Source organism: Sphingobacterium prati (genome assembly GCF_013167215.1).
GTDB lineage: Bacteria > Bacteroidota > Bacteroidia > Sphingobacteriales > Sphingobacteriaceae > Sphingobacterium > Sphingobacterium prati.
This window is the reverse complement of the sequence record NZ_JABJWY010000009.1, coordinates 230,687-288,357: the sequence shown is the minus strand read 5'-3', so window position 1 is coordinate 288,357 and position 57,671 is coordinate 230,687. Positions and strand designations below refer to the sequence as shown.

The 57,671-nt window shown below is 40.9% G+C and carries 40 protein-coding genes (1 of these 40 cut by a window edge); 31 read left to right on the top strand and 9 right to left on the bottom strand.

Features of this window, described 5'->3' with window-relative positions; genetic code table 11:
- From HPC41_RS02595 to HPC41_RS02460, 28 genes are all read left to right on the top strand, one after another.
- On the top strand, positions 1-1,100 hold the 3' end of the coding sequence (locus HPC41_RS02595) for a GH92 family glycosyl hydrolase (protein WP_172392420.1). 1,252 nt of this gene lie to the left of the window's left edge; the window shows 1,100 of its 2,352 coding nt (coding positions 1,253-2,352); its start codon lies off the left edge, out of view; the stop codon is at positions 1,098-1,100.
- Between the two features lie 17 nt (positions 1,101-1,117).
- The gene (locus HPC41_RS02590) at positions 1,118-1,837 is read left to right on the top strand and encodes a basic secretory protein-like protein (protein WP_172392419.1); all 720 of its coding nucleotides are present in this window, start codon (positions 1,118-1,120) and stop codon (positions 1,835-1,837) included.
- A gap of 10 nt (positions 1,838-1,847) precedes the next feature.
- Positions 1,848-4,151 carry a GH92 family glycosyl hydrolase gene (locus HPC41_RS02585; RefSeq protein WP_172392418.1) on the top strand — a complete coding sequence of 768 codons (2,304 nt, stop codon included), beginning with the start codon at positions 1,848-1,850 and terminating at the stop codon, positions 4,149-4,151.
- Between the two features lie 716 nt (positions 4,152-4,867).
- Complete coding sequence (locus HPC41_RS02580; RefSeq protein WP_172392417.1) at positions 4,868-7,786, top strand: SusC/RagA family TonB-linked outer membrane protein; 2,919 nt, start codon at positions 4,868-4,870, stop codon at positions 7,784-7,786.
- Between the two features lie 10 nt (positions 7,787-7,796).
- On the top strand, positions 7,797-9,311 hold the full coding sequence (locus HPC41_RS02575) for a RagB/SusD family nutrient uptake outer membrane protein (RefSeq protein ID WP_172392416.1): 1,515 nt from the start codon (positions 7,797-7,799) through the stop codon (positions 9,309-9,311).
- A 12-nt stretch (positions 9,312-9,323) separates the two neighbouring features.
- Positions 9,324-10,430 (top strand): fasciclin domain-containing protein, encoded by a 1,107-nt coding sequence (locus tag HPC41_RS02570; RefSeq protein ID WP_172392415.1) that lies wholly within the window; start codon positions 9,324-9,326, stop codon positions 10,428-10,430.
- Between the two features lie 22 nt (positions 10,431-10,452).
- On the top strand, positions 10,453-11,565 hold the full coding sequence (locus HPC41_RS02565; protein WP_172392414.1) for a DUF5007 domain-containing protein: 1,113 nt from the start codon (positions 10,453-10,455) through the stop codon (positions 11,563-11,565).
- A gap of 12 nt (positions 11,566-11,577) precedes the next feature.
- Positions 11,578-14,736 (top strand): SusC/RagA family TonB-linked outer membrane protein, encoded by a 3,159-nt coding sequence (locus HPC41_RS02560; RefSeq protein WP_246250296.1) that lies wholly within the window; start codon positions 11,578-11,580, stop codon positions 14,734-14,736.
- A gap of 24 nt (positions 14,737-14,760) precedes the next feature.
- Positions 14,761-16,296, top strand: a complete 1,536-nt coding sequence (locus tag HPC41_RS02555; protein WP_246250294.1) for a RagB/SusD family nutrient uptake outer membrane protein — start codon at positions 14,761-14,763, stop codon at positions 16,294-16,296.
- A gap of 11 nt (positions 16,297-16,307) precedes the next feature.
- On the top strand, positions 16,308-17,072 hold the full coding sequence (locus tag HPC41_RS02550) for a fasciclin domain-containing protein (RefSeq protein ID WP_172392412.1): 765 nt from the start codon (positions 16,308-16,310) through the stop codon (positions 17,070-17,072).
- A gap of 30 nt (positions 17,073-17,102) precedes the next feature.
- A complete protein-coding gene (locus HPC41_RS02545; protein WP_172392411.1) occupies positions 17,103-18,719 on the top strand; it encodes a DUF5008 domain-containing protein in 1,617 nt (538 codons plus the stop codon).
- Between the two features lie 22 nt (positions 18,720-18,741).
- The gene (locus tag HPC41_RS02540; RefSeq protein ID WP_172392410.1) at positions 18,742-20,472 is read left to right on the top strand and encodes an alkaline phosphatase family protein; all 1,731 of its coding nucleotides are present in this window, start codon (positions 18,742-18,744) and stop codon (positions 20,470-20,472) included.
- Positions 20,473-20,488: 16 nt separating this feature from the next.
- Positions 20,489-21,859: a discoidin/SUN/FTP domain-containing protein gene (locus tag HPC41_RS02535; protein WP_172392409.1), complete on the top strand. Its 1,371-nt coding sequence runs from the start codon at positions 20,489-20,491 to the stop codon at positions 21,857-21,859.
- Positions 21,860-21,906: 47 nt separating this feature from the next.
- The gene (locus HPC41_RS02530; RefSeq protein WP_172392408.1) at positions 21,907-22,950 is read left to right on the top strand and encodes a PKD domain-containing protein; all 1,044 of its coding nucleotides are present in this window, start codon (positions 21,907-21,909) and stop codon (positions 22,948-22,950) included.
- 294 nt (positions 22,951-23,244) lie between these two features.
- Positions 23,245-25,533, top strand: coding sequence for a GH92 family glycosyl hydrolase (locus tag HPC41_RS02525; RefSeq protein WP_172392407.1), 2,289 nt, complete (start codon positions 23,245-23,247; stop codon positions 25,531-25,533).
- Between the two features lie 152 nt (positions 25,534-25,685).
- Positions 25,686-26,066: a hypothetical protein gene (locus HPC41_RS02520; protein ID WP_172392406.1), complete on the top strand. Its 381-nt coding sequence runs from the start codon at positions 25,686-25,688 to the stop codon at positions 26,064-26,066.
- 144 nt (positions 26,067-26,210) lie between these two features.
- Complete coding sequence (locus HPC41_RS02515) at positions 26,211-27,317, top strand: efflux RND transporter periplasmic adaptor subunit (protein ID WP_172392405.1); 1,107 nt, start codon at positions 26,211-26,213, stop codon at positions 27,315-27,317.
- A 13-nt stretch (positions 27,318-27,330) separates the two neighbouring features.
- A complete protein-coding gene (locus HPC41_RS02510; RefSeq protein ID WP_172392404.1) occupies positions 27,331-31,881 on the top strand; it encodes an efflux RND transporter permease subunit in 4,551 nt (1,516 codons plus the stop codon).
- A 273-nt stretch (positions 31,882-32,154) separates the two neighbouring features.
- The gene (locus HPC41_RS02505; protein ID WP_172392403.1) at positions 32,155-33,675 is read left to right on the top strand and encodes a DUF6377 domain-containing protein; all 1,521 of its coding nucleotides are present in this window, start codon (positions 32,155-32,157) and stop codon (positions 33,673-33,675) included.
- 255 nt (positions 33,676-33,930) lie between these two features.
- Positions 33,931-36,903 (top strand): SusC/RagA family TonB-linked outer membrane protein, encoded by a 2,973-nt coding sequence (locus tag HPC41_RS02500; RefSeq protein ID WP_172392402.1) that lies wholly within the window; start codon positions 33,931-33,933, stop codon positions 36,901-36,903.
- A gap of 10 nt (positions 36,904-36,913) precedes the next feature.
- Entirely contained in the window at positions 36,914-38,434 is a 1,521-nt protein-coding gene (locus HPC41_RS02495) for a RagB/SusD family nutrient uptake outer membrane protein (protein ID WP_172392401.1), read from the top strand.
- 36 nt (positions 38,435-38,470) lie between these two features.
- Positions 38,471-39,943: an endo-1,6-beta-glucanase gene (locus HPC41_RS02490; RefSeq protein WP_172392400.1), complete on the top strand. Its 1,473-nt coding sequence runs from the start codon at positions 38,471-38,473 to the stop codon at positions 39,941-39,943.
- Positions 39,944-39,954: 11 nt separating this feature from the next.
- A complete protein-coding gene (locus HPC41_RS02485) occupies positions 39,955-41,286 on the top strand; it encodes a DUF5125 domain-containing protein (protein ID WP_172392399.1) in 1,332 nt (443 codons plus the stop codon).
- Between the two features lie 110 nt (positions 41,287-41,396).
- Positions 41,397-41,777: a hypothetical protein gene (locus tag HPC41_RS02480; RefSeq protein ID WP_104385347.1), complete on the top strand. Its 381-nt coding sequence runs from the start codon at positions 41,397-41,399 to the stop codon at positions 41,775-41,777.
- 383 nt (positions 41,778-42,160) lie between these two features.
- Complete coding sequence (locus HPC41_RS02475) at positions 42,161-43,105, top strand: hypothetical protein (RefSeq protein WP_172392398.1); 945 nt, start codon at positions 42,161-42,163, stop codon at positions 43,103-43,105.
- A gap of 5 nt (positions 43,106-43,110) precedes the next feature.
- A complete protein-coding gene (locus HPC41_RS02470; RefSeq protein WP_172392397.1) occupies positions 43,111-45,099 on the top strand; it encodes a TonB-dependent receptor plug domain-containing protein in 1,989 nt (662 codons plus the stop codon).
- A 22-nt stretch (positions 45,100-45,121) separates the two neighbouring features.
- Entirely contained in the window at positions 45,122-45,973 is an 852-nt protein-coding gene (locus tag HPC41_RS02465) for an MbnP family protein (protein WP_172392396.1), read from the top strand.
- Positions 45,974-46,065: 92 nt separating this feature from the next.
- Positions 46,066-47,088: a cytochrome-c peroxidase gene (locus HPC41_RS02460; protein ID WP_216660632.1), complete on the top strand. Its 1,023-nt coding sequence runs from the start codon at positions 46,066-46,068 to the stop codon at positions 47,086-47,088.
- Between the two features lie 53 nt (positions 47,089-47,141).
- Here the strand turns inward: HPC41_RS02460 and folP are convergent, their stop codons facing one another.
- The 4 genes from folP to HPC41_RS02440 are packed head-to-tail and all read right to left on the bottom strand — an operon-like array spanning position 47,142 to position 49,936.
- On the bottom strand, positions 47,142-47,981 hold the full coding sequence (gene folP, locus HPC41_RS02455) for a dihydropteroate synthase (protein ID WP_172392394.1): 840 nt from the start codon (positions 47,979-47,981) through the stop codon (positions 47,142-47,144).
- Positions 47,982-48,029: 48 nt separating this feature from the next.
- Positions 48,030-48,509, bottom strand: coding sequence for a DUF4920 domain-containing protein (locus HPC41_RS02450; RefSeq protein ID WP_172392393.1), 480 nt, complete (start codon positions 48,507-48,509; stop codon positions 48,030-48,032).
- Position 48,510: 1 nt separating this feature from the next.
- Positions 48,511-49,089 (bottom strand): L-threonylcarbamoyladenylate synthase, encoded by a 579-nt coding sequence (locus HPC41_RS02445; protein ID WP_172392392.1) that lies wholly within the window; start codon positions 49,087-49,089, stop codon positions 48,511-48,513.
- A gap of 28 nt (positions 49,090-49,117) precedes the next feature.
- Complete coding sequence (locus tag HPC41_RS02440; RefSeq protein WP_108636324.1) at positions 49,118-49,936, bottom strand: 2,3,4,5-tetrahydropyridine-2,6-dicarboxylate N-succinyltransferase; 819 nt, start codon at positions 49,934-49,936, stop codon at positions 49,118-49,120.
- A 172-nt stretch (positions 49,937-50,108) separates the two neighbouring features.
- Between HPC41_RS02440 and HPC41_RS02435 the strand changes: the two genes are divergently transcribed.
- The gene (locus HPC41_RS02435) at positions 50,109-50,519 is read left to right on the top strand and encodes an RNA-binding S4 domain-containing protein (protein WP_172392391.1); all 411 of its coding nucleotides are present in this window, start codon (positions 50,109-50,111) and stop codon (positions 50,517-50,519) included.
- Positions 50,512-51,561, top strand: coding sequence for an isoaspartyl peptidase/L-asparaginase family protein (locus HPC41_RS02430; RefSeq protein WP_172392390.1), 1,050 nt, complete (start codon positions 50,512-50,514; stop codon positions 51,559-51,561). The genes HPC41_RS02435 and HPC41_RS02430 overlap by 8 nt, the downstream gene beginning before the upstream one ends.
- A gap of 147 nt (positions 51,562-51,708) precedes the next feature.
- Here HPC41_RS02430 and ytxJ read toward each other — a convergent pair whose 3' ends face one another.
- The 5 genes from ytxJ to HPC41_RS02405 form a co-directional block, all read right to left on the bottom strand.
- Entirely contained in the window at positions 51,709-52,038 is a 330-nt protein-coding gene (gene ytxJ, locus HPC41_RS02425; RefSeq protein WP_216660631.1) for a bacillithiol system redox-active protein YtxJ, read from the bottom strand.
- Between the two features lie 2 nt (positions 52,039-52,040).
- A complete protein-coding gene (locus HPC41_RS02420) occupies positions 52,041-52,784 on the bottom strand; it encodes a hypothetical protein (protein ID WP_172392389.1) in 744 nt (247 codons plus the stop codon).
- A gap of 146 nt (positions 52,785-52,930) precedes the next feature.
- The gene (gene ribH / locus HPC41_RS02415; protein ID WP_172392388.1) at positions 52,931-53,419 is read right to left on the bottom strand and encodes a 6,7-dimethyl-8-ribityllumazine synthase; all 489 of its coding nucleotides are present in this window, start codon (positions 53,417-53,419) and stop codon (positions 52,931-52,933) included.
- 80 nt (positions 53,420-53,499) lie between these two features.
- On the bottom strand, positions 53,500-54,171 hold the full coding sequence (locus HPC41_RS02410; protein WP_172392387.1) for a tetratricopeptide repeat protein: 672 nt from the start codon (positions 54,169-54,171) through the stop codon (positions 53,500-53,502).
- Between the two features lie 77 nt (positions 54,172-54,248).
- Positions 54,249-56,174 (bottom strand): nucleoside-diphosphate sugar epimerase/dehydratase, encoded by a 1,926-nt coding sequence (locus HPC41_RS02405; RefSeq protein WP_172392386.1) that lies wholly within the window; start codon positions 56,172-56,174, stop codon positions 54,249-54,251.
- A 219-nt stretch (positions 56,175-56,393) separates the two neighbouring features.
- On the opposite strand from HPC41_RS02405, the gene HPC41_RS02400 reads away from it, so the two are divergent.
- Positions 56,394-57,605, top strand: a complete 1,212-nt coding sequence (locus HPC41_RS02400) for an alanine dehydrogenase (protein WP_172392385.1) — start codon at positions 56,394-56,396, stop codon at positions 57,603-57,605.
- Positions 57,606-57,671 lie beyond the last annotated feature (66 nt).

Sequence of the window (57,671 nt, the reverse complement as noted above, 5' to 3'; positions counted from 1 at the left end):
TTTCTGATGCTTATATGAAAGGATTGCGTGGTTATGATATCAATAAGTTATACGAAGCTTTGCAGCATGGTGCCCATAATGAAGGACCTATGAGCGCTGTTGGAAGAAAAGGTGTTGAATACTACAACAGTTTAGGATATGTCCCTTATGATGTTAAAATCAATGAGAATGCTGCCCGTACCTTAGAGTACGCTTACGATGATTTTACAATATATCAATTGGCAAAAGCATTAAATCGTCCTAAGGCTGAGATTGACCTATATGCGAAGCGTGCCCAAAATTATAGGAACTTATTTGATCCTTCCACGAATCTGATGCGTGGTAAAAATAAGGATGGTAAATTCCAAGCACCTTTCAATCCATTGAAATGGGGGGATGCGTTCACTGAAGGTAATAGTTGGCATTACTCCTGGAGTGTTTTCCACGATGTACAAGGGCTGATTGACTTAATGGGTGGTGAAAAAACTTTTGTCAATATGTTGGATTCTGTATTCGTTCAGGCTCCAGATTTTGATGATAGCTATTATGGCGGTATTATTCACGAAATTCGAGAGATGCAGGTGGCCAATATGGGGCAATATGCACATGGGAATCAGCCAATCCAACATATGCCATACTTGTATAACTACGCCGGCCAACCTTGGAAAACACAATATTGGGTTCGCCAGGTCATGGACAGGATGTACAAACCGACGCCTGACGGTTATTGTGGTGACGAGGATAATGGTCAAACATCAGCATGGTATGTGTTTTCAGCTTTAGGTTTTTATCCCGTTTGTCCGGCGACAGATGAATATGTGCTTGGGGCTCCATTGTTTAAGAAAGCTACCTTAACTTTCGAAAATGGAAAGACATTGACCATAGATGCGCCTAAGAATTCGAATGAAAATGTTTATGTCAATGCTTTGCAGTTGAACGGAACAAATTATGGTAAAAACTGGTTGAGTCATAAGGCTCTCCATGAAGGTGGAAATCTTAATTTTGATATGAGCGCCAAACCGAACTATAATAGAGGTGCGACCTTAAGCGCTGCTCCATATTCAATGACAAGTGAATTGAAGATGGGCGGAAATTCCAAAACATCAAAAAACAAAAAATAAGTATTATAAACCTGATTATGAACTTTAATTATTTGAAAAAAACATTGGCTGTCGTAGGCCTATTGTATTCTTGTTCGGTATTCGCACAGGACAATTGGCAACATACAGAAAATGACCGTAAAGTTGCGGTAGATGTTGATAGTATTACCAAAGGTGGATATACATTGGTCTGGATTAATAAGGACAAGGATTTTAATCCGGCATTGAAGGAAAAACTAATAGCAGCATACTTTACCAATTATCCCAAATTGGCTAAGAAATACAATAAAAATACGAGAAAAAAAGTGTCTTTCGTTATTGATCCAGATTACAAAGGAGTAGCTGCAACAGCAGGGGGAATTGTACGGTATAGCCCAGACTGGTTTGCTAAAAATCCGGGTGATATAGATGTTGTTACACATGAAGTCATGCATATTGTTCAGGCCTATCCGGATGGAGCTGGTCCCTGGTGGATTACCGAAGGAATTGCGGATTTTGTTCGATTTGACGATGGAATAAACAACGCTGGCGCAAATTGGAAATTGCCGGAGTATACGGAGAAACAGAAATATACAGATTCATATCGAACAACGGCGCGCTTCCTTTATTGGATTAACAAAAATGTAAAAAAGAACTTTGTTAAAAAATTGGACGGAGCAATGCGCAGTAGAACGTATACTGATGATTTTTGGAAAGAGCAGACAGGCAAGACGATTGACGAATTATGGAGTGTTTACAGTCAAAATCCCAAGATCTAATCCTTAACAGATGAACATAAGAAGTTTAGTTTGTGTCGGTTTACTATGTGTCCCTTATTTCTTAAGGGCGCAGGAAACCAAATTGATCCAATACGTCAAACCGCTTATAGGAACCGCACGAATGGGGCATACTTTCCCTGGTGCGACAGTTCCTTTTGGTGCGGTGCAGTTAAGTCCAGATACAGATACCTTATCATATGCTGTAAATGGACAATATAATGGCGATGTCTATAAATACTGTGCCGGCTACCAATATGGGGATCCTACAATTGTAGGCTTTAGCCATACCCATTTTAGTGGTACCGGGCACTCTGACCTCGGCGATATTCTGGTGATGCCAACGCAGGGTAAGGTTCAGCTCAATCCTGGGACGGCAGATAGACCTCAGGACGGCTACAGATCACCTTATTCCCATGACAATGAACGTGCTGAGCCTAATTATTACAGTGTTTTGCTGGATAAACATCAGATTAAGGCTGAGTTAACGACAACGACACGGGTAGGGGTTCATCGGTATACATTTCCACAATCTGATGCCTCGCATCTTGTCTTGGATTTGACCGCCGGAATCTATAATTATGATGGTAAAAATGTTTGGACCGTTGTTAAAGTGCTGAACGACTCTACATTGGTAGGGTATCGCCAAACGAATGGATGGTCCCGGACACGCACTGTGTATTTTGCGATAAAAACATCCAAACCATTCAAAAATTATGGTGCTAAATATGAAGATGGGAAATCGGTATACAATGGTTTCTGGCGCAAGTTTGACCAACAGCATAATTTTCCGGATCTAGCGGCGCATAATATTAAGTTGCATCTCGATTTTGATACCAAAGCGCAGGAATCCATTTTGATGAAAGTAGCGTTGAGCCCGGTGAGCATGAAGAATGCGCTCAGTAATATGGACGTCGAGACTCCAGATTGGAATTTTGACGGTTATGTAAAAGCCGGACAAGGTGCCTGGGAGAAAGAACTTCGCAAGATTGAAGTGGATATGCTAAATAATGAGGATCTCGTCAACTTCTACACCGCGATGTACCATGCCAGTCTTATGCCTACCATTTATATGGATCAAAACGGTGAATACAAAGGGTTGGATCAGGAGATCCATCAGGCTAAGGGTTTTACGAATTACACATCGTTTTCCCTCTGGGATACATTTAGGGCGTTCCACCCACTTTTGAACCTGATTAACCCCTCACGCAACGCAGATATTGTTTCATCCATGATCGCCCATTACGATCAGAGTGTATTGAAAATGTTGCCCATTTGGTCGCACTATGCCAATGACAACTGGTGTATGAGCGGTTATCATTCGGTATCTGTTGTTGTGGATGCCGTATTGAAGGGCGTGTATAAGGGCGATCCTGAGGTTGCATTACACGCATGTGTACAAACTGCAAATACGCGTAATTATGAAGGAATTGGTGCCTATATAGATAAAGGGTATGTTCCGGATGATGTGTCGGGCACCTCTGTCTCCAATACCCTGGAGTATGCTTATGATGATTGGTGTATTGCTCAATTGGCAAAAAAGCTAGGGAAAGAAGATATTTATAAAATCTTTTCAAAGCGAGCGGAGAGTTGGCGGGCGCTTTATGACCCGGCAATTGGTTTTATGCGTCCAAAAAGCTCCCAAGGAAAGTTTAAAGAAAAATTTGATGTCTTAGATACACATGGACAGGGATTTATAGAAGGAAATTCTTGGAACTATAGCCTGTATGTACCGCATCAACCAAAAGAAATGATGCAAGTTATGGGCGGACAAAAGAAACTGGAGACTTATCTGGATTCTTTATTCACAATGGAACTGCCGGATAAATATTTTGAGCATACGGAGGATATAACACGTGATGGTATTATTGGCAATTATGTACATGGAAATGAACCTTCTCATCATGTGGCTTATCTGTATAATATTACCCAAAGCCCCTGGAAGGCGCAGGCAAGATTGCGTCAGATTATCCGGAATCAATATCATAATGGGCACACTGGTTTAGGTGGAAACGATGACTGTGGACAAATGTCTGCCTGGTATCTTTTTACTGCGCTGGGATTTTATCCTGTTGCGCCCGGAGACGATGCATATTGGATTGGCAGCCCGTTGGTGAAATCTGCGAAGATCAACCTGGAGAATGGAAAAAGTATTTCTATTACTGCACGTAATCAGTCTGAAAAAAATGTATATGTCAAATCCGTAAGATTGAATGGCAAGCTTCTGGATAATTTGAAAGTTTCGTATAACAGCTTAATGAATGGGGGGGAACTGATTTTTGAGATGGCAAATAAACCGCAAAAAGAGAAACGCTAATTCAGGTAATGTAATAGGAGGAAAGACCGATCAGAAAATGATCGGTTTTTTTTTGTGTTCTTTAGCTGTCTACTTTTTATGGTTATGCAGTTCATATGAATTCAAGCCAGCGTGCATAATGAAAGCCGTCTTTGAAGACATCTCCTGGCTAGCCTTACGATGGTATTCGGGATCAGCACTGTCAATAAAGATGGTAAGAGAGCCTCGACTCGGCGTGTTAGGATCTAAAAGTCCGTGTTGATTGGAATGTTACAATTTGTAAAAAATTTAATCGAACGATTTTTTTAGCAAAATCAGCTGTTTTCAATTCATAAACTGGCTTTTTGAAATGAAAATAGCTTAATGCCACGAGCTAAACCAGTTTAGCATGTTTGAAAAAATTGAATAAAAATTTTTTTTTCTCAATTTTCTATATATCTTCAATATAACCAAGAACGCGAAGTGCCGACCAATTAAGTAATAAACCCAGTTTTGACAGAACAGTAATGTGTGTTGTGCTAAAACGTTTTTTATATAAACTTTAAACCTTAAATTATGAAAGTAATCCTATTTGATTCTGCATAAATGATTTTTGAGAAAGAATTTGACCAATTTTCTTATCTCGAAAAAAAGAACCACAAAGTGGCCTCTGATTCAGGGGCACTTTAACCAACTAAACTAGAAAAGTAAAATAACCTAATTATATCATTCATATGTACATGATTAAAAAGAGGTGTTTGAGTGGACTTGTTGTCTTGGGATGGTCCTGTACTTGCTGTTCTCTTGTTTCTGGTCAGGATAATAAGCAATTATCGCCCTCCGATAGTCTTAAACTTCAGATTGGAACGGTGAAATTAGATTCCGTATTTCAGATCAAAACGAGTCAGGTCAATCCGATTGAAATCAAGAAGCGAAGTTTGTTGCCCTATACGTCCCTGCAGCAATATTTGAAAGGGAATAATACAGGACTGCATGTCACAGAGCCGTCTGGAGAGCCCGGGACGAAACAACCCATGTATTTCCGTGGGGTTTCTCGACCATTGCTTTCTGATATTGATGTGTTTCAAAACCAGCCTTTGGTGGTCGTGGATGGTATCCCATTGGTCGGGGAGCATCCGTTCGCTTATGCCGTGCAGACTTACGACCTCGAACGCATCGGTCCAGCGACCAATCTTTTCGCTAATATCAATATTGATATGGTCAAGTCGATCGAAGTATTGAAAGATGTCGCTGCAATGGCTATGTACGGCCCCAATGCTGCCAATGGAGCAATTGTCGTGCAGACGAAGGAACCTAAAGCGGACAAAACAAATCGTATTGCTGTCAATATGTATACTGGATTAGCGCAACGGCCGCAGGTGACCACAATCAACGGTGAATACGAAAATAGATTCAGAAAACAGTTTTATGACCTGTATACATCCAATGGCCGATACGATGATGGCGATTCCTATCCTATATACTTGAGCGATTCGCTTAACATGAACTATTTTGGTCAGTCAGATTGGACCGATTCTTATTACAACAATGGCTTGGTATATAATTTAAATGCCAATCTTTCTGGAGGTGGGCCACGGGCAAATTTTCAATTTGCAGCAGGATCGACCCAAGACAAAGGTGTTGCGGATAAGGTAAAACTAAATAAGTATTATGCGTTGTTTGGTTTAAACATGCGACCTCTTACCTGGCTGACCTTCTCCATGCAGGCCAATATCTCCAGGTTGGACCGGAATCGGAATCTCAATATGAGGGATAGATTTGCACAATTGGCTTATTTTCCGGATCTGTCCGCCCCTCTTTCACCAAATAAAGAGGTATACAATGAGTATTTAAGTTACTATAAAAAAGGTTTCGATAACAATAAAACCAACGTTGTACAAGGGTATGGAAAGCTGCAATTGGATTTTGGAAATTTCCACTTTCTAACAACGGGTATGGTCGATTACAACGAGGGCTATAGAGATCAGTTTTACCATAGTAAATTGATGGAATCCAATAATTTCGCGTCCAATTATTATGGTTATAACCAACGTGCAATTTTCGACAATAAGGCTTACTATGATTGGAAAATTGATGATAAAAACAGCCTGAATCTTTTGATCGGAAATAGCCTGCAATGGGACACTTATCGTTATAATTATGCATATGCTTACAAAGGAGTAAACGATTTTATCAAGGTGAATCTTTTGGAGGATGATCCGCTCAAGTCAAATTATCTGGAGGCTACGGCTTACCCTAAGGCACTTATATTTAAGTTTTTGGATCGCATACGCCATAATTTGGTCTCCTTCTATGGGCGGGCAAATTATAATTATGATAAAAAGGTTGATGTTTCACTCCTGTTGAGAACAGATGGTTCTTCCAATGCACAGCCGGATGCACGCTGGATTTTTACGCCTTCGCTTTCAGCGAATTGGAATATTAAAAACAGTTATTTCGTTTCCGATAATAGCTTGAAAGATCTGACCGCCAGATTTAGCGTCGGACGCATCGGCGTGAGTAACGTGTTTGATGATTTTGCGCAGGGACCCAATTATGTTGCTCAAATGGGATTTACAGGTAACCAGCTGATCGCAGGATATAATGCAATCGCTGGGCTGGTACGTCCCTATGAATCGGGATGGGTAGGCTACAATATCCCCTGGGCTTACACAGATCAGGCTAACCTGGGTATAGACTATGCCATTCAAAAAAGAAATATTCATGTTTCTTTGGACGTTTACCTAAAACAGACTAAAAACCAGCTAATTAATATTCCGTCTTATAGCGAATATGGCTATAAATCCAGTTACATGGCAGGAATGGATGTTCAAAATACAGGTGTTGAACTTACTGTTGGACTCGATCCGATCCAGTCCGACCGGTTTAAATGGTCCACGGCACTCAATGTTTCACACAATCAGAATAAGCTCAAGGCACTACCTAATGATTTGGAACAGCTCGTCATGGGCAATAGCCTGTTGGAGGTTGGAAAATCCCTTGACCAATACTGGTTGCTTTCTAATACAGGAATTTATAAAACGGATGCCGAGGTGCCGCAGGGGATGACTTATAATTCTATTCAATTGCGCGCCGGAGATCCAATATGGAAAGACCAGAATGGGGATAACCGGATCGATGATAGTGACCGGACCTTGCAGGGGCACCGCTTACCCTTATTATTTGGTAATTGGTCTAACAATTTTGTGTTTGGGAAATGGGATTTAGGGATCAATATGTACTACAATATTGGACGCGAACTAATTAATCAAGAAATGGTGACCCGATTTGACTTTATCAATAATGAAGGTGCTAAAAAATTAGATGCGATCAAGGAGGTCACATATTGGGAAAAAAGAGGCGATTACAGTAAGTATCCATTATACAATCCTTGGAGTTCCGTCATTCCTTATCAGGCGGATCAGGATCTGTTTTTGGAAAATGCTTCTTTTCTGAAGATACGCGCAATTACACTTGGTTATGACCTGACTTCGCTTTTGGGCGGGCGGCAGCAGCGTATTCAGCGTGCCTACGCTTATGTTTCTGCGAATAATGTGGCGACAATAACATCCTATAGTGGCGTTGATCCGGAGATTGTGGATTATACCGGCTATGATATTGGATCCAAAATGCGGATACCACGCATCTATACCCTCGGTATTAAAGTTGACTTTTAAACGAAAAGAAATGAAAAGATACCATCTTATAATTCGTTTTTTACCGCTTTTCCTACTCTCTCTGGGAGGGTGTAAGAAAATGTTGGATATTGATTCTTCCCGTACAGTCAAAGAGGAGAATATGTGGAATGCTCTTGAAGATACCCGAGCCGGACTGATGGGGATTTATGGACTTACCAAAGCAGCGTTGGACGACAATAATGCATATTGGCTCTATGGGGAAGTCCGGTCAGGCGATTTCGAAAGCCCAAACCGGCAGGATTTAAAGGCTATTATTAAAAATGACCTCAAGGCAAATTACGAATCCTTGGGAGCACTATCCAATTGGAGACGTTGGTTTGCGGTAGTCAACGCTGCCAATATATTTATGGAACGCGCTCCGGAAGTCCGGGCAAAAGATCTGCGCTATACCGAAAATAACCTAGTGGTCGATGTCGCCCAGGCAAGATTTTTACGTGCTTATGCCTATTTTAACATGGTACGTATCTGGGGTGATGTCCCTTTGATTTTAAATTCCCACGATGGAAATTTTGAAAACAAAGCGCGGGAGGATCGCCTAAAAATCTATGCCTGGATCGAAAAGGAAATGTTTGAAGCCGCACAGCTCTTACCTTACTCATATAGCACGGGAGACGAACAGCAAATAGGCAATTATTACAATGAAGCCTCCTCACGCTGGAGTGGTGCACTCGTTCGCAAACTTTCTGCCTATGCCATTTTAGCACATTTAGCCGCATGGCAAGCAAATTATGCGGACGCAGCCGCATATACGCAATTTATCATGGATAATTATTCAAAAGGGGGAGCCTATTATTTATCAACTTCATTTTTAACAGATGGTAATGGATTCTTCTTTGAAAAAAGATCAGAACAGATGTTTTCTTTCCCCTATATCTGGGCACACGTTGAAGCTTCGTTCACAGGGCATATTGAAGAACTTACACTTGCCTCTCCTGTGGTGAGTAAATCCGTCCCGGATATTTATATGCCGAAAGAGACGATCCTAAAAACCTTTAACGAGAAAAAAGATCAACGCTTTAGCATCGATACCCTCGGAAATCCGAATACGGAAGTTTATTTCCGAAATTTTAATAGCAAATATCCCATTTTTAGCAAAATCAAATGTATCATGGGCGGTTCATCCGATCCGACATTCCGAATTTTTACCAGTGCGACAATTTTGACCCGATTGGAAGATATCACATTGTTGCGCGCCGAAGCACTTGCTGTACTGGGAGAGAAATCTACTGCGATTGAACTGTTGAATGAAATTCGGGAAAGGAGGGGCCTCAAAGTTTATAGCGAAACGGTCAATGGCGATTTAATTGATGCAATTTTTTTGGAGCGGAAAAGAGAATTGATGGGGGAGGGGCATCGTTGGTATGATATGATCCGCCGTGAAAAGATCAAACATGATAATCCCCAGTTGGCCGGACTAATCGCCAACGATGGAATTTATTGGCCGATTGCCAAGGAAATTCTGGCCCAAAATAAGTTAATCGCACAAAATTCTTACTGGAAGTAAAGGAACAACAAAATGAGAAAGAACCTATTTGTACGCTGCATATACGCATTTTTAGTTTTGGTCTTGCTCTATGCTTGTGCCAAAGATAAAGGCTATTATTCGCCGATATCGAAAGAGCCAGTTTATAAGGGCAATTTATACAGTTATCTGAAAAGTAAACCCGGGGTTTACGATTCGCTGATTAAGGTGATTGATCGGATCGGCTTACAAAAAAAACTGGAGGACAGCACAGTGACTTTGTTTGCATTGACCAACGCAAATTTTCAATTGGCTATTCAGAATCTCAATAATACGCTGAGTGTTTCGGATAAGCCGGCGCAGTATCTGACCTCGGTAAAATATGAGATACTTGACTCATTGATGTGCCAGTATATTGTCCAGGGACGCACCTCGAGTGATTCACTTTTAAATCAAGACGGTAAAGATGTTCGCGGTATCCGCTATGGCTACCCGATGCATATCGGATTGAATCGACAAGCTTCGTCCGGATTCTTGGATGGTGGACCAACTATCATTGACTTTTCTGATACCAGAAGATCTGTTTTCAATCGTAACTGGGTGACCACAGAGACAAGCTCACTAAATATACAGACCGACAATGCAGTGGTGCATGTGTTGAATCCAGACCATGTTTTTGGTTTCAACAAGTTTGTCAGTCAAATCATATACATCCCGCCACCAGAGAATCTATTTGTTACAGTCGGTGGAGTAGGGTCAGCATCAAAAGAAGCTTCTGGCGGGCCAAATGCAGTAGAGGCATCCAAGTACGTGTTTGATGGTAATCCGGAGACCAAATTTTTCCTTTCAAATCCTGGACAATTCTATCTGCAATGGGATTTTCCTGTCGCAGTGGCAGCCAATAGTTATACGCTCCGGTCTGCCAATGATATACAGCCGCGGGATCCAACAGACTGGACTTTGCAGGGACTGAACGAGCAAACAGGCAAATGGGAACTTTTGGATACCAAAAAAGACGAAGTATTCGACGAGCGGTTTCAGTTACGTGTATTCTTCTTCAATAATACCACAGCGTATAAAACTTATCGTTTGAATATTGCCCGGATGTATAGCGGGGGGGATTTCCAATTGGCAGATTGGACGATGAACCGCAATCAATAAACCAATTTAACAAGATATAGACATGAAAATTTCGAAAAGAAATAGTACGATATATAGACATGCATGCTCCTGGGGTTTATTGATCTCATTGTGTGCGGGCTTAAACGGGTGTAAAAAATTATACAATCTACCGGACGAAAAGGAATTTTTAAGTGTGAATCTGACCTATGATGGAAAATCCTTTTATCCCATTTTGGGGCGTACATCTCTTATGGGGACAGTTAATACAGATCACTCAACCACACCATTGCATTTTGAGATTATTAATCCACGCTTTGGTGATGGCAGACCTTACACTGATCTTTTTCAGGTAAAGCCTGTATACCAATGGATCACACGTTATGATGGTACAGAAAAGAATCTGGAAGAAATTGAGGCTAAGCGCAAGCTGGTCAATCGTCCACTTTTTGAAGTGGATTCTACGGGTACCTTTATCCTTTGGAATTCTTCTACGAATGAGTTGATTCCACCCCGTTCCAAAGACAGTATTGACCTCGTTCAGAATGTGCGTTATTTTGATCTCAAAGTTTCTAATTCCGGTGGCTCTACGGTCGTTAAGGATTTTATGATTCTCCCTTGGCGGGTGCAGGATTATGAACCTTATTCGGATAAGAATCCTTATAATGGGGAGGTCGCTCCCGATCCACAAGATCCCAAAAACCCCAAGAAGCAAAGTTACATTTGGCCCGCTTATATGACCAACATCTATGGTGAGTCTTCCAACCAGCTTTTGCGGACAAATGACGAATTCAAGGATTTAGTTGTTTATATCCGCCGTTTCGATGGAGGCAATGGCCATAATCTGCGATTTGTTTTTTGGGATAAAGACAAGAAACCGATCAATCCCGAAAATTTTAATGAAACAAACTGGGCTGAACTTGTGCATGGTTTTAACATAAAGAAAACGCCTACTTATGTGCAATATGATGTGGCATATCCGATTCCGTTGACCAATTATCCGACCAAATACACCAATGGAAGTAGTGCAAAAATTGATTTTGGCTATTCGAGGATTGGATTTGGCGGGACATTGGTCACGGCAGGATTTGGCCTAAACTTCAAAATATTTACCAAAGGTGATTGGGAGATTGTCTTCCATTTTCAACGGGAAAATCCACGATTTGATAATGAATAATAGCGGAAAGTTATGCAATTAAAAATATTTTATAGCAGATTTATTTTACTGGCGTTGTGTATGCTTTTGTCTGTTGGGGCTTTTGCACAAGCGATTATTATGTCCGGCAAAGTAACGGATGATAAGGGGCGGGCGCTTGCTGGGGTAACGGTACGTTTTGGGAAGACCTCACGTGAAGTTACCTCAACGAATTCCTCGGGAGCATTTAGCGTGACTGTTAGCGCCGGCACGTCAATCGCATTTCGATTGATCGGTTACGAAGGGGTCTCGATGACTGCCCGGGCAGACCGCACAGTAACTGTTCGTATGAAGGAACTCGACAATCAGATGGATGAGGTTGTGGTACGGGGTTATGTCAAGCGGCCAAGGGAAACAACTACCGGGGCTTCGACCAAGATCAGCGGAAAAGAAATTCAGGATATCCCTGCAGCCAATGTAGAAAACCTGCTGCAAGGTAAAGTGGCTGGGTTAAATATACAGGTCAATACCGGGGCTCCGGGATTCAGGGGCTCAACGCAGATCCGGGGACTTTCGACCATCAGCGTTAGTGGAAGTGGAGATCAATCGTTTTTAACGCCAACCTCACCCTTATATGTCATTGACGGAGTACCCATGGATGCCGACCGGGCAAATGAATTGGGGCTCAGTCAACAGGGGCCTGGTATTAGTCCGTTGTCATTGATTCCACCCGAGGATATTGAAAGTATTGAAGTTCTGAAAGATGCACAAGCAACATCGTTGTATGGATCATTGGCTGCTTACGGTGTTATAATTATCAATACCAAGCGCGGCAATTCTGAAGTGCCAAGGGTACGGTATACGGGTAATTTCTTTTTGAAAACACCACCAAAACTACGGGAGACTTTGGGCGGAAATCTTGAACGTCGCCTTAAACTGATGCAAATTTACGGCAATGCTTTATCTCAATTGGATCTGGATCAAATTTCGCAGACACCCATGTTGTCTGACAGTTTGAATGCTTATTATAATAACTCGACCAATTGGCAGGACTTGTTTTATGCAACAACTTATAACCAAACGCATAACGTCGCCATTGATGGTGGTAACCAGAAGTTGAACTATAAAGCAAATCTGAATTATTACAATGAAAACGGGATCATCAAAAATACCGGTTTTGATCGTTACATGGCCAATATGCGCTTTGAGTACTATCCAAATGAAAAATTTAGGTTTACAGCTCAGGTAAATGCATCCCTTGGGTCTAAAAGTAAAGGAAATGGCTTAGGTATATTGCAGTCTGGCGTTGCAACCAATGGAACATTCTCTACGTTACTCCCAGGGCCCTCCTTTTATCTGGCTTCATCGGGATATAACTCGGCTTTGCAAACAAAGAATGATAATTCCTCCAAGTCGATCAAACCATTTATCGAAGCGTCCTATGAATTTCTTTCCGGTCTACGCGCAACAACGACTGTAAGCTATGAGTCTACTTCTGACAATGAGAATACCTTTACGCCTGCTGCTGCGAACGGCCAATTTGCCCAGGTGTATGCCTACTACGGGCGCTACAATTCTCTCTATAATCGGAATTCGATCAACTATAGTCACACTTTCAATGAAAAACATACCGTGTTCTTCAATTTGTTCAATGAAATCCGCACCTTAGAAAAGCAAGCAAATGCGGCATTACAGGCACGTACGCCAAATGATCAATTTGAAGGACCTTTGGGTTTTGACGGGTATTTCTCCAAAGGTGGGGGGCTATTGCGACGCGGATTTGGAAAAGAACGTGGGTTATCTTTTGCGATTGCGGGTACCTACGATTACATGAAGCGCTATGTGGTAGATCTTTCCTACCGTAGGGATGGGTCTTCTCAAAACGGATTTGGAAATTTATACACCAAAAACCCAGCGGTGGGTTTCCGCTGGAATGCCTACCATGAAGAGTTTTTAAAAGAGGTCGATTGGATAAACCTACTTTCACTACGAACCAGTTGGGGGGTAAATGTGATGCCAAATAGTACGCTGGAACGGGTGTATGGCAAATACGACATTACTGGGAGTTACAATGATAAGATCGGTATTGGTATCAATTATGAGCAGATTCCAAACCCTAATCTAAAACCTACGACAACCACACAGTACAATCTTGGATTAGACCTCGCTCTCTTCAACAATAGGTTTGAAATGACTTATGACACCTATTATAAAAAGGTGGATAATATTCTTTTTGAAGAGCGCCTATCTTCTTCTTTGGGTTTTGAAAAGGTCAATAGTAATTCTGCTGCAATCGCCAATTATGGGCATGAGCTTTCCCTGATGTTCAGGCCTTGGACCGAGGGGCGCTTTACCATGTCAATTGGTGCAAATGGGGCCTATAATAAGGATGTATTGCTCAAGTTGCCGGAACATTACGGCGGACAGTTTGTTCGATGGGAAAATATTGACAAGTATAAGCAGCATATTGTTTTTCGGGTTGGTACATCAACGATGTCCAACTACATGTTGCTAAACCGGGGGGTGTATAGCACAGATGCCGATGTGCCTGTGGACCCCGCGACTGGCCGGCGCTACAGGATGGCAAATGGTACCGAGTTTCAGGCCGGAGATCCCATTATTGCTGATCTTGATGGCAACTATATTCTGGACGAAAATGATTATGCGCGTACAGGAAATTCTCAACCATTGATCACAGGAGGGATGCAATTGAATTTTAATTATAATCATGAGACGTTGGGCTCATTTGGATTAAATATATATGCATCCTATACAGCAAAGCGGACGATCTTAAATAATGCTCTGGCGGAACGACTTCAATTGATGAGTGATCCTTACGGAGATAAGGCAGTAGTCCCATTGGATGATATCAACATGTGGATGAAACCTGGCGATGTAGCAAAGTATCCCTATGCGTATGATTTTAAACGGTATGCAAATATTAACCCTTTCCGGATGGACCAGGATCTATGGGCTGAAGACGGATCCTACTTTAAATTAAACAGTGTAACGCTTTCCTATATGTTTACAAAAAATGCTGCGAGACGGTATGGTATGGAGCGTCTGCGGGTGTTTGTATCGGCAGAAAATTTAAACACATTTTCGAAATACAGTGGTCCCAATCCCGAGAATGTTACGAGCATGGGAAGGGATGGTTCTGGTGGATACCCTGTTCCGAGGCAATATAATGTAGGTGTTAATATCGATTTCTAATAGGTTGATGTCATGAAAATTAAAATGAATTTAGGAAAAATCGCAGTTGTCTTATGCCTATGTGTATTTGTTACTGTGGGCTGTAAGAAGTTTTTGACCGTTGAGCCTATTGATCGGCTTACAGGAAATAATTTTTATCAATCCAAAGAGGATGTTGAGGCGAATATTGCCCGTATCTATAGCCAGTTTTTTGAAAAATTGAATGAATCTTGGGTGATGGGCGCTATAGGGGAGGCTCGGTCTGGTGAAATATTTCCATCTCCGACCTCTTCTGGTGACCGGATGATCCTGCGTGATCTGGGGACAAACAATATGAACATGGTTTATATTAATAGTTCTCCTGGAGGTCGCTCAAGTGGCTATGAGATGTATAAAGTTGGTATTTGGGATACTTATTATAAAGTGATTCAAAGTTGTAATATCCTTATTTCCAAATTAGAGGAAGGTATCCCCGGGCTTTCAGCCTCCGATAAAGACCGCTATAAGGCAGAAGCGACATTTATGCGCTGCCTCAGCTATTTTTGGATGGTTCGGCTTTACGGTGATGTGGTTTATTATACCGATCCCTATTTTGCACAGCAGTTGGGTAGAGAGGATATGGTGTCTGTCATCGATAAGTGCATAGATGATCTAGAACCGGCCAAGGATATTATGCCCTGGACGTTTGGCGACGCATCACAACGGGGCGCCAGGGCGAGCCGGGGTAGTATTATCGCCTTGCTGATGCATATGAAAATGTGGAATGCGAACTTTAATCCATCGATTGCAACCAAATATTATGAGAGCGTTGCGGCATTAGGCAAGGAGCTGCGGAGTAGTGGCGCCCATTATTTGTATGCGCTTACACCGGAAAATTGGGCTAAAGTCTCTAAAGGCCGTACCGAAGAATCTCTATTTGAATTTTATCGCACGATCAATTATGGCGACCAAAATAATGCCTATGCTCCCTTATGGGACCACTTTTTGAGGTGGCCATATAAATTCCCACGTTACAATCAACAATTTAGCATCGCGTATTATTCGTCGGTGTTTATGTCTAGGATCTACCCCTTGAATGGACCTGCGGATAAACGAAAAGAGATCTGGTACGAGGATATGTATGCGAATGATGGTCTATTTGTGCTGAAAAAATTTGCTGCAAATGTATTTGCCTCAGGAAATGAGGATTCTAATCCGGATAATACCTTTATGATTTTTCGCTATGCCGATGCACTTCTTTTGGAGGCCGAAGCTTTGGCAAATCTTGGATCAGCACGTGAGGCTGAAGCAATCAACGTATTAAATATAGTTCGGGACAGAGCCGAAGCCCCCAGATATACTGGCGGTGGTACTGATCTCAAGAACTTCATTTTTGAAGAACGCTGCCGAGAATTGATCGGGGAGGGTGTACGCTATTTTGATCTGATCCGAACACGACGGATATTGAATCCGCAGTGGACAATGGCGCCGATGACAATCGATCAGTACAATCGACGTGCCTGGACATGGCCTTTAGACGCTTCGGCCAAGAATTTTAATGCTAAAATCGTATTGAACGAATATTGGACTAGTGGAAACTAACGATGTGTATTATGAGAAGTTTAAAAAATATAAGCTACGTATTGTTGATAAGCCTGTTGTTTTGTGGCATAGGGTCATGTAAGAAAGATGATTATTACAAAGATGGTGGATTGGCTCAGGCAAAATTTGAGGGATCAATTATGGCCTATCTGGATTCAAAACCGAGAGAATTTGACTCCATTGCGCAGATCGTCCGTTTGGCTGGATTGGAAGAAGATTTCAAAACCAAAGAATTTACCTTCTTTGCGCCAAGGGACGAGAATATCAAACGGTTAATTGGCCTGGCAAGAGGAAATTCACAGAATGGAGCTTCGGGTGCCAATATGTTGCTGTACCAATTGGGCAGGGATACAATTAAAACACTGGCGGATGTAGATAGTACGATTTGGCGCAAATATCTCTTGCGGTATATGTTTAATGGAAAACGTAAACTGATGGATTATCCGCAGATCGATTTCGACTTATTGAATGTTTATAAGGGACAGAATTATACGTCGTTTGGCAATACTGTTTCCAATATCGGTGTGGTGTACAATGACGCGATCAATGACTCGGACAAAAATAACATTACCAGACTGAAATATATGGGGTATAGACAGCTTCATATTTCTTATATCCCAGATATCAGTAGGCCTAGGGAATGGATTTCTTGCCCCGTTGCATCTTCTGATATACAGCCTGATAATGGTGTTGTACACGTTATCGATTATACAAAAGCTGAGTTTGGATATGGAAGAGGAGAGGTTATTGTTGATATTTTGGAAAGTAAACGTTAAGAACCAGTTGTGAATTAAATTATGGACGTTATGTATAGAATCATGTGGAAATATATTGTGCTATTGTTTGTCGTCTTTCTCTGTTTCGGATGTAAGAAGGATAACAAAACATTTTCTGCACCCTATGAGGAAGGGCTTCCTCCTTTGGATATCGAGATTAATCCAACAGATAAGATGCAACCAGAGTCTGGGAAAACCGGTACGGAAACAACTATGCGAATCAAAGGATTGGATAAATATAAAGATAAAGCTGTTATTCGATTCAATGGGGAAAAAGCCGATGTGATTGAACTGACCGCTGATCACGTCAAATTGAAGGTGCCTCCGTATGCAAGTACAGGTGTACTTTCGGTAACAATTGATGATATCGTATTCTTTGGCCCTCAATTTACTGTTTTAGGAAATGTGGCCATAGATGCGACCTTTCAGGTGGGTGTGGGGACAAATAATTTTGTTTCGGATGTACTCTATTTGGAGGATGGTAAAATGATCTTTACCGGTGCCTTTACAAATTATAATAATAAGGGGTCAATACGTCCGATAAACCGCCTGGTGCGGACATTTGCCGATGGTACCTACGATGCAAGTTTTCGCATAGGAACCGGCGCAAATAATTCACTGAATAGCATTTTAAAGTTTGGTAATTTCTATTATTTGGCAGGTTCTTTTTCTGGATATGGGCAGCGCAATGCTGATATCAGCAACTTGACCCGGATCAATATGACAGGTGCAATAGACACCATGGGCATCAAGCCGTTCCGTAGGCCCGGTCAAACGGATACGTTGAAATATTATCCTGCATTTAATGGTGGATTTGACGGTAATGTAGGTAATATTTATGAATCTGATGGGAAGATTTTAGCGACAGGGAATTTTAGGTATTATATTCATCGCACCTATGGCAAGCCCAATAAACTGGAAACGAGAGATACCGTTATTTTGGATAGTACGGAAATTAGACATGTTGCACGACTCAATACCGATGGTTCATTGGATAAATCGTTCAGATTTGCGCCTGATGGAAAATCGTTTGTCGGTGGGAATGGCAATGTTGCTACAGTTTATCATGCTGTTGGTCCACTAAAAGGAAAAATTTTGGTGTATGGCGGATTTAACCGTTTTGATGGCGAGTCCAAAGGGTATATCGCCCGCTTAAATGAAAATGGTACATTGGATGCAACATTTAATCCTGGTGCGCAAGGCGCCGATTACAACATCTCATCGGTCACGTACAATAGTGTGACGAATAAGTATCTGGTAGTCGGTTCTTTTACAAAATACAATGGTTCTACCGCTGTCAAAGTCGCCTTGCTCAATGCAAATGGCACGTTGGATCCTTCTTTTCAGGCGAAAATATTCGAGGGCGGAAGCCCATCGTATGGTTTGCAGCTAAACGATGGACTGATTGTACTAGCCGGAGATTTTGTGCGCTATAATAATATCGCCCGTAACGGATTTATGATTTTAAATGCAAATGGCGAATTGAATGCTGCGTATAATACTTCGGGATACTTTTCGGGATATATCAACAAAGCTGTCGAAACGAAAACGGAGGATGGAAAACGCGCATTGCTGCTGATGGGATCTTTTAATCGATTTAATAATGAAGAAGTGCGCAATTTGATTCGCATTAAATTGGAACAATAACCTAAAATTAAACGGGATGAAAATGCAAGATAATTTTCGAAATATACATTTGTGGCTAACCTATTTATTGCTGATTTCGACGATGGTTGCCTGTAAGGATGAGTTTGGACGCGTTATACCGGACAATCAGGGCGGGCAGGATACAGTCGATCTAGTGTACGGAAAGCCGAAGGTACTACTGATAATAGCTGATGGGGCCAGAGGTGAGTCTGTCCGTAATGCAAATATCCCTGTCATGAACGGTTTACTGGATCATGCCATTTATTCATGGGTATCGTTGAGTGAAGAGCACGAAGATAAGCAGGCGACAGGAGCCGATTTGGCAAGTATTATTACCGGAGTCACCCAAAATAAGCATTTGGTAATGGGAGACAATTTTAGCAATAATAACCTACAGACTTTTCCTACTGTCTATACACGGATTGCTACGAATGTTAAAGCACCAGAGTTTAAAGTGTATAGTAGTTCCAAATTGTTTGTTGATAATTTGGCCCCAACGGCCGTTGCCAAGCTTGAAGGATCTGATCAAGCGGTTGCTGATGCCGTAAAAGAAGGATTGAAGCAGCCTGATTTAACGATGTTAACAGCCCATTTTACCGAAATTGACAAGGCGGGAAAAGCAACAGCCTATGATAACAGCAGTGCGCGGTATAAAATGGCCATTGAAAACTTTGATAAACAAGTGGGCGAAATCACAAAGGCGTTGGAACAGCGGTCGACCTTTAAAAAGGAAAATTGGCTGGTGATTATCACCTCAAGTAAGGGCGGACCTTTTGAAATTCCTCCTGCGCAAAACGACAATACCATTTTTAGTAATGCCAATGTCAATACATTTACCATATTCTATTCACCTAAATATAATTCAAGATTTATCAATAAACCGTATTTGGGGAGCAGATTTTCCGGAGATTTTCTACGCTTTAAAGGGGGCATATTTGCCGAGATGGCCGAGGCAGATACGCTCTTTGACCTAGGGGATAAGGATAGGGAATTTACCATTGAATTAAAAGTGAAAAAGAGTAAGGGGCCAAATAATACGTATAGGTTTCCAAATTATCCGTCTTTTATTGGAAAACGTGAAAAATGGGAATCCGGCGCGCCTACAAATGGATGGATTATGGCCTTTAAAGATGATTATTGGATGTTTAATGCGCGTGGTCCAAATGGAAGCGGAGAGGTTAACGGCCCGAAATTGAACAATGCAACCTGGAACAATGTCACCGTTGTGGGATCTATAACCAGTGACGGGAAAAGGCTTATTAAAACCTATACAAATGGGTTGCCTGGAAATGAAATGGATGTCAGCGCTTGGGGAGTGATTAACAGTCCTGCGAAGCTGCGGCTTGGGTTGGTCAATGGCGGTAGCAATTGGAATGAGGGCGACTATTACATTGCAGACGTGCGTTTTTGGAAAACGGCTCTGCCACAATCCGTTATTTCTCAATATAATTGCGAAGTGGGAATAAGTGAGGATCACCCTTATTTTCATACGTTAGCGGCAAACTGGCCAGTCGTTGGCACAGTTACAGATGGTTTACTTTACGACGAAGGTCCATTTGGAAACACCTTGAAAGTTGGTAATACAAGCTATGAAATATCAAAGCTTAATGATTTTCTATGTGCTCCTTCTGTGGAAACCATCAGCACCTTGGTACCCAAAAGTACGGATATTACTGCGCAGATTTTTAGTTGGCTACAGATTGCAAGACAGGAAAGCTGGCAGTTGGATGGCCGGGTTTGGATCGATAAATAATCTTAAAGAAGATAATATGAAGAGATTTTTTTATTTTTTGGCGACGGTTTTGAGCTATTGCCAATTTGTAGGCTGTTCGAAAGATAATCTTGAAGCATTTAACCTGCAGGATAATACGCCTGTGCAGGTTATTGCTGAAGGCGGAGGGAAAGACTTGGTCAAGACCAATGATTATGTTCAGGTACCCATGAAAGTTAAGCTGAGCAGCCCCGCATCAAAAACCTTTGATGTCGAGCTGCAGTTAAATACCGATACGGTAACGAAGCTTATTGAATCGGGAACGTTAAAAGATGTAATAACACTGCCTAATTCGGCCTTTTCTTTCCCGAATGTGGTTAAATTTCAATACGGTTCAGATACAGCATCCTTTGTGCTTACCATATCCAGAACAGAAATAGAACGGGTGTATGGCAAAAAATTTGCACTTTCTTATAAACTAACCAACCCAGGTAAAGGCAATCAATTGGGGAATCCAAATAGTGTCATCGTAACCCTGGATTCCAAAAGTCTGCTAACGGCAGCAGATATTCATTATCTTTCCATAACGAATTCGCCAGCGAGCATAATTATGGCAAGCAGGCACAATAATTATAATACCACACCTTCCGGAATTGAAATCCCGTTAGGGGTTTCATTGGCCTCGTTTCCGAGTAAATGGTTTTATGTGGAAGTACGTGGTACGACGGATTCCATTTCAAATTGGATAGCTAAGAAAATATTGCCTGCAAATACGGTGGGACTGAAGGAAAATGAGTTTACGCTTCCATCACGTGTGCAGGTATTGGGCAACAAGTCATCTGCGGACTTCAATATTTCAGTTCCTTGGGATATTATTGCAAAAAATAAAGACAAATACCTGGCAATTACTGTCTATTTAAAAGATCCGACGTTGCATGTCATCAATCCGAAAAAGAACTACACAACTATTTTGATTGATTGTGCAAATGTTGTTGAGTTTGATGTGACGCAAGAGGGTACATTAACGGTCAATAGAGATAATAATGGCGGCCCGAATGCAGGAGAGGGAAGTCTTAAATTTGTCGATGACCTGACAAGTACCAAATTTTTACAAAGTGCTTTTACAGGTGATTTGCAATGTACATTGACCTTTACACGCACACTTAAAATTGGAGCCTACACACTTACTTCTGGAAACGACGCGATCGAACGTGATCCAAAGAGCTGGACACTCGAAGGTTCTCTTGATGGTAGTACTTGGGAAGTTATCGATACGAGGACAAATGAAAGTTTCCCAAATCGTATTCAAACACGAAGATTTAATGTACAGAAACCGGGTAGCTATAAATTTTACCGTCTGAATATCACCGAGAATGTTGGTAGCAGTTTATTCCAATGTTCGGAATGGCGGATGATTGAATTCTTGTAATTAGAGCTACTCACTTGTGTTATTTTATAACGATGAAAATTATAGTCATGAAATTAGGAATATATATTTATAGTATAGTTTTACTATTTGCTTTACTTGGCTGTGGTAAGGATAAGGAGGTTGTGGTTGAAGAACCGCAACTCCCTAATCCTCAGTCAGCCTTCTCAATCAAGCAGGTCGCCAAGGATGATCCTTTTACATTTGAATTTACAAATCAATCCAAAGATTACACGGAAACGCGCTGGAGTTTTGGTGATGACAGTACGTCATCGACAACATCTCCACAGCATACATTTTTAACCACAGGATCTTTTATTGTGAAGTTGCGCGTGCTTAATGAAAATGGAGATTGGGCGCAACGCGAACAACTTGTGACAATTGATGCAGAAAAATTGGTGCGCTTCAATGCGACAAAAAATGGAACGGGTAAACTGATCCTGAGCTACGATAGCGATATTGCCGTTAAAAGTGTTGCTTGGTCTCTGTTGACTGATAATGACCAATACGAGCAGGTCTCTGATAAGGCCAAAGCCGATATATCTATTGGCGTTGGAATGTTTGCAAATTATAAACTTGCCGTCAAGACACCAAAAGGTTCTGTAATAGAAATTCCCAAATTACTTACGGATCTAGGGATCGTCAAAGACTTGACCAATATCGACAATACCTTCCGCATCTCGCAGGATAATTCCAGCGGGCCTGATGCGGGAGAGGGGTCTAAGAAGCTTATAGATGGTGATCTGACAACTAAATTATTTATCGGTGGCTACCAGCCGGGGATGTTCTGGCAGTTTGCGTTCTATCAACCTCAGACAATCAATGCGTATACCATCACGACCGGAAACGATTCACCCGAACGGGATCCCAAAGACTGGGAAATACAGGGATCTAATGATGGCGAGACTTGGGTGACTTTGAATACTGTAACAGGTTATAGTTTTGGTACAGCACCAACAGACCGGAGAAGATCGCAGCCTTTTACATTCGTGAATACAAAACCATATAGTTATTATAGGTATGTTGTTAAAGCTGTTTCTTCGGGGTCAAATTTCCAGATGACAGAATTCAGATTATTGGCATTGCCACAGTAGTTCGATGCGATATCGTTAGCATGCAGCAGTGATATTAAACAGAGGATACCGGGGATATACTATTGGGAAGGCAGTATTGGCGTTTACAGCGAATAAAATGTGGACTTCAATACTGTCTTCTTCTTTTAGGTTGATATAAAATAAATTGGCAATAGTTGATATCGTTTGTTTATTGTAACCATCTTGTGAAAAATAACGCTTTATCCCCCTAGATTTAAAATTCTTGTTTATATTTACTAATACGTTTTAGCTTTTTAGGTTATTTATAAAGCAGCTTTGTCCAAATCAATAATTATGTTCAATATTAAAAAATTAACAAGCAGTATTCTTTTTCTTTTTGCGGCTCATGTCAGTTTAGCACAACAATCTTCTCCAGTAGACTATGTAAACCCGTTGATCGGGACAGAATCTAAATATGAATTGTCGAATGGAAATACCTATCCTGCCATAGCGCGCCCTTGGGGAATGAATTTTTGGACACCGCAGACAGGGAATATGGGCGACGGCTGGGTATATACCTATACCGCTGATAAAATCAAAGGATTTAAGCAAACGCATCAGCCTAGTCCATGGAATAACGATTATGGACAGTTTTCTTTGATGCCGATAACGGGTAAGCCGCAGTTTGATCAGGAAAAACGGGCCAGTTGGTTCTCGCATAAAGCAGAGGTTGTAAAGCCTTATTATTATAGTGTTTACCTGGCAGACCATGATGTGACTACAGAGCTTACACCTTCACAGCGTGCGGCGGTTTTTCAATTTACTTTCCCAAAAACAGACGAGGCTTATGTGATTATTGATGCTTTTGACAAAGGATCGTATATTAAAGTGATTCCACAGGAAAATAAAATTATTGGCTATTCGACAAAAAATAGCGGTGGTGTTCCGGACAATTTTAAGAATTACTTTGTCATTACCTTTGATCGCCCCTTTTCCTACAAAGCGGCGGTAGAGAATGGTACTATCAAAAATGATCAGTTGGAAGTTCAAGATGACCATGCCGGAGCGATTGTTGGTTTCCCTTCGTTAAAAAAGGGTGATAAAGTAGTCGCTAAAGTTGCTTCTTCCTTCATCAGTTTTGAACAGGCAACACTTAACCTGAACGAAGTAAAGTCCAAAACATTTGAACAGGTTGCTATGGAAGGTAAGGAGCAATGGAATGAAGTGTTAGGCCGTGTCCAAGTTGAAGACAATAATATTGATCGCCTGCGTACTTTTTATTCCTGCCTTTACCGTTCGACATTATTTCCACGGGATTTCTCGGAAATTGATGCTTCTGGAAAAAGAATCCATTATAGTCCCTACAATGGACAGGTTTTGCCTGGTGAGATGTTTACGGATACAGGTTTTTGGGACACGTTCAGAAGCTTGTTCCCACTTTTGAATTTATTGTACCCGTCGATGAACGACCGTATGCAGGCTGGCTTGGTGAATGCTTACAAGGAAAGTGGCTATTTGCCTGAATGGGCATCACCAGGGCATCGCGCATCTATGATAGGCAATAATTCGGCATCTATAGTCGCTGATGCTTTAGTCACCAACAGGACGGGTTATGACAAAGAACTTCTTTGGGAAGCACTAAAACATGGCGCTAACAATGCATACCCCAAACACTCCTCTACCGGGCGGTTTGGTCATGAATATTACAACAAATTAGGCTATATTCCTGCAGATGTAAAGGTGGATCAGAATGTGGCAAGGTCGCTGGAATATGCGTATAATGACTGGTGTATTTATGAATTTGGAAAAGCCTTGGGTAAACCAAAATCCGAAACGGCTATTTATGCACAGCGTGCGATGAATTACAAGAATCTTTATGACCCAAGTACAAAGTTGATGCGGGGCAAAAAATTAGATGGCTCTTTTGTCGCTAATTTTGATCCAAGCGCCTGGTCGCGTGAATATACGGAAGGAAATGCCTGGCATTGGAGCTTCTGTGTATTTCATGATCCACAGGGATTAATAGATTTGATGGGTGGAAATAAATCATTTGTTTCCATGTTGGATACGGTATTTGCTATTCCAAGTTATGAGGGAATGAAGAGCCGTAGCATGATTCATGAGATGCGTGAAATGCAGGTCATGAATATGGGACAGTATGCGCATGGCAATCAGCCTATCCAGCACATGCCTTATCTCTACAATTATGCGGCAGAACCTTGGAAGGCACAATATTGGATCCGCAAGATTATGGATAAACTTTATTTACCTACTCCCGATGGTTACTGTGGCGATGAAGATAATGGCCAAACATCTGCTTGGTATGTCTTTTCTTCACTGGGATTTTATCCTGTTTCGCCGGGCTCCGGAGAGTACGTTATTGGCTCTCCTCAGTTTGAGAAAGTAACCTTAAAACTCGAAAATGGTAAAGAGGTTCGTATCCATGCAAAGCAACAGGGATTAGATCAGGTCTATGTCAATCAACTTACCTGGAATGGAAAGGCGTATAATAAAAACTATATCCGTTATTCAGACCTGCTAAGTGGCGGAAATCTAGCGTTCAAGATGAGTGCAGAGCCAAATAAAAACAGAGGAATCAAAAAAGAGGATGCGCCCTATTCTTTCAGTAAGGAAAAGCGTTAAGATGAAGTTTCATTACATACCTTAAAGATCAAATGATATGTACAGTTTGATTTATAATAGGTAAAGTATTAAAACCATGATGACAAACCCAGTTGCTGTCATGGTTTTTTTACACGAATAAAATAATCTTGGTTATTTAAAATCATACCTTTGTGATTCGAAAATTCGATATGTTAGGTAAGTTATTCCATCTTTTAACACTCTTTGCGTACCTCAACCTCTTGACGTATGAGTCCTTCTCATCAGCGACAGGACAGGTGCTGCATGCGGGGGAAACTATCGTGGAATATTTTTTGGATGATGTATTGGATTTAGAACCTATTCATTCTTCTCAAGAAGAGAAAGTGCTGTTGCAGGACGACTATCGTATATTTGCTGTCAATAGTCAGGTCCTGTCAATCTTTATTTTTGTCTTTGGAATCGTTTTTACAGCCTTATGTTTTACCAAGGATAAGGTACATCCGTTTTATCGGTCGAAAACCCTCTGCCGGCCCGGTTATTATCAATTCTTATACAGATTCCGGCCCTTCTAAGTGTCTGATCTCACTTTCCTATCGGAGTCAATAAAATAATACTATCTTTCTTTCTAATGATGTTGGGATTGTACTTTCCCTGCATTTTCATATCGTATTATTATAGCTCCCCTCTAGTTTAACATTTTATTTTTTATCGTTTTTATGAAGAAATTACTTGCGCTGTGCCTATTATTAGGTACGGTAGGGATGCTGGCTTCCTGCCGCTCCTCCAATGCGAATGCCGAGCAAAAAGAAGAAATTAAGAATATACCTGTTACACCATTGATTGTAATGGATACAACAGTATATCAGGAATATATAGCCGATATCCAGGCTCTAAAAAATGTGGAGCTTAGGTCCAAGCTGAATGGCTTTTTGGATAAAATCTATGTAGACGAAGGAGCCTGGGTAAAGAAAGGCCAAGTATTGTTCAAATACAATAATGAAGAGTATCGTTCGGAGTTGGCCAAAGCCAAAGCGCAATATGATAATTCCATTGCTGAAGCACAAAAGATCAAACTCGAAATGGAAAGAACCCAAAAATTGGTCGACAAAAATATCGTGAGTCCATCCGAGTATAACCTATTGAAGATTCAGTTAAAAGCGGCAAATTCCAAAATTGAAGAAGCCCGCGCGCTTGTCAACCAAGCCCAGACAAGACTCGACTATACCGTAATCCAAGCACCATTTGATGGCCGGATAGATCGAATCTTACTAAAAGAGGGATCATTGTTGACTGAAGGCAGTCTGATTACCACAATTTCTGATCTAAGTCAGGTCAATGTTTATTTTGATATTTCGGAGCGGGAGTATTTAACAATGATGCAAGATAAACTGGATGGGAAGGAAATCCGTAAGACCGTAAAGTTGATTCTGGCAAACGGAGCATTATACCCACATGAGGGGGTTGCCCATATTGTCGAAAGTGAATTTGAAGCCAATACGGGATCTATTGCACTTCGTGTCCAATTTCCCAATGCGGAACATATCCTGAAACACGGTGCGTCCGGTAAGATTGCCGTGCCTATGGAGACTGGAGAGCACGCATTCGTACATCAAAAATCTGTATTTGAGATCCAGGATAAAACATATGTTTACGCCATGCAGGCAGACAGCACAGTGAAGATGACGCCTTTTGTTGCGGGCCCTCGTGTAGGACATTATTATATCGTAGAGGCTGGTCTTGATCCGAATGTTAAAGTGGTCTATGAAGGCGTGCAAAACCTGCGTAATGGAATGAAGATTAATCCAAAATTGAGGAAGCTGTAGCGGAGGATAAATTATGTTTGAAACATTTATAAAAAGACCCATATTATCGCTGGTCATATCGGTTTTTATTACCCTCTTGGGTTTGCTGGCTTTATTCACATTACCTATTACACAGTTCCCGGATATTGTGCCCCCTTCTGTGGTGGTGAATGCCAATTATACAGGAGCAAATGCGGAGGTAAGTACCAATGCGGTGGCTATTCCGCTGGAAAAAGCTATTAATGGTGTTGCGGGGATGACCTATATGAACTCCGTGTCAACCAATAATGGAAGTACGGTGATCCAGATCTTCTTTGAAGTAGGTACCGATCCGGATATCGCCGCGGTCAACGTACAGAATAGGGTAACAACAGTACTGGATGAATTGCCGGAAGAGGTTATCAAAGCCGGAGTAACGACGGAAAAAGAGGTCAATTCGATGTTGATGTATCTGAACGTCTTTACCGAAGACCAAACTGCTGACGAACGTTTTATCTATAACTTTGCCGATATTAATATCCTGAAGGAACTCAAACGTATCGAGGGTGTCGGGCTAGCCCAGATTATGGGTATGCGTGACTATGCCATGCGCGTTTGGGTGAAGCCGGACCGTATGGCAGCCTATAATATATCTGCTGAAGATGTGGTTGCCGCTCTGCGCAAGCAGAATATCGAGGCTGCACCTGGGCAAACTGGTATTAGCTCAGATAAAATGCGCAATATGCAGCAATACGTATTGCGTTATCCGGGCAAGTTTACTGAAATTGATGAGTATGCCAATGTGCCTATCCGTGCCAATTCCAATGGCTCAATTATTCGGATTAAAGACGTGGCAGACGTTGAATTTGGTTCCCTGGATTATGAAATGGTTTCCAAGACTGATGGTCGTCCATCGGCATCCATTATGCTGAAACAGCTGCCCGGATCAAATGCGCAGGAAGTTATTCAGCGGGTAAAAGATCGTATGGCCGAATTAAAGGAGAGCTCATTTCCTGCTGGTATGACCTATACCATGGGGTATGATGTATCCCGTTTCCTGGATGCCTCTATTTCATCGGTGATCAAGACTTTGTTGGAAGCATTTCTGTTAGTATTTATTGTCGTGTTTATCTTTTTACAGGATTTCAGGGCGACGGTTATCCCGATCCTAGCGGTGCCGGTCTGTCTGATCGGAGCCTTGTTTTTCATGCAAATGTTGGGCTTTTCAATCAATTTGTTGACCTTGTTTGCACTGGTACTGGCCATTGGAATTGTGGTGGATAATGGGATTGTAGTCGTAGAGGCCGTGTATGCCAAAATGGAAGAAGAGCATCTACAACCCATGGAAGCGACCTTGGAAGCGATGAAGGAAGTTGGGGGCGCCGTCGTGGCAATCACCTTGGTGATGTCAGCAGTGTTTGTTCCGGTAGCTTTTCTATCCGGCCCTGTAGGAATATTTTACAGACAATTTTCTTTGACGCTGGCTGCGGCAATCGTGATTTCAGGTATTAATGCATTGACATTGACACCAGCCTTGTGTGCGCTTTTCCTCAAATCACCCCATGATCGCAAGCCATCCAATAATTGGTTAGACCGATTCTTTAAACAATTTAATAAGATTTATGACCGTACAGCTTTTGGCTACAAGGGAATATTGGTGAAAACAAGTGCGAGACGTGGACTTACGCTATTATTATTAGGTGGTTTCTTTTTGGCTACTTGGGGGAGCAGCGCCATACTGCCTTCCGGATTTATTCCAACGGAAGATCAAGGGATGATTTATGTCTCCGTAACTACGCCACCCGGTGCGACCGTAGATCGTACTGAACGGGTATTGGATAAGATCGATTCTGTTTCGCGAAAACTGGATATTGTTGAGACGGTTTCAACCTTATCGGGATATAGTATTGTGACCGAAGTATCAGGAGCGTCTTATGGTATGGGAATGATCAACCTTAAGCCATGGAAGGAACGTGATCAGACGGTCGATGATGTGATCAAAGAACTACGCGAGAAAACAAAGGATTTTGCAGATGCACAGATTGATTTCTTCCCACCGCCAACGGTACCGGGTTTTGGTAACTCTTCGGGATTTGAATTGCGCCTATTGGACCGTAGCGGTAATGAGGATCTGAATAAAACAGCGGAAGTATTACAGAAATTTATGGATGACATGGAGAAAAGTGAAGTGCTCCAGGATATCAGTTCCAGTTTTGATGTTAACTTTCCGCAGTATATGCTGAAAGTAGACTATGATATGGCCGCAAAGAAAGGAATATCAGTAGAAAATGCGATGAACACCTTGCAGACCTTGATGGGAAGTCTTTATGCAACGAATTTTATCCGTTATGGACAAATGTACAAGGTGATGGTACAGGCAGGACCAGAGTACCGTCAGCGGCCCGAAGACGTACTTCGGCTGTATGTGAAGAATGAAACGGGAGAAATGGTGCCCTATAACGCTTTTATTTCCATGGAGCGTATTTACGGGCCGGAGCAGATTACGCGGTACAATATGTTTAGTTCGGCGATGGTGACAGGACAGTCGTCGCCGGGTTTCAGTTCGGGCCAGGCAATCGAAGAAGTGGAAAAGATTGCGTCTTCCTTGCCACAAGGCTATAGCATTGAATGGTCAGGGATGACCCGAGAACAAAAGATATCCGGAAATCAGGCCCTGTATATTTTTGCGCTCTGTCTATTGTTTGTTTACTTATTGTTGTGTGCCCAGTACGAAAGCTTTTTATTGCCGCTGCCGGTACTACTCTGTCTGCCAGCAGGAATTTTTGGGGCCTTTATCTTCCTGAAAATATTTGGCTTAGAAAATAATATCTATGCACAGGTCGCTTTAGTCATGCTGATCGGGCTTTTGGGTAAAAACGCGATCCTCATTGTGGAATATGCCAATTTGAAATATAAGCAGGGAATGGATATTGTCACGGCGTCCATTGAGGGGGCTGTCGCGCGCTTACGCCCTATTTTGATGACTTCTTTTGCATTTATTGCCGGACTGATCCCATTGATGATGGCGAGTGGCGCCGGAGCGTTGGGGAATCGAAGTATTGGTACAGCTGCGGTCGGAGGGATGCTCATCGGAACGATATTGGGAGTTATTGTTATTCCAGGTCTCGTGATCTTGTTTTCCAAAAAAGAGAATAAAAAACAGGTCATTAAACAGACCTCATTAGTAATCGCTGCACTCATTCTCTTTGGCAGTTGTGCTGTTCCCAAAAAAGCAGTACAACCTGAAAAAATTGCCGTGCCCACAGCATTTTCAGAAAGGACGGCAATTGATAGTATGAATGTTGGCAATCGCTCCTGGCGGGAGATTTTTAAGGATCCACTTTTAGTCGCACTGATTGATTCGGCTTTACATGCTAATATAGATATCCGTCAATCCATCTTACGGTTAGCGTCTGCGCAAGCCTACTTTAAACAACGTAAAGCAGCATTGGGACCGACTGTGGAAGCAGCGGTTGAGGGTGGAATACGTAAGTATGGCCACTACACTGAATCGGGGATCGGTAATTATGATTCCAATTTTTCGGACAATTTGAAAAGTGACGAAAAACTGCCGGAACCATTTATTCCAGATTATTTTATTGGGCTTCGTTCTTCCTGGGAAATCGATCTATGGGGTAAATTAAAAAGCCAAAGGCAAGCGGCTTACTTTGGCTTTTTGGCCGAGCAAGAAGGGAAACGTCTGTTAGAAACGGAACTGGTATCCAATATTGCGACGGCCTATTATGAGTTGATGGCCTTAGATCAAAAAATCAAGGTCTATGACCGTAATATTGAACTGCACACCAATGCACTTGAGGTCGTGGAGATAAAAAAAGATGCGGGTTATGCGACTGAATTGTCGGTTCAGCAGTTCAAAGCGCTATTGGCGAATTCTAAATCCGCCAAAGAAAAATTGAGCCAGGAAATTGCACTTTGGGAACATCATATCAATGGATTACTAGGACGCTATTATCAACCGATCAAACGTAGTACGTATGTTGAGAACACAAACTTATATCATGCAATGACTTTCGGTACTCCAGATGATCTGGTCAATCAACGTCCGGACATTAAAGCTGCTTACCTGAAGATGATGGCCTCATCAAATAGTCAGGAAGCATCAAGGCTAGCTTTTCTGCCATCGGTGGCCATTAGTCCTTTTGTCGGTTTACAGAGTTTTAGTTTTAACAAGCTATTTAATCTGGACAAATCCATTGCCTATAATTTATTTGGGGGTATTACACTCCCCATATTGAATCAAAGGCAATTAAAGACACAGTATGAAATTGCAAAAGCCGATTATGGAATTGCTTTTTTGGACTATGAAAAATCCGTTTTGAATGCTTATAACGAGGTTTCCAATGTCATTATGACGCAAGAGGCAATCAGCCGACGTCGGATCTTTGTGGATGAACATGTAAAGGCGCTGGATCTTTCCATTGAAGCTGCACAGGAATTGTTTATTGCCGGAAGAGTGACATCACTGGATGTTGTCACCGCACAGAAGGAAGCCCTGGAAGCACAAGTTGGAAAAGTAGAACTCGAAAAGGAGAACACATTGAATCAGATTCTGCTCTATAAAGCTTTGGGTGGTGGCTGGAAATAAAACCGCCTTTGGATGATAAGAAAACTATTTTTCATGCGATAAAGAATTAACTTGTTAATTCTTATACTCTTATATGGGTTAGGGAAAGAGGCCGTCGTGAGATGTCCTCTTTTTTGTTGTTATTTTTATGTAGTTTAGCTATGACTATGTTGAACCGGGGTTATTATGTTGCAGCGCATTTTAGTTTTCATTTTTTTATTTCATGTATGTTTTTCACTATCCGCCCAAGATTACTCGGATAGCACTAAGGTTTTTCAGCGATTGGAATATCTCATGGAAAATCAGAAAATTTATGTTAAGAATCGAGAAGACAAACTGGATAAACTAAAACAGGAGGCAAAAGCACTCGAAGATAATCAACAGCTGTTTTTTCAGAAGAATTATGAAATCTTTGAGAATTATAAGAAGTTCGATTCTGATGCTGCACTCAGCTATATTACCCTTTGTCAAAAACTGGCTCCCAGGGACAATGATTCACTTCAGACCGTTATTCATTTAGATTTAGCCTGGGTCTATTCCACGATTGGACGATATATTGAAGCCTCAGCATTGTTGAACCGAATTAGTGCCACAGGCCTTGGTACCAAACTTTTGGCCAAATATTACGATACCTATAGCTCATTCTATAGCCATTATGGACAAAGTAATAATCGTCAGGAATATTATCAGGCAAGTGAACATTATCGGGATTCGTTATTGAAGGTTTTACCCAAATCTTCCTTGGAGTACCGGACAACCATCGCGACCAAGACTTTGTTTAACGGTAGTCGGGAAGACGCGAAAAAACAATTTCTAAACCTTTGGAATGAAAACCAGAAGGATTTGGAGCAACGGGCATTATTGTCCTACTTTATAAGCTTGATCTATAAATATGAAAAAAATACTGCTGGCCAGCTTTATTATCTAGCTGTCTCAGCAAGTGCGGATATCGAGATGGCAAATCGCGACAATGCCTCCTTTCATGATTTAGCGTTAGCATACTATGACAAACAAGATTTTGATCGCGCTTTTCGTTATATAGAAAAGGCCATTGATGACGCCATGTTATGTAAAGTGCGTTATCGGATTATTGAGGGTACCTCTTCCTATCCAATTATTAATGCCGCCTATCAACAGAAAATCAATAGTCAGAACAAGCAGTTGATTGCACTCGTTATCGTGGTCAGTATTTTGTTGATCGGCGGGATTATTGGCTTGATTGTGATCTATCGTCAAGTCCAGCATTTACGAAAGATCCGGTCACAGCTGTCAGCAACGAATCAACAATTACGGTCTTTAAATAATGAAATTAATCAAACCAATCTAAAACTATCAGAATCCAATCACATTAAAGAAGAATATATTGCCCAGTTTTTTGATATGTGTTCGAGCTATATCGACAAAATGGAGGATATACGAAAAGCATTGTTGAAAAAGGCATCTAACCAACAGTGGGAAGCACTGCGGGAGCAACTCAAATCCACACAAATGGAGGAAAGGGAGATACAGCAACTGTATATCAATTTTGACCGAATATTTTTGAACCTTTATCCGACATTTGTTGATGAATTTAATGCGCTTCTTCAGGAAGATGAGAAGATCTATCCGAAGAAGACGGAGTTGCTCAATACCGAACTGCGTATTTTCGCTTTGATTCGATTGGGGATAGATGATTCGGTTAAAATTGCCAGTTTCCTTAGGTATTCCCTGCGTACGGTTTATAACTACAGAACCAAAGTACGGAATAAAGCTGCTGGGAACCGCGATGGCTTTGAAGCTTCGGTATGTCAAATTGCAACTATTGATCGTTCCTAACCGTCGCCAATGAGCAGATGTACTGCCCTCTTATGCACCTATAGGTCTTTTTTAAGTACTTTTTAGTCCGTTTTTATTTTTGCAAAATACTGAATAGTAGATTGTTGTGTTTTTTGACCGGTACTTTTTGAGTACTTGGTCTTTTTTTCTTGTATGGCTCCTAGTAGTTTTGTTTTGAGCGATAGAGCAGGGGAAACTTCATCGCCAATTTGGAATAACCAAAAGATAAAACAATAACCAATTTTTTTATTTCATATGATTTACTTTACTCGAAAAGTAACCTTTTCAATGGGGCTGGTTTTCTTGTGTATGTGTTTGAACTCGGTATTTGCACAAGATCGGATTCAGGTTAGTGGTCGGGTGCTGGATGCGCAAGATCAGAGACCACTTGCTGGAGTCACAATTACACAGAAGGGTACCAGTAATGCGGCCTCCAGTAATGGAGACGGGCGTTTTCATATTTCAGCTGTCCAAGGCAGTATACTTCAATTTAGTTTTATCGGCTATGATAACAAAGAATTGCCGGCCAATGGGACAATGACCGTTCAATTGAGCTCATCCACAAACGTGCTTGACGATGTTATTGTGATTGGCTACGGCGCTGTCAAACGTAAGGATGTGACGACAGCAATTTCTTCGGTGTCAACAAAAGACTTGGAAAAAAGGCCTGTCGTAAGTTTGGGCCAGGCAATACAAGGGAAAGCAGCAGGTGTGTCCGTGATCCAGCCCAACGGAGCACCAGGCGGTGAAATGTCCATTAAAGTCCGGGGTACAACCTCCTTTAATGGCTCTAATGATCCACTGTATGTTGTCGATGGATTACCCGTTGAAGATATCAAATTTTTATCACCAAGTGATATTGCTGATATCCAGATTTTAAAAGATGCTTCGTCGGCAGCTATTTATGGGTCACGTGGAGCAAATGGTGTTATTCTTGTGACCACAAAATCTGGAAAATCTGGGGAAGCTAAAATTATCCTGGGAGCGCAAGCTACAGCAAATGTGGTAAATAATACCGTAAAAGTGTTGAATACCGCACAATACAAGGAGTTGATGGATGAGACAGGTTATGTAAAGCTGCCAGAAGGGCTTACTGATCAAACAGACTGGTTTAAGGAAACTTATAAAACCGGAGTTCAACAGAATTACCAGTTATCAATCTCTGATGGTAATGAGAAATTACGCTATTATTTGGGCGGAGGTTATCTGACAGAAAAAGGCACACTGCAAGGTTCATTCTTTAGACGTTATAACTTCAAAGCGAATATAGATAATCAGGTAAAAAAGTGGATGAAGGTTAACGCCAATTTATCTTATGCGGATTACAATACCAACGGGATTATCTCAGGCAACGGATCTAATCGTGGGGGAGTAGTTACTTCGATCATCAATACGCCTACTTATGCACCTATATGGGATCCTTTGTTTCCTGATCGATATAATACCAATTTCAATGGACTAAATATAAACAGCCCTTTAGAAAATCTCGAACGAACCAAGAATAACAATAATCGGGAGAATAGATTATTGGCAACAGGAAGTGTATTGATATCCTTTATGCCTAATTTAACCTGGAAGTCTTCATTTTCAATGGATAGACGGTCGGGCGTACTGACAACATTTTTAGATCCCTGGATTACGCAACAGGGTAGAAATCAATTTGGAGAGGCCTCTGACGCGCGCAACACAAACACGGTATTGACTTGGGACAATGTGCTGACTTACAGCAGAAGCTTTGGAAAACATAGCTTGGAGACGATGACAGGTTCATCTTGGACAGATTCAAAATATTCCAATAGTTATATTTATGGTTCGAACTATGCCAACGGAATTATCCAGACACTAAATGCGGCAAACAAGATTTCATGGAATGGAACCGGCTCCGGAGCGTCCAATTGGGCCATCCTATCCTATTTTGCCCGTGCGATGTACAATTACGATGGAAAATATCTGGTAACTGCAAATATGCGTGCGGATGGATCGTCTAAATTAAGCCCTTCCGGTCGCTGGGGATATTTTCCTTCGGTGTCGGCTGCATGGCGCTTATCAGCGGAGGATTTTATGAAAGATGTAGACTGGATCAATGATCTGAAAATACGTGGCGGATGGGGGCAGACTGGAAACCAATCTGGACTTGGAGACTACTCTTATCTTTCGTTCAATGTGATTCAGCGCTTACCTTGGTTTGAAGACAAATACCAATATTCCCCGCCGAATATTGGGAATTCGACTACATTGAGAGCGACAGATTTAAAATGGGAAACGACTACCCAGGCAAATGTGGGGATTGATTTTTCTACATTAAATAACAGATTGAACCTGACCTTAGATTACTACCATAAAAAAACAACAGATATGCTGATGGAAGTAAGCTTGCCTACAGGTTCTTCTTCTGCAAGTACAATTAAACGAAATGAGGGCGAGATGACTAATAAGGGGTTTGAGATCGGAATAAACTCCAAGAATTTAACAGGAGATTTTACATGGAATACGGATTTTAATATTTCTTTTAACAAGAACCGTCTGGATAAGCTCGTCTTTACAAAAATCTATAATGATGCGGTTACAAATAATCTAGTGAACGCAACTGTCGTTAGGAATGAACCCGGAAGGCCTTTAGGTGGATTTTATGGTTATATCTCTGATGGTGTAAATCCGGAGACAGGTGAATTAATGTATAGAGATCTGAATGGTGATGGCAAAACATCACCTTCCGACCTGACTTATATTGGAGATCCCAATCCAAAATTTGTATATGGATTGACAAATAGCTTTTCCTGGAAAGATTTTGACTTAAGTATATTTCTTCAGGGTACTTATGGGAATGACATTTTCAATGCGAGCCGAATGGAAACAGAAGGAATGTATGATGGTCGTAACCAAACAACAGTTGTACTCGATCGCTGGCGCGTTCCGGGACAGATTACACATGTGCCCAAAGCAGGATTTGATATTAAAAACTCATCTTATTTTGTAGAAGATGGAAGCTATTTGCGCGTAAAAAATATTTCATTGGGTTATTCTATCGCACCTGAACGTTTGAAAAAGATTGGAATTCAAAAGATTCAGCCTTATTTTTCGGCAAGTAACCTATTTACGCTGACTAAATATTCAGGCATGGATCCGGAGGTAAACCAGTGGGGGAATTCGGGAAGAGTACAAGGCCTCGATTGGGGGACATATCCACAAAATAGATCTTTTGTACTTGGTGTAAATGTAGAATTTTAATTGAATGGTGATGAAAAAAACAAATATTAAATACTTTTTACCGTTGTTCATGACAGGCTTCTTGCTGGCTTCTTGCTCGCTAAATCGCGATCCACTGGACAGTTATACAGATGTTAGTCAGGGTAAAACAGAAAATGAAACACAGATCGTCTTTAAAAACAGAAGCGAGGTAGATAATTTTCTTTCTGGGATTTACCAACAGATGCGAGATAGGCAAGAGCATTGGTACCTGGACCTATTGTTGATCGGCGATTCCCATGCTGATAATGCGTACGCAGGAACAACAGGTGCCGAAGTTGTACCATTTGAAAATAATTCTATTGAGGGATCCAACTCCGTTGTTGATCGAGATTGGGCACGTTATCTTGAAGATATTGCGCGGGCCAACCGTTTAATAATCAATGTTGATAGTGTTGCGGATAAATCTATTAGTGATGCTGACATCAAAGTTTACAAGGCGCAGGGTAAAATCTTTCGGGCACTGGCGATGTTTGATATGGTGCGCATATTTGGCTCCATTCCAGTAATTACAACACAAGGAAAAGATATTACCGCGGAAAATATCGAAGCGGTATACCCGGAGTACTTCCCCAAGCAGGCGACTGAAGAGGAAGCGCATAAACAGATCGAGAAGGATCTGTTGGAGGCGCTGGTTGATGCCCCGGTCAATAACAATGCGAATAAAACCTTGTTTACAAAATCCGTAGCCCGGGCAATGTTGGTAAAACTCTATGCGGAAAAACCCCTCCGGGATTATAATAAAGTTATTCAGTATGCGGACGCATTGACTGGAGATGGATTTGATTTGAATCCCAATTATGGGGATTTATATGAATTGAATGCGGCCAAGACAGACCTAGCGCAACGAAATACAAAAGAATCAATTTTAGAGGCGCAATTTATGCCTGGATCTGGAAACTGGGCGACCTGGATGTTTGGTCGAGACCTGTCTAATTACGACAATGCATTTACATGGGCCAAATGGGTCACACCATCACGTGATTTGATACAAGCATATACGAATGAAGCAGACCAAATTCGGATGGCACAATCTATTGTTTATTATACAACAACCTGGAGCAACTATTACCCATCAAGCCATTATCCTTTTATGTTTAAGTTGCGTTCGGGCATGAGTAGCATCGTCAAGCTCCGCTACGCCGATATTTTGTTATTGAAAGCTGAAGCCATGATCCAATTGGGGTCAAATCTTTCGGGGGCAGCTGATATTATTGATAAGATCCGTACGCGTGTAAAATTGCCCAAATTATCTGCTGGAGTTCGTGCGAATAAAGATGCTTTGCTGGAAGCATATTTAAAAGAGCGTCGCTTAGAATTAGCCTTCGAAGGACAGCGTTGGTTTGATCTGGTTCGGTTGGATAAAGTGGAATCAGTAATGAATGCCGTGTACGCAAAGGATTCTGGAAGAAAGGCACAGGTATATCCCTTCACAAAGAACTCCTATCGCCTGCCAATTCCGCAACCTAAAATAGACCAGAATCCAAACTTAGTTCAGAATCCCGGATACTAATTATTTTAACTGTTTATGAAACATAATAATAACACTATGATATATACATTCTTGTTGTCCTGTCTGATTACGGCAACATCTTGTAACCGTGATAGCTTCACACCCTCACAAGGTGATGATCTCAAAAAATCTGGCGATGTCACTATTGTAATGACTAATACAAACCGTGCTTATGATCTGACAAAAAAATATGTCGATTTTAGTACAAAGTTTAATATGTCGCCCAATACGATTTCCTTAAATCCTGATCAGAAGTTTCAGACAATGGACGGATTTGGTGCTGCTATAACAGGCTCTACCTGTTATAATCTGATGAAAATGAGTAAGGAGGATCGGACGAAATTTCTTACCGAGACGTTCTCCGATAAAGATGGTATGGGCATGAGCTATATTCGTATTGCTATCGGATGTTCGGATTTTTCATTAAGCGAGTATACCTGTTGGGACAAGGAAGGAAAGGAAAATTTTGGGCTGCAGTCAGAAGAAAAGCAATATGTTATTCCTGTGCTGAAAGAGATTCTAGCCATCAATCCAAACGTCAAAATTATGGGATCGCCATGGACTCCGCCAAAATGGATGAAGGTCAATAATCTGACAGATTTAAAACCTTTTGATTCCTGGACCAGCGGTCAATTAAATCCGAAATACTATCAGGATTACGGTTGGTATTTTGTACAATGGCTACAAGCATTGAAGAAAGAAGGTATACCGGTGTATTCCATCACTGTTCAAAATGAGCCGTTGAATCGCAAAAATTCCGCCTCCATGTACATGTCATGGCAGGAACAGCAGGCATTTATCAAACAATCGCTCGGCCCACAGTTAAAAGCTGCAAATATAGCGACGAAAATCTATGCGTTTGACCATAATTATAACTACGATAATATGGCTGATCAGGAAGATTATCCTATCAAAATCTATAATGATGCAGGAGCGGCATCCTTTATTGCTGGCGCAGCTTATCACAACTATGGTGGTGATAAAACGGAGTTAATTGATATTCATAATCAGCGTCCGGATAAGGAACTGGTTTTTACAGAGACATCTATCGGGGAATGGAACGATGGGCGTAATCTTGAAAAGCGTTTAATGGAAGATATGCGCGAAGTGGCGCTAGGGACTGTAAACAATTGGAGCAAGGGTGTTATTGTTTGGAATTTGATGCTGGATACCGATAAGGGACCAAATCGCGAGGGCGGTTGTCAGACCTGCTATGGTGCCGTTGATATTAGCAAGTCAAATTACAAGAGTATCACGCGCAATTCGCATTATTATATTGTAGGACATCTGTCGTCTGTAGTCAAGTCCGGTGCGACACGTATTGGCGCTACAGGATATATCGCTGCAGGACTGGTCTATAGTGCCTTTCAGAATACAGACGGAAGCTATGCTGTAGTGTTGTTGAATGAATCGAATGACGACCGGAAAATTACACTGGCAGATGGTAAACATCATTTTAACTATGAGGTTCCTGCAAATTCAGTCGTCTCTTATCGTTGGAAAAACTAAATACTGGGATTATGAAAAGATATCTCATCAATATACTATTGGGAGTAATAGCTGTGGTAAGTTCCTGTAAAAAGGATGAAAAATATGCCTATCAAATTGGGGATCCCAAAATTGAATTGAAATCCGACGTTTCTGTAGCCCATTTTGGCGATAGCCTAGTTTTTAATATCCATGTATCGGATAGCGAAGTCGCTTTGTCTACGCTGAAAGCGCAGTTATATTTTACAGATGACAAGGTTACTGAAACGACGATTCGTACAAAAGAGAACGGCGACTACAGCGGAAAAATTTACGTTCCTTTTTTGAAAGACATTCCGGATGGGAAAGCGACCATTAAGTTTGTTTTGCAGAATATTAGTCAGAAGAAAACCGAACAATCCTTTGATATAAACTTAAGTCGCCCGGACTTTCCTTACCTCACTTTGGTTACCGAATCAAAGTCCTATCGGATGGAGAAGACTGGACGAAACCAATATGCAGCAAAAGAGAATTTTTCGGCAGATGTAAAGGGCTATATTCAAGCACCAAAGGTTGGCGAACAAGGTAATGCCATGAGTTTTGGATGGGTTAATAATGCTGTTGATTTTGGTTCTAAAGCTGAGATCCCGTTTTCAAATTCAACGTCTGGCGTATATCCTATACAATTTAATACATTGACGTATCAAGCCTCGCCATTTATTTTCGTATTGCTTAATGGATCGCCGTTCAGGAGTCTTGATGATAAGCATTCTAAAGTTGAGATGGTGTTAAATCAAGGGGAAACAGCGACTTTTGAAGGTATTGCGGATCTACAAAATTGGTGGATTGATCCTGACTTTTTTACGCAATCCGCCGATGGGGGCATATCGTTTAAAGGAGCAACAGGGAAATATCGCATTACTGCAGACTTCGCACTAAAATACTTCGTCGTTGAGGCCATGGCCGGGAATGACCTTGCTAAATTGCAGGAAGATGGTACTGGAGCTGTATGGATTATTGGAGAAGGCGTTGGAAAACCAAAAGTTTCGAGTAATCAGGTTGGCTGGAATACCGATAAAGCCCTCTGTTTAGCTCCACTGGGTAATAAAAAGTACCAAATTACATTGAAAGCAGGCGAGTCTATCAATACCGATAATATCAACTTTAAGTTTTTCCACCAGAAGGGCTGGGGCGGAGAATTTGGTGGTACGGATGTGACAACGTCGAGTGATCTGATTTTTATTGGTGATGGTAAAAATGGGCGTGATTCCGGAAATTTGGGTATCAAAACCGGTAAAATGTTGGAAGCTAGCAAAACGTATATATTCACCTTAGATCTAACAGCCGGTAATAAAAAAGCCGTGCTTACAGTTGTACCAAAATAAGCTGTTTTTTGATTTTTCAGTCCCCAGGTAAAACCTTACCTGGGGACTATATTGTTCCTATTGAATTTGTTTAATCAAGGATTCATTTATATATTTGCCGAACTCACAAGATGAAAGCTAGACAGTTCATATGGATTTTATTGCCTTTGATGCTCCTCCAGAGCTTCTCAACAGTATGGCTGTGGTCCATTTTTGAGCTGAATCGAGATTACATTGCACGCTACGAATGTATCAACCGTTTCAATGAAAATGCCCTTTCGTGTAGAGGACAATGTATCCTAATGAAGAAAATGCGTGAACACGAAGAAAAGGAGCAAAAGAACCTTGAATCACGTATTATCGACGTCGTTTTTATCAATAATTCTCAAAATTTTGACTTTAAGGTCTCTTCTTTATTTCAAGAAGATTTAGCGGAACGCTCGTTCCCTGAATACAACGAAAATTATTCTTACAGACCTATTTTTACCATTTTTCACCCCCCATTAGTTTAAATCCATTTTTAGAAATCATCATGAGTTTTTTGCTGATCGCTTATAGCGACAAATAATTCCTCATGTTTACTTCATCGTGTTTAAGGAATAGTTTATTCTGATGGTTCCATCACACCTGATACCACCGAAGGCAGCGTGAATGCCTTAAAAAGAAATTGGACTAATGAATAACAAAATTAAACAGATGAAAACTTTATTTGAACAGGTTGTCTGTTTTTGGACGACGGGTTCCGGGTAATTTAGAAAAATTTCTAGGATAGGATATGTATTGCGGCTACCTTTCTGATAGGCGCGGTCCACTGTCTATATGTTATTCTCTTCTAACCATTCTTGAGCCTGTACTACAACGGATTACCTTTTAACTAAGCTAACATGGTATTTTTATGAAGGTAAGTATATTGGTAAAAACAATAGTTTTTTATGCTGCTCTTGCGTGTGTGTTTTTCGGATCATGTACAAAAGGAAAAACAAATTATGAAGCCGAAAGGGGAGATGTAATTGAAGAGAATACTGAATTTAAGGAAGTCTCAAATGCTGTAACCGCTAATTATACGGTCAGTATAGAAGCTTTAAATGGTGTATTATATCGTGGTTATAATGATATCCGCGTAAGAATTAAAAATACACAAACAAATACTCCCGTGGAAGTGTCGGATCTTACATTTCTGCCTATTAGGACCACTGTCATAGGAGAGAAGAGTTCATGCCCAAATCGGTATAATTTCGATTATAAATCAGCGGATAAGTATTTTTCAGGTTATACGGTTTTCACCAGCGAAAGCGATGCCGTGGGTAGTTGGGCACTCTATATCAATTTTACCGTCGGTAATCAATCCTTTTCCCTGATAAAAGAGGTGTCGGTTAGACAACAGCCAAATAAAAATCTGAATATGACGACGTTCACAGGGTTGGATGATGAGCAGTATGTCATCGCATTGATTGCTCCGCAGAAGCCAAATGTTGCCGAAAATAAATTGGTCGCCGGCATCTATAAATTGAATAGGGCGCTTGATCCTTCAGCGGAAGGCCCCGCTGATCAACTGCAATTTTCCTATTCGCAGGTTGAGCGTTATACGTTGAAGTTAGACCCGCGCATGCCCGAACCTTCCATGGGCAATCACTCATCTCCTAACAATAGAGATTTGTTACAGGATACGGATGGTTTATACCATGGGGTGGTGAATTATACCATGACAGGGAATTGGACATTAAATTTCATCCTGTTAAATCCAGTGGGAAAAGTGATCCGCGGTACCGAGGTGCCAAAGGATTTTACACCGGGAGTGGAAGGACGTAAGAGCGAGCTACATCTCGATATTTTATTCTAAGAGTCATGAAGAAATTAAGTCTAGTTCTTTTTATTCTTTCTCTTGGATTGGATGTTAATGGACAAATTGCTCCGGTAAAAAGAGATACAACGAGACGTTTGGGGGAAGTCAAGGTTGACGCTACGATCAAACGAAAGATCGAAAGCGATATGAAAATGGCTGTCTCAGTCGATGAGTTTTTGGCTTCATCAGACAATATCAGTTTTATTAAGCGTGGAGCCTATGCATGGGAACCGTTACTGAACAACATGAGTACAGAGCGTTCTACAATCACAATCGACGGTATGCATATTTTTGGCGCTTGTACGGATAAGATGGATCCCATTACTTCGTATGTGGAGAGCAATAACCTGTCTTCGGTTGATATTAAATCAGGACAGGAGGGGAGTATGCATGGAGCCACAGTGGCTGGAAGTATAGATCTAAAAAGGAGAAGTACTCCCTTTGGTCTGCAGCAAAAAGTAGGTGGTGCGTATCAGACGGGTTTCGAGTTTAACAATAAGCAAGCATTTAATCTTGGAAATCTGTTCTATTCGACAGACAACTTTGTGGCTGACGGTAGCATTGCCTTTCGTAAAGCAGGTAATTATTATGACGGAAACAACAAGGAAGTACTGCACTCACAATATAATAAACTGAATGCATCATTGGGCCTAGCCTATAAGACAAGTCCACTTTCTGCCATCAGGGTAGATGCAATATTTGACCGTGCAAAAGATGTGGGTTTCCCAGCTTTGCCCATGGATCTTTGGTTATCGCGGGCGATTATCACATCTGCATCCTATAAACAATTGTTTGAGCAAGGGCTGGTTAAAGTATGGGATACCAAAGTTTATTTCAACGCTGTGGAGCACTATATGGATGATACGACACGACCGGAGAATTTGGTACACATGGATATGCCCGGATGGAGTACGACGTATGGATTGGTGTCAAAAATAAATTTAAAGAAAGACCGATATTCTTCGGAGGTACAGTTCAATGCCTACGATAATCTTTCGATAGCGGAAATGCGAATGTACCCCCAAGATCGTTCCAAACAGACCATGTTTGCTTATAGCTGGCCTTGGGTAACAACCCGTTTTGCAAGTATGGCAATGAATAATTCCTGGGAAATTTCAGGAAGAAGTAAAGTGAATCTTGGTGGTTCGTTAGGCTGGAACTATAACTACTCCAAATACGTGGAATTTAACTGGATTTTTCATCCCGGAGCACCACAAAAAAAGAATAGATGGCTTCCGAGTCTACATGCCAGCTATGAGTTAAACTTAAATCAGTTTGATATTTCGTTAGGAACAGGTTTTGGCCATCGCGCGCCTTCTGTTTCCGAAGCCTATGGCTATTATATCTACAATAGCTTTGATCGTTATGATTATATCGGGAACCCCGATCTAAAGAATGAGATTTCTTATGAAGGCAACGCCAGCGTTGGATTCAAGACTGAGAAGCTAAGTATTGCTGCAAAAGTTAACTATTTCTACATCAACAATTATATCATCGGGCGGATTTTGAGTTTAGGAAGCCCCATGAATTATCAATCCGTAGGTGTAAAAGGTTATACTTCTTTAAGTAAGGCTACACTGTTTAATACAGCTATTAATGTAGATTATAAAATCCTGGATAACCTGCATTGGAAAGGCGTGCTTACCTATGCAAGAGGAAAGGATGATGAAGGCGGGAATCTACCTTTTATACGTCCGTTGAGTTATCAGACTTCGCTGCATTATGGGTATAAAAAACTCGGCTTGCGGACCTCCTTAAACGGAGATTTTGCACAGACCAACTACAGCCCCATATACGGTGAAGATCTAACTGGCGCATACAAAATATGGAATCTATCGGCCGATTACAGTTTCAATCTTGGTAAGCTCAAATCTGTCTTTCAGGTTGGTGCCGAGAACCTGTTGAATGAATATTATAGTACCTATGCGGATTGGGGAAATATACCCCGGATGGGACGGAATATTTTTACATCCTTAAAAGTCAATTTTTAAATAACTTAAAACTTAGAATAACATGAAAAAAAATGCAATTAAACTCCTAATGATTTCTTTGGTCATGATCTCTTGTAGTAAAAATGAAGATGTCGCAAACAGTGTTAATTTACATTTCAACAATACTTTTAAAAATACGACAATCGTGCTGGGGGGCTTAGATTCCCCAGTAGCGACGACGAATACATCGGCTGATGGCCAAGTGCATCAATTTTCGGAGTTAAAGTACGTGATTAGCAATATCAGACTTGTGAAAGCCGATGGGTCTGAAATTCCTTATAATGTAAATGATTTGGACAAGGGAGCTACCGTGGTTAATCAGGCAAAACTTTCAAGTTTGGATTACATGTTGGCAGACATACCCGTAGCGGAATACAAGCAGATAAAATTTGGACTTGGTATAAAGCCGGGATTAAACACATTGGATCAGTTTAGATTTCCTGTATTTTATGCGACTGCTGAAGCCAATGATACGGAGATGATGTGGCAATGGGCGACTGGTTATCGTTTTGCTAAAATGGAGGGTTTTTATGAAAACGATCATAAAAAATTCACGATTCATACCGGCAGTACTTTAAATGGAAAGTCTGGACAGCCAGATACCTACGTGCAGGGAGTAGATGCTTATCGTGATATTACATTGGATTTAGATACAAGGCTTGTTGTCGGTGGTAACAAACCCGAAATTACGATTAAGGCAGATTTTGATAAGTTATTTAGTGGGAAAAATAAGATCAGCATCAATGCAAAATATGCGACAGCACCACAACAACATGAAGGTATGGAGGTCATGGTAGAATATGTCAATAATCTTGGCGGAGACGATAACGAAGATAGAGCAGGAATGTTCTCTATTGAAAAGGTTGAAAACTAAAATAAATTATACAATTGATCATCATGGAGGGCAAGCGTATACATGACGACATAGCCTATCCATGATGATTTTACAATAAAATAGACATGCAGATGAAAACCGTAATTGGGATTTTGTTTACTTTGTTGATTATTTTATCCTGTAGCAAAGAGGATAGTTTTGTGTTGGATAACGACAGCAATCCCGAAATTCCCTTTTTTATACCTACAGATTTTCCCGCACTGAATACTACTGTAAAAGATAATAGACCTACGAAATATGGTGTGGAATTAGGTGAGAAACTATTCAATGAAAAAAGATTCAGTGGTAATAACACGATTTCATGTGCAAGTTGTCATAATCCTTCCCTGGCTTTTTCTGATGGAAAGATGCAGGCAATAGGTATTGAGGGGCGGGTTGGACTGCGGAATACACCCCCTTTACAGAATTTGGCCTTTATGAAATTCTATAATTGGGACGGTAATATTCTTGAGCTGGAAAAGCAACCATTGGTTCCCATCATCACGCATGAAGAAATGAATTCTTCTATATTAGAGGTTATCCGTAAGATTGGCGACGATTCCGATTACAAAGATTTATTTCAAAAAGCATTCGGTGAGGGTGGCATAACACCTGATCGAATTTATAAAAGTCTTGTACAATATGAATACACATTGGTGTCGGCGAATAGCAAGTATGACAAAGTAAGAAGAAACGAGGGGGGCAAGTTTACAGAGACCGAAGAACGGGGGTATACGCTGTTTAAGCTAAAATGTGCCAGTTGTCATAGTACGGCGTTGTTTACGGATCAAAGTTTCAGAAATGTGGGATTTCCTGCGAATCCAAATCCTGAAGAAGCAGGACGAGCCCGGGTTACCGGACGACCTGCCGATCAGATGGCCTTTCGTGTTCCCTCCCTCAGAAATACAGCTTATACAGCACCTTACGGAAGTTTTGGCCAATTTCCAACTTTAAGGGCCGTTTTGGACTATTTCGATAAGGGGGTGCAGGACGCAGAGAATCTTGACCCTATCCTAAAGAAAAATGGCAATCGCATTCCGTTAACGGAACAGGAAAAATTGGCGATTATCGCTTTTATAGAAACATTAAGTGACACAGCATTTATTGGGAAATAGTAAGTATTCTTGAAAGACTGGGATACGTTTTTTAGAAGAACGGTGCAATCCCGCTAATAAAAAAGATCAATAAGCTGTTTTGCTTCTGCCACGTCATGAACACGGAGGAGCTGAACCCCTCGCTCCAGTAATAGGGTGTTTAATGCTGTGGTACCATGAAGGGCTTCCGCTGCCGTAATACCCAATTTTTTATAAATCATCGATTTACGTGATATACCACCTAAAATCGGAAGACCGAAATAGTGGAGTTCATTGACACGGTATAGGAGCTCATAGTTTTGATCGGCCGTTTTGGCAAAGCCAAATCCGGGATCGAGGATAATATCTTTTACACCTAGATCCCTGAGCTGGGCAACACGCGCCCCCAGAAAGGTGGCGACATCAGTCACAATATCAGTATATTCGGTCTGTTCCTGCATGTTTTCGGGCGTGCCACGCATGTGCATAAGGATATATGGAACCTGATATTTAGCCACAGTGGCAAACATATCCTCATCCAGCGTACCTCCAGAGACATCATTGACAATATGCACACCAGCATCCATTGCGACAGCAGCGACATCTGCCCGGAAGGTATCGATGGATAAAATTGCCTCTGGAAAAGCCTTTCTGATTGCTTGGATAGGTGGGAGGGCCCTGTCTATTTCTTCCTGGGAAGAGATTAACGGAGCACCGGGACGTGAAGAATAGGCGCCTATATCCAAGATCTGAGCACCTGCCTGTAGAAGGTGCTTTGCCTTCTCCAGGGCTTTTTCGACAGTGGTGTTATCGCCTCCATCGTAGAAGGAATCTGGTGTCACATTGAGTATTCCCATGATTACAGGTTTCTCAAATGTCATGAGCTTTCCACCTACATTGATGGACTGTGCAGCTGCAGTCTCAAATTTTTTCATCAGAATAACTAGTTCTTTCCTATCCAGGATAACGATTATAAGTGATATTTATCTGACGACAAGAACGCCATCGGCAACGATATTAATATCTTTTTTCGGCTGTGTAATCTGATTTATTTCGGATTGCGACTTGCCTAGGTCTTTTGCCGCATGTTGTAGCGATGCCACAGAGGTTTCTTTCTTCTTGGCCACGCCTTCAACAACAACTGTTTTACCGATGATATCCGCAGGCATAAAGTAACCATAATCTTTAAAACGTACCATAATAGGTTCTTCCCCATCACGTTGCAAGGTCATGAAACAACCTTTCTTTTTGCACACTTCGACAACTTTTCCTTCGATTTTACCGCTGAAAGTACTTCTTGTACTTAGTTCTTTTTCTAGTTTGGCAATAGAAATCGCTTTATTTGCCTGAATTTCCTTTCCATACCCTACACCTGGTTTTGCGGAAGCAATTTCCTTTTTCTGGGCATATAATTGGGCACTTACGCCAAAAGCCAGCACAAAAAATAAAATAACCTTTTTCATATTACTTTCGAATAAATTCAAATTTACCACTTGGATCAAGCTTCATAATTGTAGAAGATTTGCCATCGGTTTTAACATGTTGATCATATGCAACAATATAATCAACACCAGTTTTGATCGCTTCAGCGATTTCGTCAAAATCTTTCGCTGTTGGCTCACCACTGATATTTGCTGAAGTGGAGATAATAGGCTTACGGAAGCGTTGTAATAGTTGTTCGCAAAAGGGATGCTTGACAATTCGAATGCCAATCGAACCGTCCTCTGCAATGGCATTGGAGGCAAGATTTTTGGCATTCGAATAGACAATGGTCAGTGGCTTGTCCGTATATTCAATAAGCTGATAAGCAACATCCGGGATTTCGTTCACATAACTTGCCAATTGGTTGTCATTATGTAAAAGGACGATCAGACTCTTGGACTTATCTCTTCCTTTCAATTGAAAGACTTTCTCTACAGCTTCTGGATTAGTGGCATCACAGCCTATTCCCCAGATCGTATCTGTTGGGTATAAGATTAATCCACCTGCTTTCAGCGTTTCCAACGCCTTGTTCAAATCTTCACGATCCACGAATGCGCTCATTTTTAATTTCTTTAGTTCTGACTTGAATTTAGACAGCTACGTTATGCTCACGCAAAGCATCATTTAGCGAAGTTTTCTTATCAGTAGATTCTTTACGTTGACCAATGATCAATGCGCAAGGAACTTGATATTCACCCGCTGCAAATTTTTTGGTATAAGATCCAGGGATGACAACCGAACGGGCAGGTACATAACCTTTGTATTCTACCGGCTCAGGTCCAGTGACATCAATAATTTTTGTAGATGCGGTCAATACGACATTAGCACCTAATACAGCTTCTTTTTCTACACGGATTCCTTCAACGACGATTGCTCTTGATCCAATAAATACATTGTCCTCAATGATAACAGGAGCTGCTTGAACAGGCTCAAGTACACCACCGATGCCTACACCGCCACTTAAGTGTACATGTTTGCCGATTTGAGCACATGATCCAACTGTAGCCCAAGTATCTACCATTGTACCTTCATCGACATAAGCGCCGATATTGACGTAAGAAGGCATCATGATTACTCCTTTGGCTAAATACGCACCCAGACGGGCGGAAGCACCAGGAACAACGCGTACTCCCGTGTGTTTGTAATCCGTTTTTAATTTCATTTTATCGTGGAATACAAAGGGACCAGCTGTCATTTCACGCATATCATTGATCGGGAAATACAAGATCACAGCTTTCTTGATCCAATCATTTACATGCCATCTCGTTCCGATCATTTCCGCTACGCGGATTTCACCGCTGTCGAGCTTCATGATCACCGTACGAATTGCTTCTGTATATTCCTTATACTCCAATAATTGTCTATCTTCCCAAGCTTCCTCAATCAGTTTTTTAAGCGGCTCTACCATATTATTTGTTTGCTTATTTGAATTTGTTTATTTTGATGTACAAACTTAGATAAAGTTGCTTTTAAAAGCAACTTTATCGATCTCTCCCTTATGAAGAAAATATCATAAGGGAAATATGTTAATTTTCGGTGGGAATACCACGATAATTTGCTAATATAACTATTTTTGCATTATGGCTGCAGCATCAGAAAAATTAAGAATTGATAAATATTTATGGTCGATAAGATTGTTTAAGACGCGAACTTTGGCAACCGAAGCGTGTAAGGCGGGGCGGGTCAAGTTGAATGGTCAAAATATTAAACCTTCTTATGAAGTTAAGGTCGGTGACGTCTATCATATCCAAAAAGGAATAGAAAAGAAAGTCGTTAAAGTAATCGCTCTTCTCGAACGTCGGGTTGATGCAAAAACTGCTGTTCAGTTTTATGAAGATCAAACCCCAGTAGAAGAGACTGTTGGCTACAAATCGGTATTTCAGGCACCCATACTTAAGCGTGACCGCGGAACAGGACGTCCTACGAAGAAAGACCGCCGTGAAATAGATGATTTACAGGCATCTGATTGGTGGGATAAAGAAGATGAATAGCATAAAGATGATCTTACCGTTATTAGCAGGATGCCTGTTAACGGTGGCTTGCAGACCCTATAAGGATTCTGTATCCGCAACTGAGAAAGAGTTTGTTCTGGCTATTCATGGCGGAGCTGGTACAATCTTGAAAAAAAACATGACTGATTCGATGGAACAGGCTTATAAAGCCGTTCTGGAGGAGGCACTGACTGCGGGTTATGAAAAGCTAAAACAAGGGAAATCCAGTTTGGATGCTGTTGAGCAGGCGATTCATGTCATGGAAGATTCGCCCTTGTTTAATGCTGGAAAGGGTGCTGTATTTACTAACGCAGGCAAAAATGAACTGGATGCGTCTATTATGGACGGAAAGACCTTAGCGGCTGGTGCAGTCGCTGGAGTCACAACGATCAGGAATCCAATTTCTGCCGCGCGTACTGTCATGGAGAAATCCGAACATGTGATGATGGTAGGTAAAGGTGCAGAAGAGTTTGCTAAAGAAGCCGGCTTACAGTTAGTCGATCCATCCTACTTCTGGACTAAAACACGTTGGGATGCATTGCAAAAAATTAAAAAAGAAGACAGTACAAAAATACAGCTAGATCATGATCAAAAACGAAGCTGGCGTTTGGGAACCCTTAATAAGGATTATAAATTTGGAACTGTAGGCTGTGTCGCATTGGATAATCAGGGTAATTTAGCTGCGGGGACTTCAACAGGCGGGATGACAAATAAGAAATTTGGCCGCGTCGGGGACTCACCGATTATTGGTGCCGGAACCTATGCAAATAATACGACCTGTGCAGTTTCCTGTACTGGATGGGGCGAGTTTTATATTCGTAGCGTGGCTGCTTATTCAGTATCAGCCTTAATGGAATATAAAGGTGAAAATGTGGCACAGGCAAGCCACGAAGTTATCAGACGAATTGGCGAAATGGGCGGCAATGGGGGGATGATTGCCATGGATAAAAATGGACATGTTGCCATGCCGTTTAATACAGACGGAATGTACCGCGGAACCGTGACCAAAGAGGGTAAGATTACCATAGAAATTTATAAGTAGCTGTTCAATATTTCGTTGACAATATGTGAAAGCCCCAAGTCATCGTTGCAAGAAATCCACGTGGATTAAAGAAGAAAATCCAATGATCACCTGGGATAATCTTTCACGGAATGCCTACGATAGCGATAAAATATTTAAACTCACTAATTAGAGGTATTTTTCGATTTCATCAAACTGGATATCACCATGTGATGCATTATAAAGGCTATTTTTGCCTTCAATAATAAGTATTTGCGGTGACTGATGTTCGATATTCCAACGTTGTGCAATTTCATTGGAGATAGGGCGATAGCGCAATAGATCTAAAAGATAAATCGCATAATCCTGATCCGACATATTGGACATACGCTCTAAGCTGCGTTTTGCCATATTACTGATACCGCAGGTCGTACTGTGTTTAAATATCGCCGCAACCTTATCCGATTGATAAAGTTCCTCTAATTGTTCTGCTGTATTTAATTCAATCCAATTGATCATGATTATAATTCTTTAAATTTTTTTTGTTCCACTTGTACAAACGAAGATATAGACGAAAATACACAAGTTCTCTTATCATTGTTTGTGGAGTTAAATAAGCTGGGCAGACGTATGCCATCACCGATCTCCTTGTATTTACTTATCTCATAGCTGATTTTCTCCGTTTTATCGCTGTAATCATAACGGGTAATCTCCCCTGTATTTTGATCGATATAAACCAAACCATCGAGTCTTGTCCCAAAGATTGGGCCCGATGAAGTAATGCTTGCGATGGTCAGCTTTTGCCCCCCGATAAATTGCTCTTCCTGATTTTTAAGCTGGATACTTTTTTGCTCAATAAGCGTCGGTAACAATAGCAGGTTTAGATCTGCAAACAACTGGCTTTTTATCGCTTTCTTTACTTCTTCGCCATCCGCGGTTACCTTTCCGCCGATAAAAAGCTTGTCAGTATTGCCGCCGCCTTTAAAATTGAATAGGTAGGTTACCTGATCTGAACCGCTATAACCATCGAATCTACATTCACCAGTTGTCCGGTTAAAGAGAAATTTACGCTCCTCATTGGACAGTTCTTCGGATACCATATTCCCTTTTGCGGAAAACGCTAAGTACTGTAGCGAATCCCACTTTCCTTGACCACCGATGCTACGCCAGATTTGCTTGTTCAGACTGTCATTCTGAGCAGATAAATGCTCGAGACAAAATATAGATAGCGTAAATATCAGAAGTATGCGCGATACTGTTTTCATAATCATATCTAAAAAATAAAAATCGATTAATAAGATAATATGATACTTTATTAATCGATTTATTTAAAATAAAAGTATTGGTGCTTTTTATGCTTTGGCCCAGAATACTTTTTCACGATTGAATATTAGACAAAATTGATACCAAACTAGAATTTTTTAGCGATGGCAGCCATTTGTATTGCTGTAATCGCAGCTTCTTCACCTTTGTTGCCGTGTTTTCCACCAGCACGATCCAAGGCCTGTTGGACGTTGTCTGTCGTCAATACACCAAAGATAGCGGGTTTGTTATACTTTAGTCCTACATTGGAAATACCGTTAGCGACCGCATTGCAAATAAAATCGAAATGTCGGGTTTCTCCTTGAATGACACAGCCCAAGCAAATAACAGCATCAAAACTGTGATCCCGCAACGTTAAATCTGCTCCAGAAATCAATTCGAAGCTTCCAGGGACCTCAATCACTTGAATATTGCTTTCTTTTGCGCCATGTTTTTCTAAACCTGAGATAGCGCCATTCAATAATGCACCGGTAATTTCTGCATTCCATTGTGCAACTACAATTGCAAACTTGAATGGACTCGCATCCGCAACTTGGATATGCGAAAAGTCCGATAGATTTTTAATGCTACTTGCCATATGTGCAAAGATAGTGATTTTAGATGGTCACAAAAAAAGAGGCTATCAAATAGCCTCTTTTTTTGTGTATTTATGATCTCTTATAAATGTGCTTGTACCCTACCCAATAGACCATCGATCGTAGAAGCCTCCTGGCTTTCTGGGAAATCTGTTTTGATCTTTTTGTAAGCTGTTTCAGCGCTTTTGTAATCATTTTGAGCCTCATAAACAAGACCTAATTTTTTTAGAAATAACGGCGTTGTATATGAATTGCTCGATTTTTCAGAAGCTTGTTTATAATAGTCAGCAGCTTTTTTGTAATCTTTAAGCTCGGAATAAGCATCACCGGTTAAACCAATCACTAAAGGATCTAAAATCTGACTTCCTGTCGGGGAATATTTTTCCAATGCTTTTACGGCATCATCAAATTTACCTTGGCGTAAGTAAAGACCGCCTAAATATGCATTTGCAATATTTGCAGATTTAGTATTGGAATATTCATCCGCGATTTGTTTAAAACCCAGGAATGCGCCATCACCAGCAATTGCTTTATTTTGTAACGAGTCAATTGTAACAAGTTGTTCTGCCTTATACATGCGATTTGACGCTTCTTCTGCCCTTGGTTGCAAATAAAGCTTTTCGTATCCAAAGTAAAGCAAGATCAATACAACAATGCCCCCTAAAATGAAAGCAACACTTTTTTGGTTATCTTGGAAAAAAGATCCTTTTGAAGGTTTGAAACCTTGATTTGTACTATTTGTATTTTTAGACATTACTAATCAGTAAATATGGATTGCAAAAATACACTTTTCGAGCAAATTTGCAAGTATTTTGCAAATTTTAAAGTGAATTAACTTTTGTTTTCAGCCCCGTTGGACAATTCAATTTCTTTGTCTAATTGCTCATAAATCGAATTTTTACTTTTAAATTCTGGAACAATGAGTTTCATTTGGTGAACGACCTCGTTTTTGTTTTGTGTCGCTAATCGCAGTTTGAGCTCTTCTATTTTTAGACTTATGATCTTGTAATTATTTTCACGAACCTTGGCAATCATAATTTTTTCATGATGTGTAGGCATCGTGTTTTCAAGATCATTCAATAGTTCTTCGTATAGTTTTTCTCCAGGTCGTAGGCCTGTGAACTTAATTTCAATATCTTCATTGGGTTTGAATCCAGATAAGCGGATCATTTTCTTGGCCAACTCGACTATTTTTACTGATTTACCCATATCAAACACAAATATCTCTCCCCCTTGCCCCATTGCCCCAGCTTCAAGTACCAAGCGACATGCTTCTGGAATAGTCATGAAATAACGTGTTATTTCGGGGTGCGTCACCGTTACTGGGCCACCTTTTTGGATTTGATCCCTAAATCTTGGAATAACGGATCCATTGGAGCCAAGTACATTGCCGAATCGCGTTGTGATAAATTTGGTGTTTGTCTTTTCACTCAGCGAGTTTTCTAAATGATTGTTTAGCGATTGCACATAGATTTCGGCAATCCGCTTAGTTGCACCCATGATATTTGTTGGATTGACGGCCTTGTCTGTCGAAACGAAAACAAATTTTTCAACCTGAAATTCTACCGCAAGGTCGGCTAGGTTTTTGGTACCCATGACATTGGTTTGCACCGCTTCCAAGGGATGGTTTTCCATCATGGGGACATGCTTGTATGCTGCCGCATGATATACATAATGTGGTTTGAATGTGTCAAAGAGTAAGCGCATTCGTTTTGTGCTTCTGATATCGGCGATATAGGTATGGTATATCTGATTCGGAAATTCATCCTGCAGATCCAGTTGGAGATTATGCAATGGTGATTCTGCCTGATCACAAAGAATGATCATCTGGGGTTCATATTTCCCCAATTGAGAAGCAATTTCACTCCCTATCGATCCGGCGGCACCAGTGACAAGGATTCTTTTGCCTTTTGTTTGGTTCAGAATATGATCATCATTGATTTTGATTGGATCTCTTTCCAATAGATCTTCAATCTTTATTTTTTGGATCTGATTGGGATTAAGGTCCCCATTCATGATTTTTTTGACCGGCGGGAGTGTCAGAATACTTACATTCCGTTCCAAAGCAATATCTGTAATTGCATTTTTGCGTTCCGAGGGTATATTATGAGAAGCAATAATGACTTCCTCAATATTCAGGGTATTGATGAGATGATTAAACTTCTTGGATGAATAAATTTTTGTTCCATCAATTACTTTATTAATCTTTTGGTCGTTATCATCCAAAAAACCAATAATCGCATTTTTCGATCGCACATCATGATCTAATGTTCTTTTTACAGCAATACCGAGGTCGCCAGCACCGTAGATCAATGTTTTCTTTCTGGTACCGTTGACCTTTTTTGTGTATAAGAAGAAAATCTTGATAATTGTTCGATATACTGTTAATATCAAAAATGAGAAGAGGGCAAAGAAGATAATTAATGCTGTTGGAATATTTCGTTCAATTTCATTGGCTTGAATAATCAATTTAATGACCAAAAGCACGAATACGCTAAAAATTATAGTTGATAATATTCGGATGGAATCAATGGCACTTGTGTAACGAATTATCCCAGTGTACATTTTAAACAAGTAAAATGATAGGGAGCAAACGCTAATAAATAAAATAAACCTTATGCTGAAATCAATATCTAGTAAAAAGCCAAAGTTGAAATCGTAATAAATAACGTTTGCGAGGAGATAGGCAATTGAAACACTGAAAATATCCAATAAAAAAATAATCCATCTGGGTACGATACTGATTTTACTAAGCATGGTATATTTAAATTAATTTAGACAAATGTAGATAATTTTGTTTCATTCCCATCGTATTCACCTGGATAATCTTTCCATTGAAAAGCGTTTTTCAATGGATGACCGCAGCAATGGATACCGGTATTTTTTAACACTTCATTGCGATTGCTGAGGCAAATTTATATGAGTTTGATTAGATTGATTATTTGTTGTAATTTTAGCTAAAGTCAATTTAATAAAATGAATGAGTTAGGGAAGCTTGCTAATCAGGCTATGATTTCTACGAAAGAGATGTTGTTTGAGAAGAAAAAGAGTGCAAAAAGTCTTTTTATTGGAATTCCAAAAGAGATTTCACTTCAGGAAAAGCGTATATGTTTAACACCCTTGGCTGTAGCCTTATTGGTCGAAAATGGACATGAAGTACTGATTGAGACTGGCGCCGGCGCCGGCGCTAATTTTTTAGATCATCATTATAGTGAACAAGGTGCCCGCATTGTAGCGTCACGAGAAGAAATATATCAAGCTGATTTGATTATTAAAGTTGGTAGTCCTACCGTGTCAGAAGTTAAATTAATGAAGGAAAGGCAGGTGTTATTGTCATCTCAACAACCTTCTTTAATGAATGCAGATGTATTAAAGGCATTGATGAATAAAAAGGTGACAGCTATTTCTTACGAATACTTAAGAGATGAGGGCGGTTGCTTGGCGGTCGTGCGTGCGATGAGCGAAATCGTAGGAGCCACAGCGACTTTGATCGCGGGCGAATACTTAAGTAATGCATTCGGTGGTAAAGGGCTTATGCTAGGTGGAGTTACCGGCGTGGCTTCGACAGAAGTAGTGATCATCGGTGCTGGAACGGTGGGTGAACAAGCGGCGCGAACGGCATTAGCCCTTGGTGCACAGGTAAAGGTTTTTGATAATTCAATTTATAAACTGAGACGTTTGCAAAACAATCTCGGTAGTCGCGTGTTCACTTCAGTAATTCAACCTATTATTCTCAATAAAGCTGTAATCAGTTCAGATGTTGTTATAGGTGCTCTAAGAGCGAGAAATGGCCGCTCTGCCTGTGTGATTTCCGAAGAAACAGTGTCGAAGATGAAGCCGAATTCAGTCGTTATTGATGTCAGCATAGACCAAGGAGGGAATTTTGAAACGTCGGAAGTAACTTCGCATGATAAACCAGTTTTTCGTAAATTCGATGTTATTCACTATTGTGTTCCTAATATTGCCTCCCGAGTCGCGCGTACTGCCACGTATGCGATGAGTAATATTTTTACATCTATCCTCTTAGATTTTGCGGAGTTGGGTGGATTGAAAAATGCAATTTGGAAAAGCCCAGGCATACGAAGTTCAATCTACCTATACCAAGGCAACCTAACCAATGCCGATATGGCTTCTCGATTTAATATGACCGCCAAGGACTTGGATCTTTTGGTCGTATCTTCGTTATAAAGCAAGGTAACGGAGGCTTGAACAAGATGAAAAAGTAGTTAATGCCGTTTTAGAGGGGTTGATCAT

Excerpts from the sequence above, each read along its gene's own strand:
- HPC41_RS02460 (WP_216660632.1), top strand. The coding sequence starts at position 46,066 with ATGAAAACCGTAATTGGGATTTTGTTTACTTTGTTGATTATTTTATCC.
- HPC41_RS02540 (WP_172392410.1), top strand. The coding sequence starts at position 18,742 with ATGCAAGATAATTTTCGAAATATACATTTGTGGCTAACCTATTTATTG.
- HPC41_RS02550 (WP_172392412.1), top strand. The coding sequence starts at position 16,308 with ATGAGAAGTTTAAAAAATATAAGCTACGTATTGTTGATAAGCCTGTTG.
- HPC41_RS02420 (WP_172392389.1), bottom strand. The coding sequence starts at position 52,784 with ATGAAAACAGTATCGCGCATACTTCTGATATTTACGCTATCTATATTT.
- ytxJ (WP_216660631.1), bottom strand. The coding sequence starts at position 52,038 with ATGATCAATTGGATTGAATTAAATACAGCAGAACAATTAGAGGAACTT.
- HPC41_RS02485 (WP_172392399.1), top strand. The coding sequence starts at position 39,955 with ATGAAAAGATATCTCATCAATATACTATTGGGAGTAATAGCTGTGGTA.
- HPC41_RS02585 (WP_172392418.1), top strand. The coding sequence starts at position 1,848 with ATGAACATAAGAAGTTTAGTTTGTGTCGGTTTACTATGTGTCCCTTAT.
- HPC41_RS02515 (WP_172392405.1), top strand. The coding sequence starts at position 26,211 with ATGAAGAAATTACTTGCGCTGTGCCTATTATTAGGTACGGTAGGGATG.
- HPC41_RS02535 (WP_172392409.1), top strand. The coding sequence starts at position 20,489 with ATGAAGAGATTTTTTTATTTTTTGGCGACGGTTTTGAGCTATTGCCAA.
- ribH (WP_172392388.1), bottom strand. The coding sequence starts at position 53,419 with ATGGCAAGTAGCATTAAAAATCTATCGGACTTTTCGCATATCCAAGTT.
- HPC41_RS02445 (WP_172392392.1), bottom strand. The coding sequence starts at position 49,089 with ATGAGCGCATTCGTGGATCGTGAAGATTTGAACAAGGCGTTGGAAACG.
- HPC41_RS02410 (WP_172392387.1), bottom strand. The coding sequence starts at position 54,171 with ATGTCTAAAAATACAAATAGTACAAATCAAGGTTTCAAACCTTCAAAA.
- HPC41_RS02470 (WP_172392397.1), top strand. The coding sequence starts at position 43,111 with ATGAAGAAATTAAGTCTAGTTCTTTTTATTCTTTCTCTTGGATTGGAT.
- HPC41_RS02400 (WP_172392385.1), top strand. The coding sequence starts at position 56,394 with ATGAATGAGTTAGGGAAGCTTGCTAATCAGGCTATGATTTCTACGAAA.
- HPC41_RS02500 (WP_172392402.1), top strand. The coding sequence starts at position 33,931 with ATGATTTACTTTACTCGAAAAGTAACCTTTTCAATGGGGCTGGTTTTC.
- HPC41_RS02440 (WP_108636324.1), bottom strand. The coding sequence starts at position 49,936 with ATGGTAGAGCCGCTTAAAAAACTGATTGAGGAAGCTTGGGAAGATAGA.
- folP (WP_172392394.1), bottom strand. The coding sequence starts at position 47,981 with ATGAAAAAATTTGAGACTGCAGCTGCACAGTCCATCAATGTAGGTGGA.
- HPC41_RS02405 (WP_172392386.1), bottom strand. The coding sequence starts at position 56,174 with ATGCTTAGTAAAATCAGTATCGTACCCAGATGGATTATTTTTTTATTG.
- HPC41_RS02490 (WP_172392400.1), top strand. The coding sequence starts at position 38,471 with ATGATATATACATTCTTGTTGTCCTGTCTGATTACGGCAACATCTTGT.
- HPC41_RS02555 (WP_246250294.1), top strand. The coding sequence starts at position 14,761 with ATGAATTTAGGAAAAATCGCAGTTGTCTTATGCCTATGTGTATTTGTT.
- HPC41_RS02430 (WP_172392390.1), top strand. The coding sequence starts at position 50,512 with ATGAATAGCATAAAGATGATCTTACCGTTATTAGCAGGATGCCTGTTA.
- HPC41_RS02510 (WP_172392404.1), top strand. The coding sequence starts at position 27,331 with ATGTTTGAAACATTTATAAAAAGACCCATATTATCGCTGGTCATATCG.
- HPC41_RS02475 (WP_172392398.1), top strand. The coding sequence starts at position 42,161 with ATGAAGGTAAGTATATTGGTAAAAACAATAGTTTTTTATGCTGCTCTT.
- HPC41_RS02495 (WP_172392401.1), top strand. The coding sequence starts at position 36,914 with ATGAAAAAAACAAATATTAAATACTTTTTACCGTTGTTCATGACAGGC.
- HPC41_RS02590 (WP_172392419.1), top strand. The coding sequence starts at position 1,118 with ATGAACTTTAATTATTTGAAAAAAACATTGGCTGTCGTAGGCCTATTG.
- HPC41_RS02505 (WP_172392403.1), top strand. The coding sequence starts at position 32,155 with ATGGAAAATCAGAAAATTTATGTTAAGAATCGAGAAGACAAACTGGAT.
- HPC41_RS02530 (WP_172392408.1), top strand. The coding sequence starts at position 21,907 with ATGAAATTAGGAATATATATTTATAGTATAGTTTTACTATTTGCTTTA.
- HPC41_RS02465 (WP_172392396.1), top strand. The coding sequence starts at position 45,122 with ATGAAAAAAAATGCAATTAAACTCCTAATGATTTCTTTGGTCATGATC.
- HPC41_RS02435 (WP_172392391.1), top strand. The coding sequence starts at position 50,109 with ATGGCTGCAGCATCAGAAAAATTAAGAATTGATAAATATTTATGGTCG.
- HPC41_RS02450 (WP_172392393.1), bottom strand. The coding sequence starts at position 48,509 with ATGAAAAAGGTTATTTTATTTTTTGTGCTGGCTTTTGGCGTAAGTGCC.
- HPC41_RS02570 (WP_172392415.1), top strand. The coding sequence starts at position 9,324 with ATGAGAAAGAACCTATTTGTACGCTGCATATACGCATTTTTAGTTTTG.
- HPC41_RS02575 (WP_172392416.1), top strand. The coding sequence starts at position 7,797 with ATGAAAAGATACCATCTTATAATTCGTTTTTTACCGCTTTTCCTACTC.
- HPC41_RS02560 (WP_246250296.1), top strand. The coding sequence starts at position 11,578 with ATGCAATTAAAAATATTTTATAGCAGATTTATTTTACTGGCGTTGTGT.
- HPC41_RS02525 (WP_172392407.1), top strand. The coding sequence starts at position 23,245 with ATGTTCAATATTAAAAAATTAACAAGCAGTATTCTTTTTCTTTTTGCG.
- HPC41_RS02565 (WP_172392414.1), top strand. The coding sequence starts at position 10,453 with ATGAAAATTTCGAAAAGAAATAGTACGATATATAGACATGCATGCTCC.
- HPC41_RS02480 (WP_104385347.1), top strand. The coding sequence starts at position 41,397 with ATGAAAGCTAGACAGTTCATATGGATTTTATTGCCTTTGATGCTCCTC.
- HPC41_RS02545 (WP_172392411.1), top strand. The coding sequence starts at position 17,103 with ATGTATAGAATCATGTGGAAATATATTGTGCTATTGTTTGTCGTCTTT.